Here is a 57554-nt window from a genome sequence, read left to right as displayed (position 1 = left end):
ACAGGTCCGGCAGGCCCGGCGCACGGTATCGGCGTGCCCCGCGCTGGCGTTGCGACTGGCAGATCCGGCCACCCGCGGCTGATCTCGGCCCCTCCGACACCCCCGGGGTATCCCACACCTTGACGACGGGAGGGCTCGACGACGGGGAGGGCTCGACCTGCGGCATACGCTGCACTGCGATGTCGCAGGAGCACGTTCCCGAGGTTTCCGAATCCCGCGGCATGTTCGCGTCGCTGCGCATCCACAACTACCGCCTGTATTTCGGCGGTCAGGCCCTGTCGCTGGCAGAGTGCTGCCACAGCTGCCGGCGAGGCGGTGACGAAGTGCCGCCGTGCTACCCCGGTGCTACCCGCCGACGCTGATCTGGCGGTGGTTCGGCGGTGGCCGTTACTACGCCATAGGTGGCGAGAAACAGTGCTTCACCTGTGGTGATTCCGAGACCGCCAAGGCGTTGCCACTGGTAGCCAAGGCCCAGACCGAGCGGACTGGCAGTACTTGAATCCCGCACAGTGTCGGTTCGAGTCCGACTGGGGGCACCCGTGCGCACATGTCTCAGCGGACAACAATCGTCCGCCCTCATGTGGACAACAATCGTCGTGCTGGTCATGGTTGACAGAACCGACTGTCCACCGAGGAGACCTCATGCCCAGCCCGATCATGCCGAAGTCTGACGCCGCCGAACTGATCATCGCCGAACGCATCCGGCAGGGACTCACCTGGGCAGACATCGCCGAGCGGATCGATGCTCCGCTGGTGTGGACGGTGTCGGCACTACTCGGATCGCACCCGGTGCCCGCCGACAAGGCGGTGGCGGTCTGCGCCATCCTCGGCCTCGATGACCGTGTTGTGGAGAGCCTGGTGCGCCAACCGACCCGGGTGGCCGATGACGCGGCCGCGGCCGATCCGACGATCTACCGTTTTCACGAGGCGTTGGCCGTCTACGGTCCCGCACTCAAGGAACTGATCCACGAGGAGTTCGGTGACGGCATCATGAGCGCCATCAACTTCAAGGTCGACTTCTCGCGGCGAGCAGACCCCGACGGAGACCGTGTCGTGGTGACCTTCGACGGAAAGTTCCTCGACTACCGCTGGTGACCACGGGCCCCGGATTCAGCCGCGCAGCACCTTTTCCATCGGACGCCCCTTGGCGAGTTCGTCGACGAGTTTGTCGAGATAGCGGATGTTGCGCATCAGCGGATCCTCGACGTCCTGCACCTTGACGCCGCACACCGATCCGGTGATGAGCGCGACGTGTGGATTGATCTCGGCGGCGGCGAAGAAGTCCTCGAAGGTGGTGCCCTTCTCCAGGTGGGCGGCCAGCGCCGCGTCGTCGAAGCCGGTGAGCCACTCGATCACCTCGTCGAGCTCGACCCGCGTACGACCTTTCTTCTCCATCTTGGCGAGATAGGCGGGATAGACCGAGGCAAAGCTCATGGTGAAGATGCGGTGGCTCACGTGTGGCAGCCTATCGAGCCGTCGAGGTCGCAGACTCCACAACCGGCTCGAGCCGATGCGGCGCGCCCCGCAGCAGCGACGCCACCGCCGCGCACACCGACAGCAGTATCGATACGACGAAGACGATGACGAGCCCGTCATGGAAGGGCCCCGACAGCAGGCCGGGGAAGAACTCGTGTCCGGTCAGTGTCTGGACCTGATCAGCGCGAAGTGTGGTCAGGACACCGGAGTCGTCCAGCAGGTGATCGATCGGGTTGACACCGAGCAGAGCCGAGAACAGCGACGCCACCGGCGGCAGGTTCGCGACATTGTCGGCCACTGTCGCCGGGACCCCTTGATCCTGCAGCCCGGTCGACATCGTCGTCGGCAGGTTCGCCGAGAGTCCGACGATCATCAGCGAGAAGAACACCCCGATCGACAATGCGGTGCCGGAGTTCTGGAAGGTGGCCCGCATACCGGACGCGACCCCGCGATAGCGTGCCGGCACGCTGCCCATGATCGACGAGGTGTTGGGAGCGGCGAACATGCCCGTGCCGATTCCGTTCAGCGCGATGAGCAAGGCAAAAGCCCAGTACGGGAACACGATCGGCAGGAACATCAGACCGATGAAGCTGGATCCGAAGAGCACCATGCCGACCGTGGCGAATCCCCGTGCGCCGAACCGGTCAGACAACATCCCGGTCAACGGTCCCGCGACGAAGAAGCCACAGGTCAACGGCAGCATGAAGATTCCGGCCCACAGCGGTGTATCGGCGTAGTCGTAGCCGTGCAGCGGCAGCCAGATTCCCTGCAGCCAGATGATCAACACGAACTGCAGCCCGCCCTGCGCCAGAGACGCGCACAGGGCGGCCAGATTGCCGGCGGTGAAAGCACGAATCCTGAACAGCGACAACTCGATCATCGGCTCGGCCACACCACGCTCGATGCCGACGAATACGATCAGGAGGAGCACACCGGTCACCAGGAGGGCAATCACCACCGGGTTGCCCCATCCCATCGTCTGCCCGTTGTAGGGCTGCAGTCCGATGGTGATGGCGATGAGTATCGCCGACAACCCGATGGCGAAGGCGCCATTGCCCCACCAATCGATCCTGCCGGGATGCCGTTCGCCATTGTCACGCAGCTTCCGATATGCCCACACCGTGAAGAACAGACCTATCGGCACGTTCACCCAGAACACCGCTCGCCAATCCCAGGCGGCCAGGAGCCCACCGAGCACCAAGCCACTCAGCTGACCGGCAAGTGCCGCAACCTGATTGAGACCCAGCGCGAACCCGCGTCGATCCGCCGGGAACGCGTCGGTCAGGATCGCGGCGGAATTGCCGGTGAGCATCGACCCGCCGAGCGCCTGCAACAGGCGCCACACGATCAACCAGATGGCGGCCCCGGAGGCATGAAAAGGGTCGAAGGACAACAGAATCGAGGCAACCGTGAAGACTGCAAAGCCGGCGTTGTAGATCCGCACCCGGCCGAACATGTCGCCAAGCCTGCCCAGGGTGGTCACAGCGACGGCCTGCACCAGTCGGTACCCCATGATCATCCACAGCAGGTAGCCGATGTTCTGCGCGGCCAACGGATCCAGGCCTATGCCACGGAAGATCGCCGGCAACGAGATGATCACGATCGACCCGTCGAGCGCCGACATGAACACCGCCGCCGTGGTGTTGGACAGCGCCACCCACCGGTACCCGGAATCGTTTTCGGCGGTCACCCCTTCCGGGGTCGACACCGCGCTCACAGGGCGTCGGCCAGGCGTGCGAGCAGTGGCAGTGCGGCACCGATCGCCGACACCTCGTCCTCGGTGAGGACTTCGGCCATCGCGGCCGCCAGTGCACGGATGCGGTGATCTCGTCGGTCGCACAGCGCTGCACGGCCGACGTCGTTGAGGCACAGAACCGCCCGCCGCCCATCGTTCGGGTCTGGTGCGCGCGTGATCAGCCCGCGGTCGAGCAGCGTCGCGATGGTGGCACCCATCGACTGTGGGCTGATCTGCTCCCCGCGGGCCAGTTCCGCCGACGTCGTCGAACCGTAGCGGTCCAGCCGGGCCAGGACCGCGGTCTCGGGCACGGTGGGTCATCCGGGCTGCGATGCAGGCGGAGTCGACGGATCAACGCTCCCAGGGTGATGCGCAGATCAGACGCCAGATCGATCACGACATCATTAGCCATGCTAATCAGCCTAGGCTTATCAGGTTCCCCTGATCGAATCTCCCGAACGGCCCAGCACGCACAATTCGGACACCGCCCACCCCTTTGGCCACGCGCGATCAGGCACTCCCGCACAACGGGTGCGCTGACCCACTACCCCACCGGACAGTGCGCGGATGGTTCATAACGCAGACCATTGTGATCTACGACACCCGGGTCCTACGTTTCCGGTGGGCATCACCACGCATGCCCTTCCCTCGCAAAGGACTTCTCATGACTGACGTTGTCGTGGCCCCAACGGATCTGATCGCGGATGTCTCCGCACCTCCATCCGAACCGGCACCCGCCCCGACCGGAAATCCCGCCACTGTCGGAGTACCGACGTTCATCGTGGGTTCGGTCGCGTTGGGCATGGTGCTCATCGGTGTCGTCCCTGCCACCGCGGTGGGCGCCTCGATTCCCATCATTCTGGCGGCCACCGGTGTTGGTCAGCTCGTCGCCGCGGTATGGGCATCGTCTCTCGGCCAGAATGCGGTTGCCGCGATCTTCGGCATCTTCTCCGGGTTCTGGTTCAGCTATGCCGCCCTGGTTCTCGGACTGACGCACAATTGGTACGGCGTCGGGGCCGACAACGCCGTCGCGACGCAGGAGGTGTTCCTCACGTCGTGGTTGGTGGATCTCAATGCGGGTGCGCAAGGATGGGCCAGCTGGTGGATGCGGGGCGACTCTTCTGCTTGGTGGCGTGCCTGGCGGTCGCTAGTCGGCCTGAAAGAATCTGGTGATGAGGTCTGCTGTGGCGCCCCAGTCTCCGTGACGAAGAAAATGACTCAAGTCGACCTTTACGAAGACCGCTTCTGCGGCGAAATAGGTTGTGTCGCCGACAGTACCGTTGGCTTCGATGAAGAGCGCGCGGTCGGTTTCGTCGACGAGGGAGGCGGTGATGTGCACGGGGGTGTGCAGTGGGACCGGGCGTCGATACTCCACGGTGAGGGTTCGGGTGACTGCGGGTGTCTCGGCGATCCACAGGGTGAAACCCATGATGTCATCGCATGCCGCTGAGATGGCTCCGCCGTGGGCGAGTCCCGGGGCTCCTGAGTGGCGCTCGTCGAATTGCAGGTCGGCGTAGACGTGGTCGCCGTGCAGGTGTACCTCGAGGTGCAGGCCATTGGGGTTGTCTTCGCCGCATCCCATGCACCATGGTGCGTGTGCTGGTAGTGGTTTGTCGCCCCTCATAAGTGACCTTTCTGAGCCTTCAATCGGTACCGCCACTGGCAGTTTCGCTCTGTTACCGACGGTATTGTTGTGCAGTCAGGGGTTCGTGATTTTGGCTATATAGGGAGTGGCCAGGTGGAAACCATCGATTCCGACGATGTTGACCCGAGGCGGGTTCGGTCGCGTCAGCGTTTGTTGGATGCTGCGGTGACCTTGCTGAACAGTGGCGGGGTCGAAGCCGTTACCGTGGAGGCGGTCACTCGACTGTCTCGTGTTGCTCGCACCACCTTGTATCGTCACTTCGAGAGCTCCACAGATCTGGTGGCGGCTGCCTTCGAGCGATTGTTGCCTCAGGCCGAGACCCCCGAGACGACGACGTCGATCCGTGATGACCTGCTGAAGCTGATGCAGCGGCAGGCTGAGCTTATTGAGCAGGCACCGCTGCAGTTGACGACGCTGGCATGGTTGGCAATGCTTCCCGAGCAGCCCCGGCAATCCGGGCAATCCGACGGGGATCAGAACGCGCTCGCGCCACTGCGTCGTCGAGTCGTCGAGCAGTATCGAGAACCATTCGATCGAGTTTTGACGAGTGACGTGGCCACGGCGGAGCTCGGCGACCTCGATTTGACCATGGCAGTCACTCAACTGGCGGGCCCCCTTGTCTTTGCCAAGCTCACGGGCATTCGGTCGATGACCGTTGGCGATCTCGAACAGCTTGTCGACGATTTCCTCATGGCCCACCGGCGACACCAAACCTCCTGACCTCCTTCCCCATCTACGGTACTGCTAGTACCGTAACGATACCGTCGGTTTCGTAGACGGGCTGGGTCGAGGGTGAGGTGCTGCGTATGGTGGTCCAACGTCCAAGTGGTGGGCGCTTGGCGGCGCGCCGGTTGGCGGAACGCAGCGAGTACAGCACGACATTGGGGCGGTTGGCACGGTTCACCTTGGCGCACAGATTCCTCGTCATCGGGGCGTGGGTGGCTGTGGGTATCGTCTTGGCGATACTGTTTCCCCAGCTGGAGACGGTGGTGCGGCAGCAGTCTGTTGATCCGATCCCTGCTGGGGTTCCATCGTTTCAAGCACTCGATCAGATGGGTGGTGCGTTCGGTGAGAAGGGCGCCAAGACCACTGTTTTCGTGACCATGGAGAACCCGAACGGGTTCACCGACGTGGCGCGGGAACGCTACGACATGCTCGTTCTGCAGTTGCGCGAAAATTTCGACGATGTGCAGTCAGTGCGGGATTTGCTCTCCGATCCGACGACGGCCGGCCAGGCCTTGAGTGAGGACGGGCAAGCCTGGTACTTGCCTGTCGGGGTCACCGGAACTTTGGGAGGGCCAACGGCCACGCATGCTGTGGAGACCGTGCGCCAAACCGCGCAGCGCGTGTTTGACGGTACGGACACCACTGTCCATGTCACCGGGCCGACGGCCACTTTCAGTGACCAGATCGTCAGTGCTGAAAGCGATTTAGTCGTGATCACTGTGGCGACGGTGGCGCTTATCGCGATCATTCTGTTGATCGTTTACCGATCGCTGTTCACCGCGCTGGTGCCGTTGTTGGTGATCGGTGTCAGCCTCGGCGTGGGCCGCGGGGTCTTGTCCGCACTCGGCGAACTCGGTATGCCGGTATCGCAGTTCACCGTCGCGTTCATGACCGTCATCCTGCTCGGAGCCGGGGTCGACTACTCAGTCTTTTTCATCAGTCGCTATCACGAACGGCTACGCCAGGACGCTACCACTGAGGTTGCGCTCGTGGACGCGACAGCAACTATCGGACGGGTCATCCTGGCTTCAGCTGCCACGGTGGCGCTGGCCTTTTTGGCGATGGTGTTTGGTCAGCTGAGCGTGTTCTCCACCTTGGGTCCGGCATGCGCGATCGCCATCCTCATCGGATTCCTCGCCACGGTCACCCTGCTACCACCGGTGTTGCTGTGGGCGGCGCGATTCGGCTGGGGCGCACCCAGACGAGATCTGACCCGAAAGTACTGGAATCGCGTCGCCGTGCTCGTCGTGCGGCGTCCTGTGCCTCTGCTGGCACTAACCCTGGTCGGGCTAATCGTGCTTAGCGTCTTCGCGATGGGCATCCAGATCACCTTCGACGATCGTGAGGGGCAGCCCGCGACAACCGACAGCAACGAAGGCTACGCGTTGCTCGACCGTCATTTCCCTCAAGACGTCACTATCACTGAGTTCCTCGTTGTAGATGCACCGATCGATCTCCGTACTGCCAGCGGGCTGGCCGATCTTGAGCAAATGGCCTCACGTGTATCCCAGATCCCCGGAGTGACTCGAGTCATCGGTGTTACCCGTCCCACCGGGGACAAGCTCGAGCAAGCCGAGCTGTCCTGGCAGAACGGTCAGATCGGGGACCGGCTGGCGGGTGCGGTCGACGATGGCCAGAACCGCCGAGGTGACCTCGAACAGCTCCGTACCGGCGCATTCCAACTCGCCGACGGGCTTACTCAGCTCGACACCCAGGTACGCACCAACTTGGCCCCCCTGGCCGGCATCCTCGATCAGGCAAGCACAGCAGGGCAGCAAATTCAGCAGTACCAGCCGATACTCCGCCAACTCGCCGCATCTGCACCAGCGCTCGATCGCGCTTCTCAGAATGCCCCACAGCTGGCCGCGCTCACCCGCCAAACATCTGCAGCCCTGGCAACAGTGACCTCGATCCTGCCCATCCTCGATAATGCGCCCTGGTGCACCCAAGTCCCGCAGTGCGCAGCTCTGCGCGCGCAGACCCGCAATCTCGACGCCCTACTGAGCAACGGGACCCTCGACCAGATCGCCACGCTGTCAACACAACTCGCGCAGCTGGATACACCGATCTCAACAGTCACCGACCAACTCACTTCCACCGTCAACTCACTGGGCTCCACGCTGGGAAGCATCAGCAGCCAAGACCTTCCCGGCAAGCTCACCCAACTGCAAACAGGTATCAGTCAACTCGCGGCGGGATCACGCCAACTCGCCGCCGGTGTATCCGCGCTGATCGACAGCAACCTTCAACAACTCGCCGGGATGGCCGCGCTAGCCACACAACTACAAACCTCCGCCCGCGAGACCGCCGGAACAAACTCAGCAACCGGCTTCTACCTCCCACCTCAGGCCAACGCAGACCGCCGTTTCGTCGACGTCGCTCGCCAGTTCGTCTCGCCCGACGGCCATACCGTGCGCTACGCAATACAAACCAGCTTCGACCCCTACAGCACCGAGGCCATGCAACTGGCCGACACAATCACCGATGTCGCACTCGCCGCCAGACCGAACACAACCCTGCAGGACTCCAACATCGCGATAGCCGGGTTCCCCGCCATCAACGCCGATCTGCAACGTCTACTCACCGAAGACTTCCGACTCCTAGCGTTGGCCACCCTCACCATCGTCGGCCTGATCCTGATACTCCTACTCCGAGCACTCATCGCGCCGCTATACCTTCTGGGCACCGTCATACTCAACTACACCGCGGCACTGGGTATCGGTGTCCTGATCTTTCAACACATCCTCAAAACCGATATCGCCTGGCCCGTACCACTACTGGCCTTCATAGTCCTCGTCGCGGTCGGCGCCGACTACAACATGCTTCTTATCTCTCGCCTACGCGAAGAATCCCAAAACAACATCCGCATCGGCGTCCTGAGAACCGTCACCAACACCGGATCAGTCATCACCTCGGCCGGCCTCATCTTCGCTGCCAGCATGTTCGGACTCATGGCCGGATCCATCTCGATCATGACCCAGGTCGGACTCATCATCGGCATCGGCCTGCTGCTCGACACCTTCATCGTCCGCACCATCGTTGTGCCGACCATCGCCACACTTGTCGGCAGAGCAAGCTGGTGGCCGAGTACCCGAACCGACACGCATCCAGTGTCCCGCTAGTACGCACGCACGTGCCGAGATCTGACCGGCCCCGCCAGTCATCCAGCCATCGCGCCCACCTCATCGACTGACACCCGCTCGACGGTCGGCCGCGGCAACCACACCCTACCGTCGCGGATCAGTGCCCAGACCACGTCAACCAGACGTCTAGCGAGAGCGATGAGAGCGTGGACGTGGGAACGCTTCTCGCGTCGTTTGCGCTGGTAGAACTCGCGGGACGGGCCGTCGCGTTGCGAGCTGTTGAGTGCGGCCATGTAGAACACCTTGCGAAGTCCTCTGTGGTAACGCTGGGGTCTACGCAAGGCTCCCCGGCGGTTACCGGAGTCGTGCGGTACCGGAGCAAGACCGGCGTAGGCGGCGAGTCTGGCGGGCGAGCCGAACGAAGTGAGGTCGCCGCCGGTGATCGCGACGAGCTCAGCGCCGCTTCGGGTGCCGATGCCTGGCACGGATTCGAGAATCCGTGCGTGACGGTGGCGGCGGAACACCTCGGTGATCTGCTTATCCAGGTCGGCGATCTGACGGGTCAGCATGACCAACGAGGTAGCCGCGTGTTGCACCAGTAGGGCTGTGGTCGCCTCGCCAGGCAGGGTGACGGTCTGCGCGGCCGCCGCGGCACGGGCTTTGTCGATCATCTTCGGGATCGTGGGTCGGCGGACGCCGTGACTGCGCAGGTGGTCGTAGATCTCGTCGTCAGAGACCGCAGCGATCGCAGATGGCGTGGCGAAGCGGGTGAGGAACGTTAGACCGGTCAGTGTCGAGTAGTCGAAACACCGTTCTAGTGCAGGGAAGATGCGGGTCAGCAGGCCGCGCAGGCGGTTGATGCCTCGCGTACGTTCAGCGACGAGGTCGTTGCGATGTCCGGTCAGCAGGTCGAGTTCGATCGCGACGTCGTCGGGCGCCGAGACGGTGGCGAGATCGCCACGTAGGCGGGCTGTCTGGGCGATCACGACCGCATCGCGGGCATCGGTCTTGCCCTCACCCGCGAACGCACCGGTCATGCTGTGCACGACCCGGCCGGGCACGTAGCGGATCTGCTGGCGCCGCGCAGCCAGCACACCCCTCAGCAGCGCCGATTCCGGTGCGGTCATGTCGATCGCCCACACCACGAATTTCATGTCGGCGACCCGGTTCATGAGCGCTTCGATCGCCGGTTGATCGTTGGGAAGCCGCCGAGACCACAGCACCGTTCCCGCCTCATCGACCGCGGCGGCGTGATGCGCATGCCGACCGACATCAATTCCTACCCAGATCTTTTCGTCCATACTGTCCTTCCGTGTGCGGTTGGCTCGTCAGGGTGGTTTCGCCGGCACACCTTTACACAGCGACAAGTTCGCGAACACATCTCAATCAGCGGCCGAAACGACCCGTCACGGTCCGGGGTGACCTTCCACGCCAAGCCACCAGCGACAACAGGTGATTGTCGAGCCACGCCCCGAACCGCGGACGAACGTCCGAGGCGACCGCCCCGGACGTACTCCAACGTAAAGGTGATTGTGCTGTTGACCCTGGCCACCCTCCGACTTCCCGCTGCATTCACGCTGCTGTTCGCACTGATCGACCTCGCGCTCGTGCTTGTTCTGATCGCAACCGCGCAGGGCAGCTCCGCCGTCCAGACCGCCGCGGGCTGGGTGGTCTTTGCCTTCGCAGCCGTCGGGGCATACCTGTTCTTCGATGCGATGTCGACGTCCACAGGTGGCCGTGCACTGCCGATGGGCCGCCCCGTTCTCGGTGGATGACCGCAAACGGACACAATGAGTGTGGCTGCAGGAGCGCACTTCCCGCAGCACAAACAATGTCGCCGCGTCCCGATCGGGCGCGGCGGCGTTGTCGCTGTGGGCAGAACCACTCCCAACCACCACCGAAGTGACACCACAAACCTTGCACTGAGACAAACAACATGGGGTGCTCGACCAGCGGAATGATGGCTCGACCAACAAATCAGGGCGCTGGACCAGCGGAACGGTCGCCCCACAAGCTCTTTCGACGTGGGACGCCACACACAACTCGACCCCGACGCGAACATCGGGGTCGAGCAGCAACACTCAGGTCAGAACACGATCCGTCACTCCGCCGTGGCGAGCGGCAGCGAATCACGCTTCGCCACAGGGCTTTCCGGGGCTCCACGTGAGGGCACCATCATGGTTGCCACCGACCCCGCCAAGGCGATGCCGGCGAAGATGTAGAAGGCGACGCTGGAGGAAATCCCGGCGCCGATCAGCACACCGCCGATCAGTGGTCCCACAATTCCGCCCAAGCGGCCGAAACCGGCGCACCAGGCCACGCCCGCGGCCCGTGCGCTGGTCGGATAGAAATTGGAGACGTAGCCGTAGATGAGCACCTGGGTTCCGATGGTGCCGACGCCCGCCACGGCGACCGCCGCGAGTAGAACCGGCAGCGGGAATCCCATCGTCAGACATACCAGCGCCACGGTGGCGAGGCAGAAGGATGTGGCCACGATCCGTTGCGGCCCGCGACGATCCGCCAGACGCGCGGCGATCAGGCCGCCGACGATCGCACCACCGTTGAGCACCAGCAGGAACGACAGGGAACCCTTCGCGTTGAACCCGGCAGATTTCATGATCTGAGGCAGCCAGGTGTTCAGTCCGTAGGTGAGCAGGAGTCCCGCGAAGCTCATCAGGCCCAGCAGCAGGGTGGGTACGGCGAGCTGACGGGTCGTCAGCGCGGCAAATCCGACCTTCTCCGATGGGGCAACAGCCCCGGCCACGCTCGGCACCGCCGGTGATTCCTCGGCGGGCATCGGGATACCGGTACGTGCGCTGATGGCCTGCGCCTCGGCAATCCTGCCGCGGGCCACCAGCCAGCGCGGCGACTCGGGCATCTTGAACCAGGCGATCGGCAAGAGGGTGATCAGCGGAAGGGCGCCCACCCAGAACAGTCCACGCCATCCGATGTGGTCGGCGAACAGCATTGCCAGCACAGCGGCCACGACACCGCCGGCCGGGACACCGCTGTAGACGATCGCGTTGAACAGATTGCGTTTGGCCGGCGGCGCGAACTCGGCCACCATGGCGCCGACGGTGGCGACAAGACCACCGATACCGATGCCGGTGAGGCACCGCAGCACACCGAAGGTGACGAGATTGTGCGCCAGCGCAGTCGCCCCCATGCCTACCGAGAACCAGATGATGTTGAACAGCATCATCCGACGCCGCCCCACCCGATCGCCGAAGGCGCCCGCGATGAATGCGCCGATCATCACCCCGACCAGCGCGTACGAGCCGAGTGCACCGGCGGTGGCCGCGCTCAGGTTCCCGAGTTGGGTGGGGTCATCGAGCAGGATCGGCAGCGCGGTGCCGTAGACGACGAGGTCGTAACCGTCGAAGACGATCGCGATGGTGGCCAGGGTGACGATCCAGAGCACGCTGCTGCGGTGCTGCGGGCCGGACCAGGTTGACGGGGAACTCATGGGCTGCCTCCAGGTTGTGTGGTGGTCTGGCAGACAATGCTCCCGAGTTGTGTTCGCACTCACATCTGGGTTTTACCCAGTCTTGACCAGGTCCGATTTGTTCGATTCCGTCGATCGATTCATCGCGACAACCGTAGGACCGGTCACCAAGGTTCACTCAGCGCAAGTTCTCCAGGAGGCGCAGCCACACCTCACTGACCGTCGGATACGCGGGCACCGCATGCCACAACCGCGACAGCGGAACCTCCCCCACCACCGCAACCGTCGCACTGTGCAGCAGTTCGGCGATGTCGGGCCCCACAAAGGTGGCCCCGATGAGTACGTCACGATCGCCGTCGATCACCAATGTCGCGTGCCCGCGGTAGTCCTCGCTCTCGAGGGCCGACCCGGCGACGGCAATGTCGAGGTCGGACACCGTCACCGCGTGGCCGGCCGCCCGAGCCGCGGCCTCGGTGACCCCCACCGACGCCACCTGCGGCCGCGTGAAGACGACCTGTGGGACCGCCCCATGGTCCGACGTCGCGGCGTGGCGATCGTCGAGTGCCGCCCCTGATGCGCGCGCGGCGATGACATCACCGACCACCCGCGCCTGATACTTCCCCATATGCGTCAGCGGGGCCCGGCCGTTCACGTCGCCGACCGCGTACAGCCAGTCATGCCCGGCGACATTGAGGTGATCGTCGACGTCGAGCGGCCGCGACGGATCGATACCGATCGAATCCAGTCCCAGTCCCGCCATGGCCGGCCCTCGCCCCGCGGCAACCAGGATCTCGTCGACCTCGAACCTTTCCGCATGACCGCCGTGACCAGCGATCGTTGCCGCGACCGGTCCGCCGTGAATGCGCCCGTACCCGGTGTCGACGACGTCCGGGCGCGAGACCTCGGTGAAGGTGGATCCGAACCGGATGTCGACGCCACGCTCGCGCAACTCTTCGACAACCCGTTGTCCGGCAGAGGGTTCCATGGACGGTAAAAGCGTCTCGCCGCGGACCACCATCGTCACGGCCGCGCCGAGATCGACACACCAGGTGGCGGCCTCACAGGCCACCACCCCACCGCCGAGGATCGCGATCCGGCCGGGCACCTCGAGCAGGTTCGTCGCGTCCCGCGACGTCCACGGCAACGCGTCGGCCAACCCCGCGACAGGCGGGATCACCGCGGCGCTCCCCGTCGCCAGAACCACCGCCTCACGCGCCCGGACCGTGCGACCCCCGACCTCGACGACACGCTCCCCGACGATGCGCCCGCGTCCGCGGATCAAATCGATCCCGGCCGAATCAAGCCATTGCGCCTGGCCGGTGTCGTCACGTCCGGCGATCCGGGTCCGCCAGTCCAGCAGCGCCGACGCGTCGGGTGCTGACGTAGTGACCCGTCCACGTGAACCCGGTAGCGCCACCGCGCGGTCGAGCGCCGCCCCGGCCCCAAGCAGCGCTTTGCTCGGCATGCACGCCCAGTACGAGCATTCACCGCCGACCAACTGTTCCTCGATGATGGCGGCGGTGCGATCGCTGCCGCGGATGGCGTAGTCGGCGGCGTTCTCACCTGCCGGCCCGGCGCCGATCACGATGACGTCGTAGATCTCTGATGGGGAGTTCTCTGATGGGGCATTCTCCGAAGTGGTCATCACTCCACGGTAGGCCGCACGCTCCGCGGAACACGCCGATTGAACCCGGCGGCAGGCTCACCGCGGGCGCCGCCGGCCGGTCCCGGCCAGCCGATGGCGGTGTGTCCGTCGCACCTCGAACGCGGTTCTTCCGCCGCCGCCTGCTGGGTGACCCGCCAGATCGGCGCGGCCCGCTCGGCCAGTGAGACGAGTTCGGTGACGAGGATGCGCAGGTGTGCGTGTGGGTCGTCCTCGGCGGCCGGCCGATGTGCCCAGCCGAGATCGGCCACCTCTGAGGCCTCGCCACCGAGGATGATGCGATCCGACACCGATTGCAGCACTGCGGCTTTCGATCCACTGACCGGCCGTGCCGACTTCGACGAACGCGATCTCGACGGATACCTCCCTGACCTCGACCGCCACACAGGGTTGGCACTGTCGCAATACCAGTTGCAGCACACCTTCATTCACCCGATTCCCGATCAATGGACGATCTGCTGCTGCCCCGTCTCGACGCGCTGGTCACCAACGCAGCCGCCGTCGCCACGGCGATCGCCGGCTACGACTCGCTGGAATCGATCCGGACGGAACTCGAAGCACTCACCCGCACCGCGACTCCGGACTCGACCGCCTGACCAGTACCCAACCGGGCAGGGGCGGGACGCCGCCGAGCACTCACCGCGCGAACATCGCGAAGTCATGCGAAGGTAAAGAAACGTGCAAGAGTTCGCCACGTGCCGTCCACGTCCCGGGAATCCCCTCCGTCGTCAGATCGAGGGGTCGACCTGACGCATGGCACCCAACGCCAGGAGTCTCATGTCCGAGGTCCTCGCCGAGATCAACGGATACATCTGGAGCAACGCACTGGTCTTCCTGTGCCTCGCCGCAGGTGTGTACTTCTCCATCCGATCGCGCTTCGTCCAGGTACGTCAGTTCAAGGAGATGATCCGGCTGATGTTCCACGGCGAGAAGTCCCCGTCGGGGGTCTCGTCGTTCCAGGCGCTGACCATGTCGCTGGCCGGTCGTGTGGGTACCGGAAACATCGCGGGCGTGGCCACCGCAATCGCGTTCGGCGGCCCGGGCGCGCTGTTCTGGATGTGGATGGTCGCCTTCCTCGGTGCGTCGACCTCCTTCGTCGAGTGCACGCTGGGTCAGATCTACAAGACGCGCGATCGCCTCACCGGCGAGTACCGCGGCGGACCCGCGTACTACCTGAGCCGAGCGTTCGCCCACACCAAGGCATCCGGCGCCTTTAAGGTCTACGGACTGATCTTCGCCGCGGTCACCACGCTGGCCTGCGGCCTGCTGCTGCCCAGCGTGCAGTCGAACTCGATGGCCATCGCGATGGAGAACGCCTGGGGCCTCGAAAAGTGGATCGCAGCGGTGGGATCGGTCATCGTGCTGGCATTCGTGATCATCGGTGGCGTCAAACGCATCGCCACCTTCGCCTCGATCGTGGTCCCGCTGATGGCGGTCATTTATATCGTCATCGCCCTGATCATCGTCGCCTTCAACGCCTCGGAGGTTCCCGGGGTGATCGCGACGGTCTTCGGGTCCGCCTTCGGCGTGGACTCGGCATTCGGCGCGATCATCGGCGTCGCCATCATGTGGGGCGTCAAACGCGGCATCTACTCCAACGAGGCCGGCCAGGGCACCGGACCGCACGCTGCCGCGGCCGCAGAGGTCTCCCATCCGGCCAAGCAGGGGCTCGTCCAGGCCTTCGCCGTCTATGTCGACACCCTGTTCGTCTGCTCGGCCACCGGCTTCCTCATCCTGTCCACCGGCGCGTACCGCGTGTTCGAGGGCGAATCGGACAGCGGAGCAGTCATCGCCGAAGGCGGCATGCTGCCCGCCGACGCGGAGGTGGGACCCACCTTCGTCCAAACCGGATTCGACACCCTGTGGAGCGGCGCGGGCTCATCGTTCGTGGCGGTGTCGCTGCTGTTCTTCTGCCTGACGACGATCATCGCCTACTACTACATGGCCGAAACCAATCTCCGATTCCTGATGGGCAAGGCCTCTACGATCTATGTGCGGCCGCTGCGCAGCACCCTCGGCAGCAACGCCACGCTGCTGCTGCAGGCCCTGATCCTGGTGTCTGTGGCGATCGGCGCGGTGTCGACGGCGACGGACGCCTGGACTCTCGGTGACATCGGCGTCGGACTGATGGCGTGGCTCAACATCGTCGGCATCCTCATCCTGCAGCAACCGGCGTTCACCGCACTCCGTGACTACGAACGGCAGAAGAAAACGGGCATCGACCCGCAGTTCGATCCGGTGGCATTGGGCATCGTCGGGGCGACCTTCTGGGAGAAGGACAAGGTCGACTCGTCGACGGAGCGGACGGAATCGGTGGTCTGATCGACCGGCGCCGGATGTTCGGCCCGGCTTCGTCCACGCACGGGCGAGGTCGGGTCTAGACTCACCGTTCGGTGAGCACCTGCGCCCTCACCGGGGGGCCACCAGCCCGGGTGCAACCGTCGCAGACGAGGAGCACCCGTGCCCAATGTCCCATTCGCCGGATACTCCCGGCGAGACTTCCTCAATCGTGTCACCGCCGTCGGTGGGGGCGCACTGCTGACCTCGTGGGCCGCGCCGATCATCGACAAGGCGTACGCGTCGGCCGATCCCGGCGGCACCGGTTCGCTCTCGGACATCGAGCACATCGTGCTGTTCATGCAGGAGAACCGGTCATTCGACCACTACTTCGGAACCTATTCCGGGGTACGGGGTTTCGGGGAATCGACGCCACTGTGGAAACAACGGGGCTGGGCGCCGGGGGTGGGCCCGACCCCGACCGGCCACACCATGCCGTTCCGGCTCGACACCACCCACGACGCCAACCTCGACGGTGAGTGCATCAACGATCCCGATCACTCGTGGGCCGGACTGCACAAGGCGTGGAATCACGGCCGCAACGACGGCTGGCTGCCGATGTCGATCGCCTCGGTCGGCCCCGACAACGCGCCGGCCCTGATGGGCTACTACGAACGCGAGGACATCCCGGTCCACCGCAGCCTCGCCGAGGCCTTCACCCTGTGCGACGCCTACCACTGCTCGGTACTCGGTCCGACCGACCCCAACCGGCTGTACTGGATGAGCGCAACACTGGACCCGGACGGCCGCCACGGTGGACCTCTCGTCGAGACACCCACTCTCATACCAAAATTCGCCTACAGCTGGCGCACCATGCCGGAAAACCTTCGCGACGCCGGGGTGAGCTGGAAGATCTACAACAACAAGGATCTCGGGCCGGTGTCGTCGGTCATCCTCGACGGAATGATGGGCTGTTTCACCCAGGCCCAGAACCCGAACTCCGAATTGGCCCGCCGCGGAATCGATCCCACCTACCCCAACGACTTCGCCACCGACGTCAAGGCCAACCGCCTGCCGAAGGTGTCGTGGGTGGTACCGCCGGCGATGGAATGCGAGCATCCGGCACTTCCTGCCGCGCTGGGCGCCGTCGGCATCGTGCAACTGCTCGACATCCTCACCTCCAACCCGGCGGTGTGGGAGAAAACCGCACTCATCATCAGCTATGACGAGAACGGCGGATTCTTCGATCATGTGACCCCGCCCACCCCACCACCCGGGACGCCAGGCGAATACCTCAGCGTCCCCGACATCAACAAGGTGTCGTCGTCGAAGGGCATCCGCGGACCGATCGGTCTCGGCTATCGCGTGCCGTGTTTCGTCATCTCCCCCTACAGCCGCGGCGGTCTCGTGGCGACCGAACGCTTCGACCACACCTCGCAGCTGCGGCTCATCGAGAAGCGCTTCGGTGTCGACGTCCCCAACCTGACGGCGTGGCGCCGATCCGTCGTCGGCGACATGACCTCGGCCTTCGATTTCGGCAACGCCCCCAACAGTGCGCGGCCACGGTTCGGCGACCCGGCCCCCGCCGCCCAGAACGCCCTGGTGCAATGCGGTCCGAACATCGCCGCGGGCACGCTGGGGAAAGGCGCACCGTACCCGGTCCCACCCAATCGCATGCCCACCCAGCAGCCCGGCACCCGACGAGCACCCACAGGGGTGATCTGAGTACCGCCCGTGATCTACTCAGGTCATGACCGGTATGTACCGCTGGGGCGCCGCGCCGCAGATTCTCGCGATGACCGACGCCGCGGTTGCCGGACTCACCATCGGCATCTCGGTCTACGCAGCGGTGATCCTGATCGCTGTCGGACTCGGTATCGGCGCAGCCCGGCGCGGACAACGCCGCGCGGCGTGGATCTATGCGGTGGTCGTGGGTGTGCTGACCGTCGCCGGTGTGGTGATCGCGGTGGCGAGCAGCGTCGCCTGAGCACCTCACGACATGGTGACCCACACCACGATTCGGCATTGTCGACGTTGCACGTGTAGCGTCGGAGAACGAATGACCCGCCCAGCGCGGAGTCAGGCGTCGTAGAACGACTGTTGTCGGCGGACCCCGCGGCCTCATCGAAGAGGCCCGCAGATAATTCGTCCGCCTCGATCACTCCACTTCATACGGCGAACGAATGCGCGAGCCCGCGCGTTCGCCATCCGATCTCGCGGATGTGGGTGACCCCTGCGCCGTGAGACCCGCCCGAAAGGCACCACACGTTCATGACCACCTTCGCGTCCCTCGGCGTGCCCACCGCACTGGTCGAGGCTCTCGCCGCCGACGGTAAGACCGAGGCATTCCCCATCCAAGCCGACACCTTGCCGGACACCCTCGACGGCGCCGACGTCCTCGGCCGGGGCCGCACCGGCTCCGGTAAGACCCTGGCCTTCGCCATCCCGCTGGTCGCCGGTCTGGCCGAGATGGAGGTGACCCGCACCCCGGGCGCCCCCACCGGACTGGTCCTCGCGCCGACCCGTGAACTGGCCACCCAGATCGCCGACGCGGTGACCCCGCTGGCCACCGCCGTCGGACTGCGCGTGACCACCGTCTTCGGCGGCGTCAAGCAGACCCGTCAGGAACAGGCCCTGCGCCGTGGCGCCGACATCGTCGTGGCTTGCCCGGGTCGCCTCGAAGACCTGGTGCGCCAGAACATCATTCGCCTCGACGACGTCGAGATCACGGTCCTCGACGAGGCCGATCACATGGCCGACCTCGGCTTCCTGCCCGCGGTGACCCGCATCCTCGCCGCCACCCCCGCCGACGGACAGCGTCTGCTGTTCTCGGCGACGCTGGACAACGGCGTCGACAAGCTCGTCAAGCGATTCCTGCACGACCCGGTGATGCACTCGGTCGACGACGCCAGCTCACCGGTCGAGCAGATGACCCACCACGTCTTCGAGGTCGCCGACACCACCGCGAAGACGGCGGTGATCCGTGAACTCGCCTCCGGCACCGGGCGTCGAGTCCTGTTCATGCGCACCAAGCATCAGGCCCGCAAACTCGCCAAGAAGCTCACCGCCGAGGGCATCCCGGCCGTCGATCTGCACGGCAATCTCAGTCAGGCACAACGTGATCGCAGCCTGGCCGCCTTCGGCGACGGCTCGGTGCGCGTGCTCGTCGCCACCGACGTCGCCGCCCGCGGCGTGCACGTTGACGACATCGAACTCGTCGTCCACGTCGATCCGCCGGCCGAGCACAAGGCCTACCTGCATCGGTCCGGTCGCACCGCCCGCGCCGGCAGCGCCGGCGACGTGGTCACCCTGTGCCTGCCCGAGCAGCGCCGCGACCTCAAGTCGCTGCTGGGCAAGGCCAAGATCACCGTCACCCCGCAGCGCGTCGAGGCGAGCTCCACGGCCGTCGACGAGCTGGTCGGTGAGCGCGCAGAATTCGTGACGCCGGCACCCGAGGCCCCCGCGGCCGCGCAGCGCGGCGGATCGAACCGTAACTCCGGTGGCCGACGCCGCTCCGGTGGCGGCGGGCGTTCCGAAGGCGGTCGCGCCGGAGGGGCACGATCCGGCGGCGCCCGATCCGGTGGGGGCCGCTCCGGTTCGGCACGTTCCGGCGACAACGGCACCGGTCGCGGCCGCTCGCACGGCGCGAATCGCGGCCAGTCGCACGGTCAGGCGACCGGCAATCGCGGCCACGGCAACCGCTCACAGGGCGCACGACGATCAGTGAGCCAGACCACACGCTGACACCGCGTGTGACCAGACGATCATAAATTGCACGACCCTGCAACATTGCAGGGTCGTGCAATCTCCGTACGGTGGAGGACATGCCCCCCACCGGTCTCCGCGAGTCGAAGAAGGCGGCCACCCGCCAGGCACTCGCGCATGCCGTTCTCGCACTCGCGCTGCGCGACGGCATGGACCACGTCACCATCGAGGCCGTCGCAGCCGAGGCCGGCGTCTCGGTCCGGACCTTCCACAACTACTTCACCGGCAAAGAGGACGCCCTGGTCAGCTTCGTCGGAGATCTGATCGGGCAGATCGTGACCAGGGTGAGCTCCCGACCGGACTCGGAAACCCTGTGGGACTCGTTCCGAGTCGTCCTCATCGAGATCGCCACTGAAACCGAGGACGTCGAACCCGAACAGTTCGTGACGCTCCTGCGCCTCTTCGACAACGAACCGGCACTGACCGCCCATAGCCGGCACGTCGATCTGCTCGCCACCTGCGAAGACCAACTGCGCGCGATGATGACCGCCCGCGGCGTCGACCCGTCCGCGTTGTATCCCCGCCTCGCCTTCGACCTCGCGCTCACCACCGCGCGGTCGGCGCTCGAGCACTGGATGAAAGTTCGCGACACCGTCGGCGCTGACGCCCGCAGCATTCTCGATCTCGCCTTCGACCAGACCGGTTCTGGTATGGCACAACCACTTCCATCACTGTCCCAGCCGAATCGTCCGCGGCCGACACCCGAGGAGCACTGACGTGGCCAATTTCCTGTACCGAGTGGGCCGCTGGGCCTACATCAACAGATTCAAGACCATCGCCATCTGGGTGCTGGTCCTCATCGGACTCGGCCTCGGAGCCGCGTTCCTCTCCAAGCCGACCACCGAATCCTTCTCCATCCCCGGAATCCCGTCCGAGCGTGCGCAGAACCTGATGGTCGAGCGCTTTCCGGACAAACCCAAGTTCGGCAATGACGTCAGCGTCACGTACGTGGTGGCCGCGCCCGACGGCGCCTCGCTGACCGATCCCCGCTACGGGGCCGCGGTCGAACAGATGGTGGCCCAGCTCCGCCAGGTCGAGGGTGTCAAGAACCCCCAGACCGCCGTCGTCAATCCGTTGCAGCTCTACGGAACCCAACAGCAACCGGGTCCGGCACGTCAGGAACTCGTTGCCGCACAGGAGAAGACGTTCGGCGCCTCGCCGGAGCAGGCGGCCGCGACGGTGCAGGCCGGCTCCCCGGTCAACGCCGACGCCAGTGCGGTGCAGTTCGGCGCCGGGTTCGACGTCGACGCCTCCGCTGACGTCACCGACGCCATGCGCGATCAGATGGACGCCGTGGCCCAGACCGGCCGCGACGCCGGCCTCACGGTCGAGATGAAGGGCACGGCGACAAGCAGTTTCGAGCTCGGCGTGACCTCGGAGCTGATCGGTATCGCCGTCGGCGCGCTGATCCTGATCCTGACCTTCGCCTCGTTGGTGGCCTGGGGTATGCCCATCCTCACCGCCATCGTCGGTGTCGCCGTCGGCATGATGGGTGTGTCGATCGCCACCGGATTCTTCGACCTCAGTCAGGAAACCCCGGTCCTGGCAACGATGATCGGCCTCGCGGTCGGCATCGACTACGCCCTGTTCATCGTGTCCCGCTATCGACATGAGATGCACCGCAGCGCAACGCGTGCCGAAGCTGCGGGCAGAGCCGTGGGAACGGCGGGTTCGGCGGTGGTGTTCGCCGGTTCGACCGTGGTCATCGCCCTCGCGGCACTCGCCATCGTCAACATCCCGTTCCTCACCGCGATGGGCATCGCGGCTGCGGGGACCGTCATCGTCGCAGTACTGGTGGCCCTCACCCTGCTCCCGGCGATCCTGGGACTGTTCGGCGGCAAGGCCTTCGGCGGACGGCTGTCGTTCCTCAACGCTCCCGACGTGACCGGCGACGAGACCGCACGGGTCCACAACGGGCAGCGCTATGTGCACCAGGTGGTCACACGTCCGCGCCTGGTCACCGGCGTCATCGTCGTCGGCCTGATCCTGCTGGCGTTGCCGATGGCGGGCCTCAAACTCGCGCTGCCCAATGACGGCACGTCGGATCCGTCCACGACGCAGCGGCAGGCCTACGACCTCGTCGCCGAGGAGTACGGCCCCGGCTACAACGGCCCACTGGTGCTCGTCGCCGACGGTGTCCGACTCCCCGATCAGGCGGCCCGTATCCGTGCCTATGACAGTCTCGTCGACGACATCCGCGGCACCGACGGCGTCGCGGCGGCGTGGATCGCGGCCGGCGACGTCGGCAAGAACAACGGCGATGCCGCGATCGTGACCGTCATCCCGTCCAGTGCCGCCGACTCCGATCAGACCCACGACCTGGTGACCACGTTGCGCGACAAGGAATCCGGGATCGATCAGCGCCTCGACGTGAGTTACGGCGTGACCGGGCAGACCGCCATCGAACTCGACGTCTCCGACCGGTTGTCCGGCTCCCTGATCCCGTATCTGCTCGTCGTGGTGGGGTTGGCCTTCCTGATCCTGATCGTGGTGTTCCGGTCGATCCTCGTGCCCCTGGTCGCGGCGCTCGGCTTCCTGCTGTCGGTGGCCGCCACCTTCGGGGTCACCGTCGCACTGTTCACCGACGGCTGGCTGGGCATCGTGAACAACCCGCAACCGCTGGTCAGCTTCCTGCCGATCATGTTGGTGGGCATCGTGTTCGGACTCGCCATGGACTACCAGGTGTTCCTGGTGACCCGCATGCGTGAGGCCTATGTCCACGGCACCGACGCCAAACAGGCCGTGATCGTCGGCTACCGCCACGGCGCTCGGGTGGTGGCCGCGGCCGCCGCGATCATGATCTCGGTGTTCGCCGCGTTCATGCTCCAGGACATGGCCTTCATCAAGGTGATGGGCTTCGCGCTGGCGATCGCGGTCGTCTTCGACGCCTTCATCGTCCGGATGACCCTGATGCCCGCGGTGCTGACCTTGCTCGGCGAGAAGGCGTGGTGGCTGCCGCGGTGGCTGGACCGCATCCTGCCCAACGTCGACATCGAGGGTGAGGCGCTCGGCGAGAAGACCGATCAAGCCCCGCCCACGGACACCGACCGCGACGCGGTTCCCGCCGGTCGCTGACAGTACAGGCGGCCAACGAATCGAACTGCGCCCGCCAGGACTCCCGCCGGAAGTCCGGCGAACCCGGCGGGTGCAGTCGGTAGGACTGCTGCTCGGCGATGCTCTGGGCGACGATCCGCAAATACTCGTCCGGCTCCCGGGTGCTCCTGTCCGACAAGGTGGTTGCGCGCTCTCGGACCGTTGGATGCCACGATCCGTCGGCGTCCCGCCAACACGACGGGACGCCGTCGGTGCCGCAGGCGGGTTCGGCTCCAGCAACGCATCAACGATCTCGGGGGGATAGTTCCATTTCCCGGTCTCTTTGGGGCGATCCAGAACGCCTCGAGAAACTCCTGATTGTCCTTACATCCAGCACACGTGTCGCGCCGGCAACGACACTCAGTCGACCGCCATCTCCCCGAGCTCCGACCAGTCGTCCTGCTCAACGGTCGTGTTGATGATCTTCGGCGTCTCGGCCAGGTAGGCAGGCAACTCGGCGGTCGCCTTCTTGAAGTGATCACTGTTCACGTGCGCACCGGCGGCATCGTCGTCGAAGGCCTCGATGAGGACGTACGCGGTGGGGTCGGTGAGACTGCGTGACCACTCGAACCAGCGGTTTCCCGGCTCGGCCTGGGTGGCCTTGGTGAACTCGGCGGACAGCGCCGGCCATTGGTCGGCGAATTCGGGCTTGATCTTCCAGGTGGCGACGATATGGATCATGGGCCCAACCGTAGCCGCCACGTGCCACTCCGAGCGTCTCGATTCGCGACAGTCGCCGCCGATTTACCGACCGCTCGCTCGGCGGCCGCGAGGAAGGCATAGTGTGGGGTGGAACACATACGTGTGACAACCGCGAGACGGAGGATAGATGCGCGAGATCACCAAGTTCTACATCGACGGCCAGTGGGTCGAGCCGACCGAGCTCAACCTGATCGACGTGATCAACCCGGCCACTGAGAAGTCCGCCGGGCAGGTCGCGCTCGGCACCGCCGCCGACGTCGACGCCGCGGTCGCCGCGGCTCGTCGCGCCTTCGCCACCTGGGGGCAGACCACGGTCGACGAGCGCGTCGCCGTGCTCAACGCGATCATCGCCGAATACCAGAAGCGGATGCCCGATCTGGCCGCCGCGGTCACCGAGGAGATGGGTGCCCCGGCCGGACTGTCCAACGCCGCACAGGTACCGATCGGACTCGGCCACCTGATGACTGCCGCCGCCACCCTGCCCACCTATTCCTTCGGCGAGGACCGCGGCGCGCACCGCATCGTCAAGGAGCCGGTCGGCGTCTGCGGCTTCATCACGCCGTGGAACTGGCCGCTCAACCAGGTCATGTGCAAGCTCGCACCGGCGTTGGCCACCGGATGCACGGTGGTGCTCAAGCCGTCGGAGGTGGCCCCGTTCAGCGCCGCCATCGTCGCCGAGATCCTCGATGCCGCCGGCGTTCCCGCGGGCGTGTTCAACCTCGTCAACGGTGACGGACCAGGCGTGGGGGCGGCGCTGTCGAGCCATCCCGACATCGACATGATCTCGTTCACCGGCTCCACCCGTGCCGGCATCGAGGTCGCCAAGAGCGCGGCACCGACGGTCAAGCGCGTCGCCCAGGAGCTCGGCGGCAAGAGCCCCAACATCATCCTCGACGACGAGGACTTCGCCAAGAACGTCGCCGGAGGCATCGCGACGATGATGCTCAACTCGGGTCAGTCCTGTAATGCCCCGAGCCGCATGCTCGTTCCCAATTCGCGTCTCGACGAGGTCGCCGGGATCGCCAAGTCCGCCGGAGCGCGACTCACCGTCGGCGATCCGAACACCGACGTCCGCCTCGGCCCGGTGGTGTCCGAAGCCCAGTTCGACAAGATCCAGGGTCTGATCGAGCGCGCGATCGATGCGGGCGCCAACCCGGTGATCGGCGGTGCGGGCCGGCCCGAGGGGCTGCCCACCGGCTACTACGTGCAGCCGACCGTGTTCACCAACGTCACCAACGACATGGAGATCGCCCAGACCGAGGTCTTCGGTCCGGTGCTGGTCGTCATCGGCTACGACTCCGTCGACGAGGCCATCAAGATCGCCAACGACACCGAGTACGGCCTGGCCGGCTACGTGTCGGGCAAGGACATCGACGAGGTCCGTCGTATCGGCGGGGCGATCCGCGCCGGTTCCATCGCGCTCAACGGCGCGCAGGTCGATCCGGCCGCCCCGTTCGGCGGTTACAAGAAGAGCGGCAACGGCCGCGAATGGGGTGGCGACTACGGCTTCGAGGACTTCCTCGAGGTGAAGTCGCTGCTCGGCTACGACGCCTGACACCTGAGGTTCCCTTTCCGGCCGTCGCTGAACCACTTTCCCGGTTCAGCGGCGGCCGACTCTTTCTCGCCGGTCGCGGCACGGGGACCCCGCAGTGGACGCGCGCCGTCCCGTTCTTCGAGCCTCCCCGTGTGAACTTGCGAGCCCGTAGCGCGTCGAGACACCCGCACCGACGCCGGAACACCAACGCCGGAACACCAACGCCCCACCCATCCGACCCACATCCCGCCGCGAACACCTTGTGCACCGACACCGAAGCAGGACCGAAGCAGGGAGGCCGCATGAGCGTCGCCGCATCGTTGGCGCGGGTGATCGAAGACCAGACACGGGGTGAGTTACCGGTCCATCTGACGGCCTGGGACGGCAGTACCGCCGGCCCCGAGGACGCACCGCACGTCGTGCTCTACAGCCGGGATGCGTTGCGGCGCATGCTCTGGCATCCGGGGGAACTCGGTGCCGCGCAGGCCTATGTCACCGGTGAACTCGACGTCACCGGTGATCTCGACGACGCACTCACCCACGTGTGGCAGGTGTCGGCCGAACGCGGCCTCTCCAAGATCCGGCTCACTCCCCGACTGTTGTGGGATCTGACTCGACTGGCGTTGTCGCACAAGCTGATCGGACCGCCCAAGGCGCCGCCGGCCTCGCAGGCGCGGGTACGCGGCCGGTTGCATTCCCGGGCGCGGGACCGCGCCGCGATCAGCCATCACTACGATCTGTCCAACGAGTTCTATTCGCTGATCCTGGACGAGCACATGGCCTATTCGAGCGCCTACTGGACCTCCGAGGCGCCCGACTACACGCTCGCCGATGCGCAAGCCGACAAGCTGGATCTGGTGTGCCGCAACGTCGGACTGGATCACCTCGGGCCGGGAGCGCGGCTACTCGACATCGGATGCGGATGGGGATCACTGTCGCTGTTCGCGGCGGAGCGCTACGGTGCACGGGTTCTCGGCGTCACGATCGCCGCCGAGCAGAAGGAGTTCATCGACGCCCGGATCGCCGAACGCGGACTGGGTGACCTGGTGGAGATCCGCGTGCAGGATTACCGCGAGATCCCCGATTCCGGCTTCGATGCGGTGGCCTCGATCGAGATGGGTGAGCATGTGGGACAACGCAATTACCCCACCTATGCCGCCGTCCTCCATGACAAGGTGAAGGCGGGCGGGCGCGTCTGCATCCAGCAGATGTCGCGTCGCGCCGGCAATCATCCCGGTGGCGGCCCGTTCATCGAGTCCTTCATCGCCCCCGACATGTACATGCGTCCGGTCGACGACACCGCCGCCATGCTGCGCGACGCCGGGCTCGAGGTGACCGACGTGCGGCCGATGGCCGAGCACTATGTGCGCACCGTGGACGCCTGGTACGAGACGTTCGAGAAGAACTACGACGCCGCCGTCCGACTCGTCGGTGACGAGGTGGCACGGGTGTGGCGGCTCTACCTCGTCGGCGGGCGGATGGCCTTTCGTGACGGCCGGATGGGCGTCGAACAGTTCACGATGCGCCGACCCGCTGATCCAGCCACCGTGTGAGTGTGCCGATCACGTCGTCCTTCTCCGGTTCGTTGAAGATCTCGTGACGCAGCCCGTCCCAGATGATGACGGTCTTGTCGTCCGACCCGGCCAGCTTCTCAACGAGTCGGCTGCCGTCCGGGTTGGTCAGCTTGTCTTCGCTGCCGTGCATCACCAGCACCGGCATTCTCAGCGTCGGCAAGCGCTTCGGGAAGGACTGCATCGTGGTGACCATCTCTGCACCCAGCCGGGCCGGGATCTTGCCGCGGTACACCAACGGGTCGGCCTCGTACTCGGCCACCACCGCCGGATCGCGACTGATACTGGCGGAGTCCAGCGCCAACGTGGGCAGCGTCGGCGCGATCTTGCCGACGATCTTCGACACCGCGATCAGCGGACCGGGTAGGTCGTCGCCCGGCATGATCGCCGCGCCGGACAGGATGAGCCCGGCGAGTTCGTCGGGGTGGTCGAGCGCGTAATCCAGCGCGATGCAGCCGCCCATGCTGTGTCCCAGCAGATAGGTGGGCAGTCCGTCGACGGCGACGTTGCCGATCACGCGGTGCAGGTCGGTGGTGTAGTCGGAGAACGAGCGGATCCGCATGCGCGCACCGCCCGAGCGGCCATGCCCGAGGTGATCGGGAACCGCCACTACGTACCCGTCGGCCAACAGTGCATCGACAACGTGGCCGTAGCGTCGTCCGTGCTCGCCCATGCCGTGCGCGATGACGACCACCGCGCGCGGCTGCGCCGACTCGGGTGTGTGGACGTCGTAGACGATGGTCTCCCCGTGTGCGCCTTGAAATTCGCGCTCCTCGACAGTCACTGACCGCTCACCCCAATCCGATGCGTGACATGACACTGCGACTGGCCGATTCGATGGCCCCGATCGGACGCAGCGCGGCCTCGCCGATCGCCACCAATGCCTCCACCCGACCCACGATCAATTCCATGCGGTCCACGATCTCACCCATCCGGTCAACGGTCGCATCCACCTGCACCAGTGTGTTGCTCAGGTGGTTCAGCGTGGCTTCCATCTTCACCATCGTGCCGTCGAGATCGGTGAGGGTGTTCCCGAATCCGTCGAGCGCGTCGCCCATATCGGTGAGGATCGTGTCCACCTGGCCCACGGTGACATCCGCGTTGAGCGCGGCCTGCGCGAGTTTCCGGAATCGCTGACGCTCGCCGGGACGAGTCCCGGTCGGCGCACCTTTGTCTGCCATGGGCCTGATTATGGTTGTTTTGCACGCCATCGGGAAGACATCGGGATACACCGTGTCCACAGATGCCGAGGCCAACCCCGGACGCGATTCGGCCGCGACCTCAGGGTTGGTATCGCGCGGACGACTCCGCGACCGTGTGTGCCCGGGAACGCAAGACGTCGCGGAGCCAGGCCGGTTCGATCACCTCGAAGTCGAGGTCGAACCGCAGATTCCACAGCACCCGCGACGCGCGCGCCCGATCCGCGAAGCGCAGATGGACGCGGACGTGTGTCGGTGAGTCGCTCTCCTCGACCGACGTCACCGTCACCGGACCGACAAGCTTGTCGACGTGAAGCCGTGCGCAGTCGAGGATCACCTCGAGTTCCTCGAAACCGGCCCGGAACGCGTCCCGATGCCGTTCCCACACCTCGTCGAGATCCACCTGGTCGTCCCGGCTCGCCGATTCGTCGAGAATCCGCACATCCGACATCCGCGACACGCGATACATGCGCTCGTCGCCATCGGAAGTGGCGACGAGATACCAGGTGTCGCCGGCGACGATGAGACCGATCGGATCGAGTACCCGTTCCCGGGGCTCGCGTCCTCGCGCCTGATAGGTCAGCCGGATCCGCCGGCCGTCGAACACCGCCTGCTGCACCGGGGCGAGTTCGTCGAGCGTCGCCGGGGAACGCACAAAACCCTCCGGGCGCACCAGGATTCGCTGAGCGGCCGCGGCGACCCGACTCCGGTGCGCCTCCGGCAGGGCGGCCTCGAGTTTGCGCTTGGCGCTCGCCGCGGCGGGCGAGTCGATCCGCCCGCCGCCCGACAGCACGGCAATCGCCTCACTCAGCGTCAGCCCGGACAGATCGGTGCGGTATCCCGGCAGCAGCGCGAATCCGCCGTGGCGTCCCCGCTCGGAGTACACCGGCACCCCCGAGGCCGACAAAGCCTCGATATCCCGCAACACCGTGCGCTCGGAGACCTCCAATTCGTCGGCCAGGTCCGCAGCCGTCATCCGGCCCCGAGAGCGCAACAGCATCAGGACCGACAACAGGCGATCGGCACGCACGAGGAAAGTCTCTCAAAAATACCTGACAGAAGATGTCAGGTATTGGCGTTTCACTGGTTGTCGTCAGCCACCACGACCACGGAAGGATTCATCATGAGCACTCCCGCACTCCCCGCCGATCCCCGCCCGGTTTACGCCGCCGCGACCCGCTGGGTCACCGATCTGCTCGGCCACGTCGACGACGACCAACTCGACTCCCCCACTCCCTGTGACGATTTCGACGTTCGCGCTCTCGCCGGGCACCTGATCGGCACGGCCCGTCGGGCGGTCGCACTCGGCAACGGCGACGACGTCTTCGCCGTGCCCAGCATCGACGATCGCCACGATGCGGGCACCTACGCCGATCTGACCACCGGGGCCATCGACTCCTGGTCCGAGGACGCGAAACTCACCGCGATGGTGAAGGTTCCGTGGGGCGAGGTCCCCGGCGCGGGCGCACTCTGGGGCTACGTGAACGAGACGCTGGTCCACGGTTGGGATCTCGCCGTCGCCACCGGACAAGACGCCGAACCCGACCCGGCACTCGCCGAGGCCACTCTGGCTGTGGCACAACGGTTCATCCCGGCCGAGATCCGCGCCGACGACACCGTCCCGTTCGGCCCGGTCGTCGAGCCACGCGACGGTGCCGGGCCCACCGAACGTCTCGCCAACTGGTCCGGACGGACGTCGTCGGCGTGGGTTCAGGTCACCGCATAGGTCGTACCGGTTCACACCCGGACGCCACGGTCGCCGCCACCTTCTTCGCGCGGGTGGTGGCGACCCGATGGTTGCATGGTGCTCTTCGACCTCACACCTCCTTTGAGCGAGGTGGCCGAGGGCTTCGCCGCGATGGATGAGCGGCGGGCGATCACATCGTTGTTGTGGCCGTAGCTCGGCTGACCGTGGCCCTACCGCTCGCCGATCGTCTCCGGCTCCCGAACCGGCAGTGTCGTGGGTTCCTCGATCCGCGCACCACCACGGGCGGCACCGACTCCGGCGGCCACCACCAGGCCCAGCCCGATCACCGACGCGGGACCCGGAACCTGGTGCAGCACAATCAGGCCGATCAACATCGCGAACCCCGGTTCCAATGCCATCAGGGTGCCGAACGACGAGGTGGTGAGTCGTCGCAGCGCCTGCAACTCGAGCACGAACGGCACCACCGGCAGCAGGATGGCCAACCCCAGTCCGATCAGCCACAGTTGCGGGGTCATCCGGCCCAGCGTGGCGGGACCGGCCACGACGGTCGCCACGATGCCGGCGACGGCCATCGACACCGCGAGTCCCTGCAGGCCGGATACCTCGTCGCCGACCTTCTGGGTGAGCAGGATGTAGGCACCCCAGCAGACCGCGGCGGACAGGGCGAACAGCACGCCGGTTCCATTGACACCTCCCGACCACGGTTGGGTCAGCAACAGCACCCCGAGTGCGGCCAGCGCCGGCCAGAGGATCCGTGCGCCCCCGCGTGCGGTGAGGACCGCCACGCCCAGCGGGCCGAGGAATTCCAGCGCACTGGCGGTGCCGAGTGGTATTCGGGCCGCGGCCCCCATGAACAGCATCACCGACCCGGCGGTGGCGACGCCGAGCGCGACGGCCGCGAGGAAGCCGCGGCGGGTGAAGGCACTCGGCCGAGGGCGCACGAACGCCGGCAGCAGCACCCCGGCCCAGGCCAGCCGCAGCCAACCCGCGCCCTCCGCACCGATGCGGTCGACGAGCGCCACCGAGAACGCCAACCCGAGTTGGACACAGAGCATCGATGTGATGGCCATCGTCGTGCCGGTGCGTGCCGCCGTCTGCTTCATATCGCCATTGAAGAACATCAGGATCGTTCACGTCCACGTGATTTTCCTCGACATATCGTTCATGATTCACGAACAATTTGGGTATGGACCCTCGCCGCCTGGAACTCCTACTCGCCCTGTCCCGACTCGGCTCGATGCGCGCGGTCGCCGACACCCATCACCTCACCACGTCGACGGTGTCTCAGCAGATCGCCGCACTTGCCAAGGAGACCAGGACACAACTGATCGAACCCGACGGTCGACGCGTCCGGCTGACACCCGCCGGCCGACGACTCGCCGATCACGCTGTCACCATCCTGGCTGCAGTGGACGCGGCACTGCGCGATCTCGACCCCGACGCCGAACCGGCGGGCACCCTACGAATCGGTGGGTTTGCCACGGGTATCCGCGTGTCCTTGATGCCCACACTGGCCGAATTGACCGAGACGCACCCGGGACTCCACGCCATCGTCAGCGAGTACGAGCCGATCGAGGCATTCGGCCTCCTCGCCGGTGACGATCTCGATCTGGCGTTGACCTACGACTACAACCTCGCCCCGGCCACCCCCGATCCTGTTCTGGAAAGCATCGCATTGTGGTCCACCCCTTGGGGTTTGGCGGTACCGGAGCGCGCATCGGGCACTCCCGACCTCAACGACTACGCAGACCACGATTGGATCGTCAACTCCCGCAACAGCGCCGACGAGACGGCCGTGCGCGTGCTGGCATCGCTTTCGGGGTTCACGCCGCGGATCGCGCATCAGATCGACAATCTCGACCTCGTCGAAGATCTCATCCTGGCCGGCTACGGCGTCGCGCTGCTGCCCCTGCACCGGCCGGCTCGAGACGGCCTGACGGTACTGCCCCTCGCCGAACCCGACATCCGGATGACCGCCTACGCCGTGACCCGTCGAGGGCGCGAACCGTGGCCACCGTTGCGTGCCCTGATGAATCGGCTGGTACCCACCGGCGCCACCCCGGAGCTCGACCGGTGGCCGCGAACCCTATGACATCAACCAGTGAGTGACCCCGGAATACCGCGCCCCATCACCCTGTTGTGGACTGTGACGGTTCGCGGATATCTGCCCCGGGCCCCACCCCATCTGCCGCTACGAGCGGCCACTTGCCGAGAGGCGCACTATCCGCGGGCCGTCGCTCTTTTCTTCCTTCGCCGCGCTCCCGCCGCCGCATCCTCGGTCGCTCTTGACGACCCGCTCTGCGCGGACGTCAGGTAGGTGGGGTGCCGCCAACCCATGGTCCCCCGCCCCATGGTCCCCCGTCGTCGTGGAGAACGGCGAGGCCGTTCAAGGCCGCCGTGCCACAGACGAGGAGATCGACCACCGACAGTGCACCTATGGCACCCATCGCGGCCAGACGGTATTGGGCCGAATCGAACTACCGCCATAAGCTTTTCGGGACTGGTACGTCGGGATACAAATCGGCGAATATCTCGTCCACCTGCCGAAGCTTGTTCGAGTTGTGTGCCGAGCGGCGAAACTCCACACGCTGCGGTGCACAGGATCGCATGACTTCCTTCAGTGCCTCGTCGTCAAGATCTACCTGCGTCACGGACATACGACCGCCCCCGCTCACGGCACGTACATGATGCGCAGTTGACACCAACAGCCCCACAAACTGTGCGTGCCGCCACCGCTGGACGCTGCGCCCCCGGAATAACCATCCATCCCACCCCGTTGATCCCCTCAGTCGCTCAAAATTGAGCAACTCAACCGAGGAGGTTCCCATGCCCGCCGTCACCGCCGACACCACCACCCTGCCCCGGCTGACGCCGGCCGCGCTCGAGGACACCGAACGCGAGGTCCGCTCGGTCACCCGCGGCCCGCGTGGCTACGAGGGCGAGGGCTTCCCGGTCGTCCGGGCCTTCGCCGGGGTGCCCACCGCGGCACTCGATCCGTTCATCCATATGGATCAGATGGGTGAGGTCGACTACCAGCCGGGCGAGCCCCGGGGTACCGACTGGCATCCGCACCGCGGCTTCGAGACCGTGACCTATATGATCGACGGCCGGTTCCAGCATCAGGACTCCACCGGTGGTGGCGGCCTCATCGAGAACGGCGCCACCCAGTGGATGACCGCCGGCTCGGGCATCCTGCACATCGAGACCCCGCCCGCCGAACTGGTCGAATCCGGCGGACTGTTCCACGGTATCCAGCTGTGGGTGAATCTGCCCGCCAAGGACAAGTTCCTCACACCGCGCTACCAGAACCTGGAGGGCGGCCAGGTCGCGCTCGTCGCCTCGCCCGACGGTGGGTCCCTGGTCCGGATCATCGCGGGTGAGATCGACGGCCACGCCGGGCCGGGCTCCACCCACACCCCGATCACCGTCGCGCACGCCACCGTCGAGCCGGGCGCGTCGATCTCGCTGCCGTGGCGCCGGGACTTCAATGCCCTGGTCTACGTCCTGTCCGGCCGTGGAACCGTTGGCGCGCAGGCACGTCCGATCGAGCAGGGACAGCTCGCCGTGTTCGGTGCCGGCGATCGCCTGAGCGTGTCGGCCGATTCCGGACAGGACAGCAACCGACCCGCGCTGGAGGTGCTGTTGCTGGGTGGCAAGCCCATCCGCGAACCGGTCGCGCAGTATGGTCCGTTCGTGATGAACACCCGTGAACAGCTCGTCGAGGCAATCAACGACTTCCAGGCCGGACGGCTCGGCGTCGTACCGCCGGATGCGCTGATGCCGCACACCAGCGTCCGCTGACACCACAGTGAGTTCTATTGCACGAGACCCCGCCTCGTGGCGCTCCTTCGTCGAGACCAGCGCACGCCTGCACACCCTGCTGGACGAGGAGTTACGCGCCCACTGCGGAATGTCGTTGTCGGACTATCACATTCTGCTGATCCTGCAGGAGTGCCCGGAGCACCGCGCCCGGATGCGCGAGCTGTCGCGACGGATGGTGTTTTCCACCTCACGCCTGTCCTATCAGATCGACGTGATGGTGAAACGTGGCTGGCTCCGGCGCGAATCGGCTCCCGAGGATCGCCGGGGCAGCTACGCCGTCGTCACCGACGCGGGCCTTGAGGCATTCGCCGCGGCCGCCCGCGACCACGGCGAGGCGGTGACACGCCTGTTCTCCGTCGCCCTCTCGCCCGCCGACGACCACCACCTCGCGACCATCATGGACACCCTCGCCCGTCATCTCGATGACCTCTCGGATTAGGAGACCTCATGACCACCACCTCGCAGATCCGAGTGATCCGCGCCGACGAGCGTCATCGTTGGGACAGCGGATGGCTCACCTCACTCCAGTCCTTTCCCGCCACCGGCAATTTCGACCTGATCGGCAACGCCCACGGGGTCCTGATGGTCAACAACGACGACACCGTCGACGCCGGCGAGGGCTTCGACACCCACCAGCACGCCGACACCGAGATCGTCACCTGGGTTGTCGAGGGATCGTTGCACCACAAGGATTCCCGCGGCCACGAGGGAGTCCTCACCCCCGGCGTGGTGCAGCGGATGACCGCAGGCACCGGGATCATGCATTCCGAGCGCAATGCGTCCAGCCGCACCGACAACCGGCGCCTGCGGGTGGTTCAGATGTGGGTTGCCACCGAATATGCCGGGGCGACACCCGGTTACGCCGAGGCAGACGTCACCACGGTGCTGTCGAGGGGTGAGCTCGTCCCGATCGTGTCCGGCCTCGAACGCCATCACGGCGTCGCACCGGTGACTCTGCCGAACAGCTACGCCACCTTGCACGCCGCACGGATGCGTGCCGGTGGCACAGTGACGCTGCCGGAAGCTCCGTTCGGCCACCTGTATGTGGTCGACGGGACCGTCGACCTCTCCGCCGACGGTGAGGTCACCTCACTCGGGCGTGGCGACGCCGTCCGATTCACCGGCGCCGCAGATCAACCCGTCACCGCGTCCTCCGACGCCGAGATCCTCTACTGGGAGATGTACACCGGGTTCGGCTCGCGCTGAGTCGAGTTCGCGCTGAGGCGAGTTCGCATCCCGGACGAGGCGTCACGGCTGCAACGACGGTTCATCCGCGGTGGACAACGTCAGCACGGCCTCGACGACGATGTCCTGCTGCTCGATCTCCGCCTCGATCCGGCGCAACAGCACGGCGACGTCATGCTCACGCAGATCCCCGCGAATGTCCACGGCCGCAACGAGGTAGTACTGCACCGGGCCCACGTACTCGATGTGCAGGTACGTCACGCGGTCGATGTCGGGATGGTCGAGCAGGAACCGCAACATCGTGCCACGCGTGGCCGGCATCGCCGTTTGGCCCAACAAGAACTGGCTGTTGCGCTTGATGAGGAAGATCGCGATCACACCGAGGAGCAGTCCGACCAGAATGGAGCCGATCGCGTCGTACACGGCGTTGCCGGTGATCTCGTGCAGCGCCATACCGGCGGCGGCGATCAGCAGTCCGGTGAGGGCGGCGGCATCCTCGAAGAACACCGCGCGCAGAGTGGCTTTGGAGGTGCGGCTGACGAACCGGAGGGGATGCATCGACAGCCGCCGACCACCCTCATGCGCCTGCCGGACCGACTGCAGAAAGGAAATGCCCTCCAGCACAAAGGATATGGCAAGAACGATGTAGCCGATCAGGTAGTCGGCGTCGGGTTCGGGATGGCGCAGGGAGGTGATGCCATGCATCACCGACACGGCAGCACCCACCGCGAACAGGCCGAACGCGGCGAACATCGACCAGATGTAGGTTTCCCGACCGTGCCCGAAGGGATGGGCGCGATCCCGGCCGAGTCCACCACGCCGTTCGGCGATCAGCAGGAACACCTCGTTACCCGAGTCGGCCCAGGAATGCACCGCCTCGGCGACCATCGAGGCCGAACCGGTCAAGACCGCGGCCACCGATTTGGCCACCGCGATGAGAATGTTCATCGTGAACGCGATGATCACCGTCAGCAGTGATTCCGAACCGTCGGACTTGGGTGCCTCGTTCCGCTCCTGATCCACCTGCCGAGCATCTCACGGCGAGCGTCGTCCACGCGGGACAAGCGGCGGCGCACCCGGGGAATCCCAAGTGCGCCGCGCCGATGAGCTCAGCCCCGCTGTGAAAGGGTTATCCGAGGCTGAACGGCTTGCCGTAGAACGTCGTGACCTGCTCGGCGTTACCGGTGACCACGTAGACGTTGGCGTAGGACCGTGCCTGCGCGTAGCCGGCACAGCCGTTGATCTGGATCGTCTCGTTGACGTAGCTCAGTCTGGCCTCGTCGACGCCCTTGAACGTCACCTTGGAGGAGTGCTTGTCGGCGCCGAAATCGTCGGCGCTTTCCACGTCGTTGATGTAGACGTTGACCGCCTGGCCGGGGCCGACCGAGATCGATCCGCCGGCGGTGGCGGTCGCGGCGGTGACGTCGCCGCTGCTGTTGGCGGTCCCGCTGCCACCTCCGTTGCTGGTGAGGCCGGAGATGTTCACCTGGCAGCCGATGATGTAACCGGCCTGCACCTTGATCTTCTTGGCCTTGGTGCTGGTGTGCACGGCGTAGTTCGCCGACACCCAGGCATTGCGGTGCAGCGGCGTACCGCCCAGCGACGGGTTGATCGTGGCGTTCTCGCCGGAGCGGGTCACCGACACGACGGTGCCGTCACCCATGCGCTGCTGGTCGGTCTGCGACGGCAACGCGACGTGCACGTCGGCGGCGGCGACGCCGGTGACCGACAGCAGCGCGGCGGCACCCACCGCGACGGGTCCGCCGAGTACGGCAAGGCGTTTGAGACTGATGTTCATGGATCTCCCTCTCGGAGAATGGAAGTACGCCGGAAATCATCGGCGCGGTTGACTATGGGATGAAACGTCAGCCGATGGAGAACGGCTTGCCGTAGAGGTTGATCTTGCGGTGGTTGCTGCCCGTGGTCTCCACCGTGACGAAGGAACGCGCCTGCGCGTACCCCGCACAGTTCTGGACCTGCAACTGCACGCGGTCATAGTCGAAGTAGTAGGTGCCCGACTTCTCGATGTCCTTGTAGTCGATCTGCGCGAACACGACCTGACCCGGCGTGATCGGGACACTGAGGGTGCCGGTTCCGGTGGGTGCGCTGGTGATCGCATTGAGGGTGCCGGTGAAGCCGACCGAGGCGCTACCCACGTTGACTTGGCAGCCGACGATGTAACCGACCGACAGGGTGGCGGCCGCGCCGTCGGTGGAGGTGCCGTTGCTGCCCGGCGACGCGGATTCACCGGCAGGACCGTTGTTGGGGCCGGCGGCCGATTCCTTGAGCCCGGAGGCCTTGAGCACGATGTGGGCACTGACCCAGGCGGTCCGGCCGAGGCCGTTGCCGGCCAAAGATGGTGAGATCTGCGCGGATTCGCTGGTACGCGTCAGATCCAGGCCGTCGGCGTGGGTGCTGCCGCCGGGCAGTCGCACGAAGGCGTCGGCATGTGCCGGCGCGGCCGTCGCCAACCCCACCCCGAGTGCCGCGACGCCCGCGGCTGCCGCGCGCACGGCCACGCGGTTGCGCCGTGACTTGTTGGTGCTCATTGGTTCCCCTCACAGATGTCGTCAACGGTCGCGGTGTTCACGACCTCGCGAAGCGTACGGGGCCCACGGCGACCGGCCGGTGGCACTCAGATGGCGTGCAGATGACCGTTGGCCGGTCGTCGGAAGAATTCGATGTCCATGAAAGCCGTTGTGTACCAGTGTTGTTCGGTTTGTCCGCGGTACGGTGACGGCAATCTCGGACAATTCGGATGATTCGGTATCCGATGGCTGTGTGTCGTTCGCGCGATTACAGTCAGCGGGTGCCTTTCCCCGTGATACCCCCACCGGTTCGTCGGTGGTTCCTCTCCGACATCAGCCCCGAGCCCGCGGGACTGATGGGACCGCACCGTATCCCCAGCGAGGAATCCCACACCCATCCGTGGTGGAAGGTGATGTGCCTGACGGGCGTCGACTACTTCTCCACGCTGGGCTATCAACCGGGTATCGCCGTCCTGGCGGCCGGGACCATCGCACCGTTGGCCACCATCGTGCTGGTCGCTCTCACACTCTTCGGGGCGCTCCCGGTCTACCGTTACATTGCGCGGCGCTCCCATCGCGGTGAGGGCTCAATCGCGATGCTCGAGCACCTGCTACCGCGCTGGGGCGGCAAGATACTCGTCCTGGTGCTCTTGGGTTTCGCGGCCACCGACTTCCTGATCACGATGACATTGTCGGCGGCTGACGCCACCGCACACTTCATCGAGAATCCGTTCATACCGTCGTTTTTCGAGGGCCACAACGTGGCCATCACCCTGGTGTTCCTGGCGCTGCTGGCCGCGATCTTCCTCCGCGGATTCACCGAGGCCATCACCGTGGCGGTGGGACTCGTCGCGGTGTATCTGACACTCAACGTCGTCGTCATCGCCGACGGCCTATGGCACCTGGCCACCACCCCGCACGTGATGGTCGACTGGCGTCACGCCATGACGGTCGAACACGGCAGCCCGTGGATGATCGTGGCCGTCGCGCTGCTGGTGTTTCCCAAGCTGGCACTCGGATTGTCGGGCTTCGAGACGGGTGTGGCGGTGATGCCGCAGATCGACGGCTCCGACGACGACCCGCCCGATCATCCCGCGATCCGCATCGCCGGGGCCCGAAAGCTGCTGACCACCTCCGCGGTCATCATGAGCGTCCTGCTGATCACCAGCAGCCTCGTGTGCACGATCCTGATACCGGAGGACGAGTTCCAGCCCGGCGGGCCCGCCAACGGTCGCGCCCTGGCCTTCCTCGCCCACGACTACCTCGGCAACGGCTTCGGCACCGTCTACGACATCAGCACCATCCTGATCCTGTGGTTCGCCGGCGCCTCGGCGATGGCCGGACTCCTCAACCTGGTGCCGCGCTACCTCCCCCGCTACGGCATGGCGCCGGACTGGGCGCGCGCGGCCCGCCCACTCGTGGTGGTGTTCATCCTCATCGCGGCCGGGGTGACCGTGCACTTCCGCGCCTCCGTCGACGCCCAGGGCGCGGCATACGCCACCGGCGTGCTCGTGTTGATGACGTCGGCGGCGGTCGCGGTGACGCTGTCGGTGCGTAAACGACGACGCACCGTTGCGACGATGGCCTTCGCCGCCATCTCGATCATCTTCGCGTACACCACCGTTGCCAACATCATCGAACGGCCGGAGGGCGTGCAGGTCGCGGCCTTCTTCATCGTGGCGATCCTCATCGTCTCCTTCGCCTCCCGGATCAACCGCTCCTTCGAACTGCGCAGCGGCGAGATCACCTTCGACGACACCGCACAACGCATCATCGACGCCGCAGCCGACTTCGGGCAGATTCACATCGTCACCCACGACCCGGAGGAGCGGTCGGAGGCCGAGTACCACGACAAGGAGATCCAGCAACGCGCCGAAAGCCACATCCCCGACGCCGAGCAGATTGTCTTCCTCGAGGTCAACGTGACCGACTCGTCGGAATTCAGCACCGATCTCGAGATCCACGGGCGCTATCACGAGGGCGGGTTCCGCATCCTCTGGGTCGATTCCGCCGCGGTACCGAACACCATCGCGTCGGTGTTGTTCGCCATCCGCGATTGGACCGACATCGTGCCGAATGTGTATTTCGAATGGAGCGAGGCGAATCCGCTGGTGAACCTGCTTCGCTTCCTGTTCATCGGCGAGGGCGAGGTGGCGGCGGTGACCCGCGAGGTGGTGCGCCGGGCCGAGCCGGACACCGCCAAACGGCCCTCCGTGCACGTCGGATGACGTGTCGTCGGCAATCCGCCGCAGCACCGGTCTCGAACCCCTGAGTGTCCACACCATCGAGGACCACCAGGAGTCGACATGCACAAGTCCACCCGTCTCGCACTCGGATTCGCCATCGCCACCGCCGGAGCCGGAGCCATCGCGTTCGCTTCCGCCCCCGACGCCGCTGCGGCGCCATCGATCTGTCCCGCGTTGCCCGGCCAAACTGCCACCGCCCCAGGATGTTCGGCGGCGGCGACCGACAACGGCCTCAGCTTGGCGATCTCCGTCGACGGGGGTAACGCCACGTCGTCCGCCACCAACCTCGCCGGTCCGGCCGCGATCGCCGTCGGCCCGAACGCCTCGGTGACCATGACCGGCGTGCGCCCCGGTCTCGCGATCGGTATCGCCGGCCCGGGAGCATCGGTGACCGTCAACGGCGTCACCGGACCCACCTGCACCGGAACCGGCCCCGCCTTCGCCGGCGACTTCCAGACCCTGCAGGGATGCTGGCGGTAAACCTCTGCACGACAGCAGGATTCACAGTTCACCTCCCTCCGCTGACGGCGCTCTGTCCGACGTTGACAGCGCTCTCACCCACGTTCACAGCGCTCTCACCCACGTTCACAGCGGAGTCCAGAGCGCCGTCAGTGAGACCCAGAGCGCCGTCAACGACGAGGTGAGCGCGGTCAGTGCCGCCGAGCCCATGACAAACGTCATGGGCCATTGATGACATCTGCTCTGGGTGCGCCGACCCCGCAACGGGCATCGTGAGATGCATGACCACAGCACCCGCGATCCACACCCAGAGCCTTCGCAAGTCGTTCCGCGGCCCACACGGCAACCGCGTCACCGCCGTCGACGGCCTCGACCTCACCATCCGCCCCGGCGAGGTGGTGGCCTTCCTCGGCCCCAACGGTGCGGGCAAGACCACCACCATCGACATGATCCTGGGTCTGTCCCAACCCGATTCGGGATCTGTGGCCGTCTACGGCCAGACCGCCAGAAGCGCCGCGCGTGGCGGCCGGATCGCCGCGGTCCTGCAAAGCGGTGGCCTGCTGCCCGATTTCACCGTCGAGGAGACGATGCGCATCGTGGCGGCACTGCACGGCCGCAGCGGCGACGTCGAATCGGCGATGTCGCGCGCCGACATCGCCCACCTCGCCGGCCGCAAGGTATCCCGGTGCTCCGGTGGCGAACAGCAGCGCCTCAAGTTCGCGCTCGCCACGCTCCCCGACCCGGACCTCATCGTGCTCGACGAACCGACCGCAGGTATGGACGTCGAATCCCGCCGCTCCTTCTGGGCCGCGATGCGCACCGACGCCACCCATGGCCGGACCGTCGTGTTCGCCACCCACTACCTCGACGAGGCCGACGACTTCGCCGACCGCATCATCATGATCGCCCAGGGCCGGATCGTCGCCGACGGATCGACCGCCGAGATCCGCAACATCGCAAGCCGGCGCATCGTGTCGGCCATCGTCGACGACGCCGAGCTGGCAACAGTGGCGAGAGTGATCGTCGACCTCGAGGTCACCGAACGACGCGGCGGACGAACCTATCTGTCCGCGGCCGACTCCGACGCGTTGGCCCGATGCCTACTCACTTCGACCCACGCACGTGAGGTCGAGATCGCCACGCACAACCTCGAAGACGCCTTCGTCGCACTCACCTCGGCAGCCTGATCCACACTCCGCCTGACTGCATTCCGCCCGATCCGCAGTTCAACCACACTCGAAGGACACACCATGACCACCGCCACGATCGGTCAGCCCGCCGAGCAACGCTCGACGAGCCTCACCAGCCTCATCCCCTCGACCACCTACCTGCGACTCGACATCCGCCGGGTTCTGCGCAACCGACGCGCGATGATCTTCACCGTCGCGATGCCCGCGCTGCTCTACCTGGTGTTCGGCGCCACCCAGAACACCGACGACACCGTCGGTTCCGGCAACGTCGCGTTCTATGTCCTCATCGGCATGGCCGTGTACGGCGCCATCCTCGCCGCGGCCTCCAACGCCGCATCCGTGGCGATCGAACAGCAGGCCGGCTGGACCCGCACGCTGATGATGACGCCCCTGCGGCCGTCCGGATATGTCGGCACCAAGGTCGGCGTCGCACTCGCGATCGGCGCGCTGCCGATCCTGGTCCTCACCGTTGCCGGTGTCGCCACCGGGGCGCATGCACCCGTCGGGATCTGGATCGCCTGCCTGCTCCTCGGCTGGATCGGCGCGTCGGTGTTCGCCGCCTTCGGGCTGGCCGTCGGCAGCCTGATGCACTCCGACGGTGCCATGCAGGTCATGGGCGGCATCCTGGCCCTGCTCGCGTTCGCGGGCAACGTGTTCGTCCCACTCAAGGGCGTGATGCTCACCATCGCGCAGTTCACCCCGATGTTCGGCGTCGTCACCCTCGCCCGCTACCCGCTCGACCACGGGGTGACCGTCTACGGCACTCACATCCCGCTGTGGGTCGCGTGCGCCAACCTGATCGTGTGGGGCGTGGTCTTCGCTTCGACCGCCGCAGTCTTCTACAGTCGCAGTACAACTCGTCAGTGACGAGCAACGCAGAACACCGCAGAAACGGCCCACACAATGACCGACATCCACCCCGCGTGGCGAACGCCCTGGCGCAACATGCGCTGGGCGTTCGTCGCCATCTGGATGCTGTTCCTCGGCTATCCGCTCGGCGCGGTGATCGGCTCGGACCACTCCGCGCCGGTCAAGGCGATCGGCTACGCCCTCGTGGGGGCTTTCGCGCTCGTCTACCTGCTGGCCAGCGTCTACGTGCTGTCGGGCCGCACCGGGCCGGATCGCCGCGGGGTACCGGTCTTCGGGGTGCTGGCGCTCCTCACGATCGGCCTGCTCCCGATCATCGGCGAGGGTGCATTCGGCACAGCACCATTCCTGATGGTGGTGGCGGCGTTCACCTTTCCGTACGGCTGGGCAGCGACCACCATCTGCGGTGTCGTCGTGTGCGCCCTGGCCATCCCGGCCATCGCCGGCTGGGAGCAGGACCTCGGCCTGGTCGTCGTCCTCGTCGCGGTGGGCTTCACCATGCTGGGCTTTCGCACCATCGCGATGCGCGAGAACGAACGGGAACGCGCCGAAGAACGCCGTCGCGAACTCGACGCCGAACTGGCCGCCGTCGCCGAACGTGAACGCGTCGCACGCGACGTCCACGACATTCTCGGCCATTCACTGACCGTGATCACCATCAAGACCGAACTCGCCGGTCGCCTCATCGACCTCGATCCCCAACGCGCGAAAGCCGAGATGTCCGAAGTGAATCAACTCGCCCGGGACGCCCTCGCCGAGGTCCGCTCCACCGTCGGACAGTTGCGCACCCCGGATCTGCCCAGCGCCATCGCCGGCGCCGAAAGCGCCTTGCTCGCAGCCGGGATCACCGCCGACCTACCCGGTCCCGACATCCACACCCCCAACAGCTCGCTGTTCGCGTGGGTTCTGCGCGAGGCCGTCACCAACGTGGTCCGCCACAGCGGCGCCTCCCGCTGCGTCGTCGTGATCGATGACACCTCGATCACTGTGCGGGACAACGGTTCCGGAATGGGCGCATCCGGATTCGGCAACGGGCTGCGCGGATTGACCGAACGGGTCGAGTCCGCGGGCGGGACCCTGAGCGTCACCTCCGACGCCGACGGCACGGCGGTGACGGCGGTGACGGCGGTGAGGACATGAGTGGCCCGATCCGGTTGCTCCTCGCCGACGATCAGGCCTTGGTGCGTGGAGCACTCGCCGCACTCCTCGACCTCGAACCCGACCTCGATGTGGTGGCCCAGGTCGGTCGAGGGGACGAAGTCGTCGCTGCGGCACGCGATTCCGGCGCACAGGTCTGCCTACTCGACATCGAGATGCCGGGAATCGACGGAATCGACGCGGCGGCCGCGGTACACGCCGAACTACCCGACGTCCACTGCCTGATCGTCACCACCTTCGGCCGACCCGGATATCTGCGGCGCGCCATCGAGGCCGGGGCATCGGGATTCGTCGTGAAGGACACCCCGGCAGCCGAATTGGGCGATGCGGTCCGCCGTGTACACGCCGGCCTACGAGTGATCGACCCGATGCTGGCCACCGAAAGCCTCACCAGCGGCGACAATCCACTCACCCCACGCGAATCCGAGGTGTTGCGGGCCGCCCTGACGGGCGCGACGGTGGCCGCCATCGCCGCCGAGGTCCACCTGTCGGCCGGGACGGTCCGCAATCATCTGTCATCGGCGATCGGGAAGACCGGCACCGCCACCCGCGCCGAGGCGGCGCACGTCGCCCGCGAGCGCGGCTGGATCTGATGCCGGCCGAATCGACTGCCGCTCAGTCGAAGTCGACGTCGAGACCCCGCAGATATGCGGCCTGGCCGACGTGCTGGGCGTCGTCGTCGAGGATGCTCACCAATCGCACACCCAGCGTGACCGGCGGATCCCACCGCGTGTCGATGACGCGGTCGAGGTCGTCGTCATCGAGGCCGGCCAGATAGTCCACGGTGACCTGATGGGCCGCATCGTAGTAACCCACCAGCAACTCCGCCGGTCCGACCACCCGGATCACGTCGGCGGCGCTCTGCCCGTACCCACTGGCCGACGGCTCGAACGGCAACGCGAACCGGTCGAACCAGCCGTCGGAGGTCCACACCTGGTCGGTACCGGCGACATCGGCGATCTGCGCGTCCTGCACCCGGGCCAGATGCCAGATGAGCCACGCGATGGTGTTGGCACCGTCGGCGGGCTGATAGGTGAGTCGCTGCTCCTCGATATCGTCGAGTACGGCGTGGACGTTCTCCCGGACGCGAGCGAATCCGTCGGCGAGGATTTCGGTGGATTTCATATGTCCACACCTACTCCCGTATCACCACAACTGCATGTATCCGCCCGGATGCAAAGATTTTCTTCGCCGCGCGCGCAACCCTGGCCTGCACGTCCGCGCCCGTCAACCATGACGGGGTGTCTGACTCTGTGCCCTCTGCATCTGTACCCTCTGCATCTGTACCCACCCCGCCTGGATTCGTCCCGGCGCACCGACCCATCCGGTTCAACGCCTTCGACATGAACTGCGTTGCCCACCAGTCACCGGGGCTGTGGCGCCACCCCGCCGACCGTTCGTGGGACTACAACACCCTCGACTACTGGGTCGACCTGGCGCGATTGCTGGAAACCGGCGGTTTCGACGGCCTGTTCATCGCCGACGTCCTCGGCACCTACGACGTGTACGCGGGCACCGATGAGGCCGCCATCCGGCAGGGCGCCCAGATCCCGGTCAACGACCCGCTGCTGCTCGTGTCGGCGATGGCCCACGCGACCGAACACCTCGGCTTCGGCATCACCACGGGCACCGGCTTCGAGCATCCATATCCGTTCGCGCGGCGCCTCTCGACGCTCGATCACCTGACCAGGGGACGCATCGGCTGGAATGTGGTCACCGGCTACCTGCCCTCCGCCGCCCGGAACATGGGCGACGATGACCAGCTCGCCCACGACAGCCGCTACGACCACGCCGACGAGTACCTGACCGTGCTCTACAAGCTGTGGGAGGGTTCGTGGGAACGTGACGCCGTGCGCCGCGACCGCGCGGCCGGCGTCTTCGCGGATCCGGAGAAGGTGCACCACATCGGTCACCGCGGTGAGCATTTCACGGTTCCGGGGATTCACCTGTCCGAGCCGTCGCCGCAGGGCTCGCCGGTGATCTACCAGGCCGGGGCATCGCCGCGCGGGCGACGCTTCGCCGCCCAGAACGCCGAAGCCATCTTCGTCGCCGCACCCACCAAAGCCATTTTGCGCGAGACGGTCTCGAAGATCCGCGATGAACTGGTGGCGGCCGGCCGGGGCCCCTACGACGCCCGCATCTACACCCTGCTGACCATCATCACCGACTCCACTCCCGAGGCCGCCCGCGCCAAGGCCGCCGACTATCAGCGCCACGCCAGCGCGGAGGGGTCGCTGGTGTTCATGTCCGGATGGATGGGGATCGACCTCGCGTCCTATGACCTCGACGAACCGATCGGCAATGTCGAGAGCAACGCCATCCAGTCCGCGGTGGCGGCCTTCCAGCAGGCCTCCGAGTCGGGCGACGAATGGACGGTGCGAGACATCGCCGCCTGGGGCGGCATCGGCGGGATGGGACCAGTGCTCATCGGTTCCGGCGACGAGGTCGCCGAGGCACTTGAGAGCTGGGTCACCGACACCGACGTCGACGGCTTCAACCTCGCCTACGCTGTCACCCCCGGTACCTTCGCCGATGTCATCAACCACGTCGTTCCCGCGTTGGAACGCCGCGGACTGTATCACCGCGACTACGTCCCGGGTACGTTGCGGCACAAGCTCTTCGGCCGCGGTGACCTGCTCCCCGACAATCATCGTGGGGCATCGTTCCGGGTCGGTGGACCGGCCTCGACGATCGACGACTCCATTCGTGAGATCGGCGCCAACGGTCGGCTCGTCGCGCCGGGGGTACGCCGATGATCGTCGTCTCGCATCTCACCAAGGTCTTCGACACCCCGTCGGGACCGTCGACGGTTCTCGACGATGTCTCGTTCACCGTGGCCGGTGGCGAGGTGTTCGCCGTGGTCGGCCCGTCCGGCGCCGGCAAGAGCACCCTGGCCCAGTGCCTGAATCTGTTGCAGCGCCCCACCTCGGGCGAGGTGATCGTCAACGGTGAGAACCTCGCACACCTCGACTCCGCGGCGTTGCGGGCGGCACGTCGGCGGATCGGCACCGTCTTCCAGTCCTCGAGCCTGCTCTCGCGCCGCACCGCCGCCGAGAACGTCGCCCTGCCCTTGGAGTATCTCGGTGCCACGAAGGCCGCGACGCGCTCCCGGGTCGCCGAGCTCCTCGACCGGGTGGGCATGGCGGACCGCGCGAATCTGTATCCGCATCAGCTCTCCGGCGGCCAGCGTCAACGCGTCGGCATCGCACGCGCCTTGGCACTCAAACCCTCGGTGCTGCTGTCGGATGAGGCCACCTCCGGACTCGACCCGGTGGCCACCGAGTCCTTCCTCGACCTGCTCGCCGACGTCCGCGACGACCTGGGTCTGGCCGTCGTGTTCATCACCCATGAGATGGATCTGATCACCCGGATCGCCGATCGGGTGGGTCGCCTCGATCATGGCACCATCGTCGAACAGGGATCGGTGGTCGATCTTGCCCTGAGCCCCGATTCTTCTCTGGGACAATCACTTCGACCCCACGGAATTCCTGCTCCGGCCGCCGCCGGCGAGGTCGCGGTGGTGGTCACCTACCACTCGGCGGCGGTTCCGTCGGACTGGATCACCCGGGTGACGACGCGCATCGGCGCTCCGGTGGGCATCCTCGGCGCCAACGTCCAGAGTGTCGACGGTGTCCCCGTGGGTGAACTCACCGTGTCCGTCAACGCGAGCTCCGTCGACGAATTCGTCGTCACCGCAAACGAACTCGGCGTGACCGCACGACCCACCGCGCAGGCCGCACGCGAGGTCGCCGCATGAGCGCGCCGAGTGACACCCACATTCTCGCTTCGATCACCGTGCCGGTCAACGAGATCCCGTCGCTGCTGATACCGGCCTTCGTCGACACCGTCATGATGGTGAGCATCGTGATGGTCATCGTGCTGATCGTCGGCGTGCCGCTGGGTGCCCTGATCCACAATCTCGCCCCGGGCGGTCTGTTCGAACGCCGTTCCTTGCACACGCCCCTGTCGTGGGTCATCAGTGTCGGGCGGTCACTGCCGTTCCTGGTGTTGATGACGGCGATCATTCCGTTCACCCGTTTCATCACCGGCACCAACATCGGCATCGCCGCGGCGGTGGTACCGATGTCGATCGCCGGCATCGCGTTCTTCACCCGCATCGTCGAGAACTCCCTGCGGGCGGTGCCCACCTCGGTGGTCGAGGTGGCCAAGGCATCCGGTGGGTCGAACGCCCAGATCATCTGGTCTGCACAGATTCCCGAGGCACTGCCGAACATCATCGGCGGTCTGACGATCAACACCATCGCGATGATCGAGTACTCGACGATCGCCGGCACCATCGGCGCCGGCGGCCTCGGCTACATCGCCGTCACCTACGGCTATCAGCGTTTCGACCACGGCGTGATGATCGCGACCATCATCGCGCTGGTCGTCACCGTCGCGCTCATCCAGGTCGGTGGCGACGCCCTCGTGCGCCACCTCACACCTGAGCGCAAACTCGCCACGCGACGCTGAATCACTTTTTCACACAACCACTCTCACCACCTTCTCCATCCACGAAAGGCGCTACCCCCATGTCTGCGACCACCGATTCGACACCCGGCGCCCCCAGTCCCGGATCGGACACCCCGGACTCCGGCGACCACAACGGCATCCAATTGCGTTCCCGCCGTCGCTGGCCCTTGATCGCCGGTGCCGCGGCGGTCGTGGTGATCGTTCTCGCCGCGGTGATCGCCTGGCGATTCGCCGGCTCCGACGAGGCCTCACCCAACGACACCCCGGGCGCGACACTGACGGTCGTCACCGCCGAGGGCAACGCCAGCGAACAGGCCCTGGTCAATTTCGTCGCCACAAAGGTCGCACCCCGCTACGGCATCACCGTGGCCTTCCGCGGACTCGCCGACTCCACCACCCTCAACCGGGCCGTCAGCGACGGTGAGGTCGCGGGCACGATCTATCAGCACAAACTGTGGCTCTCGCAGGTGCTCGCGGCCAATCCGGACTTCCAGGAAGAGGCGGCGACACCGGTCTTCCGGTGGGGCTTCGGCATCTGGTCGGACAAGTACGCCTCACCGACCGATCTGCCGCAGAACGCGAAGGTGTCGCTCTACTCAGACCCCGCCAACGAGGCGCAGGGATTGTGGCTGCTCGAACGCGCCGGCCTGATCACCCTCAAGCCGGGCGTGGACAAGTGGACCGCCACCCAGGACGACATCGCGTCGAATCCGCGGAATCTGCAGTTCACCCTGCTCGACTTCGCCGCGCAGTCCCGGGCGTTGCCCGATCTCGACGCCACCGTCGGCTACACCGAGTACTACCTCGCGGCCGGCGTCGACCTCTCCAAGCAGATCTTCGCCCCGCCGGCGCCGGACGAGTTCGCCGGGCAGTTGACCATCGGAAGCAAGTGGCGTGATTCCGAGAACATCAAGAAGTTGGTGGCGGCGTTCAAGGACCCGGCCGTGCAGCAGTACCTGGCCACCGACCCCGCGGTGAAGAACATCCTGTTGCCGCTCTGAGCGGGTTCGCCCGAGGCGGTCCGGTGGCGGCGCGTGTTCTCCGCCGCCCCGGACCGCCTCGGCCTATGGTGTCGGAGTGATTGGTAGGAAGCACGGTGACCGCCGGATCGGACACGGCGCGGGCCACGGGCACTCACACCACCTGTCCGACATCGAGGTCGTCCTGTCACCGCTGGCCAAACGCCTCGTCATCGGATTGCTGATCGTCGCGGGTCTCGCCGTGATCGTCTGCGGATTCCTCCTACGGCCGTCCTATGGAGATCATCCGGTCCCCGCCCAGTTCCGTGGGCCCGACGGCACCGCGATCCACGCGGTCGACGGCGAGATCATCAGTCAGACCCGGGGTGAGTGCCTCAACCAGATGGTCGGAGCCATCAACGACACCGCCGACATCCCGATCTCCGGCGAGGGCAGCGGGCCGTGCCTCGAATTCACCGTACGCATCACCTCGGGCGAGCACGACGGCAAGTACACCCTGCTCGAGGTGCCGACCAACGCCGCACAGGCGGGGACGAGCCCGGACTCGTCGTCGCAGACCCTGGGCCATCCGGACGACCCGCAGGCGGGCCAACCGACGTTGCATGTCGGCGATTCCATCCGGTTGAGCACGGTGGCCGGGCCCGACGGGCAACCGCGGTACTCCTTCTTCGACTTCAACCGCACCACCTCCACCATCGTGTGGGCCCTGCTGTTCGCGGCGGCGATCATCCTGGTGGCCGCCTGGCGGGGACTGCGTTCACTGATCGGTCTGGCCTTCGCGTTCCTGGTGCTCGGATTCTTCACACTGCCCGCGATCCTCGACGGAGAGTCACCGGTCGCGGTCGCGGTGGTCAGCTCGGCGGCCATCCTGTTCGTCGTGCTCTACCTCGCACACGGGGTCAGCCTGCGCACCTCGTCGGCGCTGTTGGGTACGTTGACGTCGATGGTGCTGGCGGGTGTGCTGAGCTGGCTGGCGATCGAGACGATGCAGTTGAGCGGTCTGTCCGGTGACCAGACGACGAGCCTGCAGGTGTATCAGGGCACCATCTCGGTCAGCGGATTGTTGTTGGCGGGCTTCATCATCGGCACGCTCGGCGTCCTCAACGACGTCACCATCACGCAGGCGTCGGCCGCCTTCGAACTGGCCGGCGCCGGGGAACCGACCCGGCTGGCCACGTTCCGGGCGGCCATGCGGGTGGGCCGCGACCACATCGCCAGCACCGTCTACACCCTGGTGTTCGCCTACGCCGGCAGCGCTCTCCCGCTGCTGTTGCTGTTCTCGGTGGCCCAGCAGCCGTTCGGCTCGATGATCACCACCGACACCGTCGCCGTGGAACTGGCACGCTCCTTCGTCGGGGGCATCGCGATCGCGCTCTCGGTTCCGTTGACCACCGCGATCGCCGCGGCACTCACCCGCCCGTCCGGAGCGGGAACCGTCGCGGAGCCGTCGAAGTCGACCTCGTCGGCCGCGGGCGATCCCGAACCGGCACGCTCGGCGCCGACAACCGCGCGCCGCCCGATCATCGATCTCGAACCCGATGAGGTGCCACCACCGTCGTCACGACCATCACCACCGCAACAACCATCACCGCCGCCCACACCACCGACGACCCGTCCGCCCACACCACCGACGACCCGTCCGCCGAATCCACCGGCGCGTGGCCGACATTCGATGCCGGACGGCTGACCGCGACGTCGGCGACGACGAGTTTCAGAGCAGTCCGCACCGACCGGTCGGCACCGACGACAGATTGCGCCCCACCCAATCGCCGATCCGGGTGAGCATCGCGGTGCCGTCCTCGAATCGTCCGCTGCGTGGCACCGCCGCGATCGACACGGCGAACTGGCCCGATCGTGTGGTCACCAGGCCAAGCTGGCGGACCAGGAAGGCCGACGACGTCCCGGTGCCCGGTCCCCATCCGCCCTTCACCGCGGTCGAGGTCACCGCGCGGTTGGTGCGCCCGAGGTTGGCCACGCCCCAGCGCTGATTGGGGCCCACCGCACTCATCAGGCGCAGGATGCTGTCGGTTCCCGGCATGCACGGGAGGTGCGCGCCGAAACGGGCCTGATCGGCCAGGGCCCACATGCTGTAACCCGGAAAGGACGGGGGCGCATCGAGTTCGGAACTGACATGGGTGCGCATATCGTGGCCTTCGCGCAGCACCGTGGTCACCGCGTCCACGGAGGACTGTCCACCTCCGAGTGCACCCCAGAGGTCTTCGGCGGCATCGTTGTCGGACACGGTGATCGCCTTGGTCTCCGAGCCGACGACCGCGGAGCCGAGGCGACGCTCGGCGGCCAGCGCTACCGGTACCTTGAGGGTCGACCAGGCGCGACCGGTGGTGAACGTCCCCAACGAGATCGCGGCGTCCGAGCCCACCGGCACGATGGAGATGCCGATACTGCCCGGCAGACTCTTCGCGAGCGACTTCTGAAAGGGCGTGAAGGTCTTCGACAGCGCCTGCTGCGGAGGTACCGCCGGCGCGAGCCAGGTGCGCAGCGGCTCGGGCAGCGGCGGCAGGGCGGGCAGCGCCGGTGCCGGCGCTGCCGCCGCCATGGCCGCCGGCACCACGACCGCGAACACCAGGGCAAGCACCGTCGCCACCAGCACCCTCTTCACTCCAGCCACTTAAGCCTCCTCCGTCACATCAGCAACAGAATGAGCCTATGGGCGGTTGAACACCTCAACCAACCGGGAGGCGCCCGATCGTCGAACCGAGACCGCACCGTGCGCGAGTCGTGATCCGCGTGTCCGCCATGTCGGATTCACTACGCCGGATTCGCCGTGCCGGGTGTCCCGACCGGCGTCAGCACCGACCCCGCGGGAGCGCGGCGATGTTGGCATTGAGCCAGTTGCCGACCGCGTTGAGCGCCGCGATCCCGCCGGACATCGACCCCCCGACGGCGCTCATGGCCACCGCGCTCTGCTCCCCGCTGCGATAGGTGACCAGGCCGATCTGCCGCACCAGGTAGGCCCCATCGACGCCCGGGCCCCAACCACCTTTCACCGCAGTCGCTTTCGGCAACCTCATGACCTCGACGCCCCATTGCTGGTTGCCCGCGACCTGTCCCATCAGGGACACGACGTGTTCGGTTCCCTGCATACACGGCAGGTGCCCGACAAACGTCGCCGCGGCCGGCAACGTCCACGCGGTCTGGCCGAAGATGGTGAACCCGGCGCGCTGCTGCACCGACGGCACCACGACGTTGGGGTTGCCGCCCTCACGCAACACCGCGGTGACCTTGCGGGAGGCCTCCTCGTTGCTGCCCAACGAAGCCCACAGCGCTTCCGCTGAGGCATTGTCGGAGTTGATGATGGCGTTGGCCTCCGACGCACTCTCCCCGTTCTCGCGTTCCGCGGCGACGGCGAGTGGCACCTTGATCGTGGACCACGCCACGCCGGGCGTCAGATCCCCGAGTGTGATCGTGGGTCGCGACGGGCCACCCACCGGGGCGACGGCGACACCAACCGTCAGCCCGGTACCCGAGGCCACCCGCCGGAAACTCGCCGCCAGTGCCTGATTGGACGCCGGGGTGACCGACGACGGTGACGACGCATAGGCAGACGAACTGGTCGAGGACGACGACGGTGAGGCGTACACGGTGACGGTGGATTGCGGACCGGCCGAATCCGACGTCGCGCACCCGGTCGACACCACCGCGGCCACTGCGACAGCGATCCCCACGATCATCCGGCGACGCACCGCATCAACTCCCCTCACGGCAACACGTACACGACGGCATTGTTACCGCCGGTGCAGGTCACCGCGGAACCGTCGGGTTGACAGGCCATCGAATACGCCTGTCCGGTAACCGGACTGTACGCCACGACGGTGCGAGGTTGGCCGTAGGTGCCACTCGTGTTGTAGGCGTCGCGCACTGCCTGAGCGAACGGACAACTGGTGACCGACGACCCGATGGCCGACGTGCCGTCGCACGGAACGGCGTTCGCCGGGAAACTCGGCGTCGCGGTCGTTGCGGGCACCTGGGTAACCGGTGGGGCCTGGGTGATCGTCGTCGTCGCAGGACCGTCCGCGGTGGAATCCGACGAGGACGAGCCGAACAGCCAGAACGCGCCACCGATGAGCAGGCCGATCACCAGCAGTGCGAGGACACCGACGAGCACGCCCACCAACGACCGATCACGCTCCTGCGGGGGCGGGTAGCCAGGCTGACCGTAGGGCGGTGCGCCGTAGCCGCCCGGATATCCGGGCGGTGGGGCACCGACCACCTGCGGGCCGGACAAATTCTGGGGTCCGGAGTAGCTCTGCGGTCCCGAATAGTTCTGCGGTCCCGAATAGTTCTGGGGCCCCGAATAGCCCTGCGGCCCAGAGAGATTGGCGGTGCCGGCCGCCCCCGCCGCGGCCGCTCCCGGGTACACGTGCGGTCCCGATGGTCGCAGCGCCGTCGCCCGGTACGCCTCGTCGTCGGCGGCCGGTGCGATGGTGGTCGGCGGGGCCTTCTTCAGCAGATCGGGACGCGCACCGGACGCCGGCACGATCGTCGTCGGCGATTCTCCGATCAACGCGGCACGGGCCGCACGGGCCAGATCCTTGGCCGTGCCGAAGCGTCGTGCCGGGTCGGGGTCGAGTCCGATGCCGATGACCGCATCCATCGCCGGCGGGACGTCGGCGTTGACGCTGCTCGGCGCCGGCGGCGGCGACATCACCGCGGCCTTGATGGCGGAGCTGATCGTGTCGGCCGGATGCGGCACCCGGCCGGTCAGGCATTCGAACAACACGCACGTCAGCGCATAGATATCGCTGGACGCGCTCACCGGCACAGCGTCGAACAACTCCGGCGCCATGTAGGCGATCGAGCCGATCGCGGTGCCCGCCTGGGTCAGATGCGTGTCGTCGGCACCGTGCGCGATGCCGAAATCCACGAGATAGGCGAAATCGTTCTGCCCGATCAACACGTTCTCGGGTTTGATGTCGCGGTGGACGAGGCCGTCGGCGTGGGCCGCGTCGAGCGCCGAGGCGACCTGCTCGATGATGGTGACCGCCCGCTCCGGTGCGATCGCATGCTCGCGGCGCAGCAGTCCGCGCAGATCCTCCCCTTCGACCAGGCGCATGTCGATGAACAGCACCCCGTCGATCTCGCCCCAGTCGTGGATCGGGATGACATGGGGTTCCCCGAGCCGCGCGGCGGCATGCGACTCGCGACGAAACCGTTGCTGATACACCTCGTCGTCGGCGAGCCCCGGGTTCAGGAGTTTGAGCGCGACCTCACGGTCCTTGACGGTGTCATACGCGCGATAGACCTCGCCCATTCCGCCCCGACCCAGCAGCTCGTCCAGGCGGTACGGCCCGAACTGGGAACTCACGCGGCTCGATGACATGGTGCGAGCATAACCGTGGAGTCGGACATCTCTCTCCCGCTCTTCGGGCGTCGTCTCCCTGGTCAGCGCGGATACGCCGACGGTGTCGTCTCGGCGGACGACATCGGTAACGCCGCACCGCCGATGGGCTCAGATCACCCCGTGGATCGGCGGGTCCTCGTTTCGCAGGACATGACGCCCGATGTGCTGAAGCTTCCAGCGCACCGGATCGTGCAAGGTGTGTGTCCGCGCGTTGCGCCAGAACCGGTCCAAACCGCTGCCGGCCGCCGCGCTGCGCGTTCCACTCACCTCGAACAGCGCGGAGCCCAACTCGTTCGACACCCGGTCGGCGACGACCTTCGCAGCCGCGACCGCGATCGAGGCGTCGGCGACGGTACCGAGAGGATCCTCGGCGCCGGACTCGTCGGCGAGGAATCCCGTGGCACGGTCGAGCGCCCGGCCGGCCGCGGCGAGAGTGGCCTCCGCCGTGATCAATTCGACCGCCAGTTCACCGAAACGCTGCACCAGCAACTCGTCGTCGACGGCCCGATCGACACCCGCCTCGAACCATGGCCGGGAGGAGGTGTTGACGAAGCGCACCGCCTCGTCCAGGGCACCTCGGGCAATGCCGACGTCGATGGCGACATGCAGGAGTTGGGCGAACGCGCCATACCCCGTCGGCCGGGAGACGGCGTCGGCGCGGGTCACCAGGTCACCCCGGCCCACGGCGACGTCGACGAATCGGACCGTTCCCGAACCGGTGGTGCGCTGTCCCAACGCATTCCAGTCGTCGACGAGCTCCACACCCGGCGCGTCGGACGGGACGAACGCGATGTACTCACCGGCCGGCAGGGCATCGTCACCCGGGTGGCGGGCGAGCACGGCGAGGGTGTCGGCGAACAACGACCCGGTGGCGTAGAACTTCTCCCCGTCGAGCCGGAAGCGGTCCGTTCCGACCGTGGTCAAGGTGGTGGAGATGTCGGCGATGGTCTTGCCACCCTTTTCCGACTGCGCGTTGGCCACCCTGCCACCCCGGAGTACCTCGCCGAATTGCCTGCGCGCCAATTCTTCTGGGGCGGCAAGCCGCAGCAGATTCAGGTACACGAAGTGACTGTGCGGAATCTGGGCGATGTTGGGATCGGCGGCCGCGGTGATTCGGGTGACGTCGGCCACCACGCTGGGAGCGAGGTCGGGCCCGCCGAAGGACGCCGGAACGGTGATCGCGAGCAGCCCGCTCGTGGACAACTCGTCGATCTCCGCATACGGCAGACGTCGGTCGAGATCGCGGGCCGCGGCACCCACCGCGAAACGCTCCGCCAGCCGGACCGCGGCCGCGCGGGCCTGCGCCGCCGATTCCAGTCGGGCCGCACCACGATCGACGCGGTCCGTACCCGCTTGGGTGATGCTCATCGCGTCCTCAGACCGCCGCGGATCGCTCGGCGGCTTCGAGTTCGCGGACGAGCGGGAGGACACGCTCGCCAAAGTACTCGATCTCCTCCTGGAAGTGCAGGAAACCGCCGAGGATCAGGTCGACGCCGAGACGCTTGTAGGCCACGATCCGCTCCGCGATCTGCTCGGGCGTGCCGATCAGCTGAGTGCGGAAACCGTCGTTGTACTGGACGAGATCCTCGAACGACGAGTCGGCCCACATCCCCTTCTTGTCTCCGGTGGCGTTTCCTGCCTGTTGCACGGCCGAGCGGAAGCCCTCCACCGCAGGACGATTCGCCTTCTCGACGATCTCGCGGAGGGTGTCACGTGCCTCGGCCTCGGTGTCGCGGGCGATGATGAAGCCATTGAGACCGAACCGGACCTCACGATCGTGGGCGCGGGCGACCGCACGCAGATCACCGAGTTGTTCGGTGACACCGTCGAAATCTTTGCCATTGGAGAAGTACCAGTCGGCGAAGCGCCCGCCGTTGTTGCGGGCGGCGGTGGAGTTACCCCCTTGGAACAGTTCGGGATTGGGACGCTGCGGGGTGTTGCGCGGCTTGGGCTTCAAGGTGAAGTCGTGGATGCGGTAGAAGTCGCCACGGTAGTCGACGTTGTCCTCGGTCCAGAGCTTGCGGATCACCTCGAGGAATTCGCCACTGCGACGGTACCGTTCGTCGTGCTCGAGCCACTGTTCACCGAGGTGGATGAACTCATCCTTGAACCAGCCGCTGACGACGTTGATGGAGAATCGGCCACCGGACAGGATGTCGGCGGTGGCACCGAACTTCGCGAGCACCGCCGGATGCCACAGACCTGGGTGAACCGCGGCAATCAGTTTGAGCTTCTGCGTCGCCAGCAGCAGCGCGAGACTGAAACTGGTGGACTCGTGCTGGAACTCGGCACCGTAGGACGCCTCATACCGGACCTGGGACAGGGCGTATTCGAACCCGTTGTTCTCCGCGGTTTGCGCCAGCTTGACGTTGTACTCGTAATCCCAGCTGGTGCGCTGCTCGATGTCGCTGGTCACCAGACCACCGGACACGTTGGGTACCCAGTAGGCGAACTTGACCTCATCGGCGATGTTTTCGGTGGACACGGGGTCTCCTGACTCAGACTGCTCGGACGCGAGCGTGCACCGTGGTGCACGGCAACGTCGGCCATCTTGGCCCCTGACGACACCGGTTGCCCACCGTTGAAATCGCGGTGAGCCCAACCCATGTCCGGTCAGTTGCGGTGTGCCGCTGTCCTGTCCGGACACCCCCATCGTGGTTCCGGGCGCCAACGCACAATCATTGTTCCGGGCGCCAACGCACAATCATTGTTCCGGGCGCCAACGCACAATCATTGTTCCGGGCGCCAACGCCCCATGCCGAGAAAGACCATCACCAGTTGCCGTTCGGTGCGAGTGACGATCTCCTGTTCGGCGTCGCGTCCGCGGCGATCACCGTCAAGCAGGTCGGCGACGGCGGTGAGCATGATCGTGACGATGAGTTCGGCGGCCAGTTCGAGGTCCTGCGGCTGCCACTGCGCGAGATCGGGTAGCCGCGACAAATCGATGGCCAGTTCCTTGGAGAAGAGCCGCAACTCGGTGTCGATGGCGCGACGGATCTCGGCGACACCGCCGTGCTGCTCCCGGACCAGGAAGCGGAACGCGGTCTCGTTGTCATGGACGTGCCGCAGCAGTATGGCCAGTGAATTCTGTGCGGTCGGCAACGCCTGCCGCGCCGCGAGGTCACGCCTGCCCTCCCGCAGGGTTCGGCGCAGGATACGCATCGAGTCCTCGACCAGGGTGACGCCGAGATCCTCCATCGAGGCGAAGTGCCGATAGAACGCGGTCGGCACGATACCGGCGCCTCGGGCGACCTCACGCAGGCTGATGGTGGCGAAGCTACGTTCACTCACCAGCTCCAGGGTGGTGTCGAGCAGCGCCTGCCGTGTCCGGTTCTTTTTGTCGGCGCGGCTCTCGGTGTCCGAATCCCGCGCGGCGCGCGTCGAAGTACGTCGGGTTCGGGTCACCGGGTGAGTCTATCGCGGCGCGTGCCGGCGCCCGGAGCAGCTCAGGGCAGGAAGACCAGGCGTCCGACGGTGGTGCCCGCACCGAGTCGACTCAGACCATCGGCCACATCGGTGAACGCGAGTCGCTCCGAGATCAGCGGTGTGACCAGGCCCTTGTCGGCCAGTCGCAGTAGCTCGGCATGGCAATCGTCGATGACCTCCGGATTCTTGGTCTGATAGAGCCCCCAATGCAGCCCGACGATCGAGTAGTTCTTGAT

At 66.3% G+C, this 57554-nt stretch carries 55 protein-coding genes and 1 pseudogene (2 of these 56 cut by a window edge); 32 read left to right on the top strand and 24 right to left on the bottom strand.

Annotated elements, in window-relative coordinates; all coding sequences use genetic code 11:
* The 3 genes from ACWDPV_RS14630 to cynS all read left to right on the top strand — a co-directional run.
* Positions 1-82, top strand: the final stretch of a protein-coding gene (locus ACWDPV_RS14630) for a ferredoxin (RefSeq protein ID WP_348802779.1). The gene continues 161 nt to the left of window position 1, outside the view; 82 of the gene's 243 nt are visible here — the last part of the coding sequence; the start codon falls outside the window, past its left edge; the stop codon is at positions 80-82.
* A gap of 97 nt (positions 83-179) precedes the next feature.
* Positions 180-362 carry a hypothetical protein gene (locus ACWDPV_RS14625; protein WP_449743565.1) on the top strand — a complete coding sequence of 61 codons (183 nt, stop codon included), beginning with the start codon at positions 180-182 and terminating at the stop codon, positions 360-362.
* Positions 363-642: 280 nt separating this feature from the next.
* Positions 643-1095 carry a cyanase gene (cynS, locus tag ACWDPV_RS14620; RefSeq protein WP_348802782.1) on the top strand — a complete coding sequence of 151 codons (453 nt, stop codon included), beginning with the start codon at positions 643-645 and terminating at the stop codon, positions 1093-1095.
* A 15-nt stretch (positions 1096-1110) separates the two neighbouring features.
* On the opposite strand, the gene ACWDPV_RS14615 is transcribed toward cynS, so the two are convergent.
* The 3 genes from ACWDPV_RS14615 to ACWDPV_RS14605 are packed head-to-tail and all read right to left on the bottom strand — an operon-like array spanning position 1111 to position 3522.
* A complete protein-coding gene (locus ACWDPV_RS14615; RefSeq protein WP_449743564.1) occupies positions 1111-1455 on the bottom strand; it encodes a DUF2200 domain-containing protein in 345 nt (114 codons plus the stop codon).
* Between the two features lie 10 nt (positions 1456-1465).
* Positions 1466-3166 carry an MFS transporter gene (locus ACWDPV_RS14610; RefSeq protein ID WP_449743563.1) on the bottom strand — a complete coding sequence of 567 codons (1701 nt, stop codon included), beginning with the start codon at positions 3164-3166 and terminating at the stop codon, positions 1466-1468.
* Positions 3167-3189: 23 nt separating this feature from the next.
* The gene (locus ACWDPV_RS14605; protein WP_449743562.1) at positions 3190-3522 is read right to left on the bottom strand and encodes a MarR family transcriptional regulator; all 333 of its coding nucleotides are present in this window, start codon (positions 3520-3522) and stop codon (positions 3190-3192) included.
* A 326-nt stretch (positions 3523-3848) separates the two neighbouring features.
* Here ACWDPV_RS14605 and ACWDPV_RS14600 point away from each other — a divergent pair.
* Positions 3849-4193, top strand: a pseudogene (locus ACWDPV_RS14600) (GPR1/FUN34/YaaH family transporter); the annotation flags it as partial.
* Between the two features lie 165 nt (positions 4194-4358).
* On the opposite strand, the gene ACWDPV_RS14595 reads toward ACWDPV_RS14600, so the two are convergent.
* Positions 4359-4835: a PaaI family thioesterase gene (locus ACWDPV_RS14595; protein ID WP_006896186.1), complete on the bottom strand. Its 477-nt coding sequence runs from the start codon at positions 4833-4835 to the stop codon at positions 4359-4361.
* Between the two features lie 114 nt (positions 4836-4949).
* On the opposite strand from ACWDPV_RS14595, the gene ACWDPV_RS14590 reads away from it, so the two are divergent.
* Positions 4950-5576 (top strand): TetR/AcrR family transcriptional regulator, encoded by a 627-nt coding sequence (locus tag ACWDPV_RS14590; protein ID WP_006896187.1) that lies wholly within the window; start codon positions 4950-4952, stop codon positions 5574-5576.
* An 86-nt stretch (positions 5577-5662) separates the two neighbouring features.
* Positions 5663-8704, top strand: coding sequence for an MMPL/RND family transporter (locus tag ACWDPV_RS14585; RefSeq protein ID WP_006896188.1), 3042 nt, complete (start codon positions 5663-5665; stop codon positions 8702-8704).
* A 38-nt stretch (positions 8705-8742) separates the two neighbouring features.
* Here ACWDPV_RS14585 and ACWDPV_RS14580 read toward each other — a convergent pair whose 3' ends face one another.
* On the bottom strand, positions 8743-9966 hold the full coding sequence (locus ACWDPV_RS14580; protein ID WP_449743561.1) for an IS110 family transposase: 1224 nt from the start codon (positions 9964-9966) through the stop codon (positions 8743-8745).
* A 231-nt stretch (positions 9967-10197) separates the two neighbouring features.
* Between ACWDPV_RS14580 and ACWDPV_RS14575 the strand changes: the two genes are divergently transcribed.
* Positions 10198-10440, top strand: a complete 243-nt coding sequence (locus ACWDPV_RS14575) for a GPR1/FUN34/YaaH family transporter (RefSeq protein WP_449743560.1) — start codon at positions 10198-10200, stop codon at positions 10438-10440.
* Between the two features lie 326 nt (positions 10441-10766).
* On the opposite strand, the gene ACWDPV_RS14570 is transcribed toward ACWDPV_RS14575, so the two are convergent.
* From ACWDPV_RS14570 to ACWDPV_RS14560, 3 genes are all read right to left on the bottom strand, one after another.
* On the bottom strand, positions 10767-12131 hold the full coding sequence (locus ACWDPV_RS14570; RefSeq protein WP_449743559.1) for an MFS transporter: 1365 nt from the start codon (positions 12129-12131) through the stop codon (positions 10767-10769).
* 157 nt (positions 12132-12288) lie between these two features.
* Positions 12289-13755 carry a dihydrolipoyl dehydrogenase family protein gene (locus ACWDPV_RS14565; RefSeq protein WP_449743558.1) on the bottom strand — a complete coding sequence of 489 codons (1467 nt, stop codon included), beginning with the start codon at positions 13753-13755 and terminating at the stop codon, positions 12289-12291.
* The gene (locus ACWDPV_RS14560; RefSeq protein ID WP_449743557.1) at positions 13755-14075 is read right to left on the bottom strand and encodes a hypothetical protein; all 321 of its coding nucleotides are present in this window, start codon (positions 14073-14075) and stop codon (positions 13755-13757) included. Before ACWDPV_RS14560 ends, ACWDPV_RS14565 begins: the two co-directional genes overlap by 1 nt.
* 144 nt (positions 14076-14219) lie before the next feature.
* On the opposite strand from ACWDPV_RS14560, the gene ACWDPV_RS14555 reads away from it, so the two are divergent.
* The 7 genes from ACWDPV_RS14555 (at position 14220) to ACWDPV_RS14525 (ending at position 22890) form a co-directional block, all read left to right on the top strand.
* Positions 14220-14369, top strand: coding sequence for a hypothetical protein (locus ACWDPV_RS14555; protein WP_449743556.1), 150 nt, complete (start codon positions 14220-14222; stop codon positions 14367-14369).
* A 181-nt stretch (positions 14370-14550) separates the two neighbouring features.
* Positions 14551-16095 (top strand): alanine/glycine:cation symporter family protein, encoded by a 1545-nt coding sequence (locus ACWDPV_RS14550; protein WP_449743555.1) that lies wholly within the window; start codon positions 14551-14553, stop codon positions 16093-16095.
* Between the two features lie 138 nt (positions 16096-16233).
* The gene (locus ACWDPV_RS14545; RefSeq protein WP_449743554.1) at positions 16234-17775 is read left to right on the top strand and encodes an alkaline phosphatase family protein; all 1542 of its coding nucleotides are present in this window, start codon (positions 16234-16236) and stop codon (positions 17773-17775) included.
* Between the two features lie 25 nt (positions 17776-17800).
* Positions 17801-18037 carry a hypothetical protein gene (locus ACWDPV_RS14540; protein ID WP_348809602.1) on the top strand — a complete coding sequence of 79 codons (237 nt, stop codon included), beginning with the start codon at positions 17801-17803 and terminating at the stop codon, positions 18035-18037.
* Between the two features lie 284 nt (positions 18038-18321).
* Entirely contained in the window at positions 18322-19794 is a 1473-nt protein-coding gene (locus ACWDPV_RS14535) for a DEAD/DEAH box helicase (RefSeq protein WP_449743553.1), read from the top strand.
* A gap of 80 nt (positions 19795-19874) precedes the next feature.
* Positions 19875-20531, top strand: a complete 657-nt coding sequence (locus ACWDPV_RS14530; protein WP_449743552.1) for a TetR/AcrR family transcriptional regulator — start codon at positions 19875-19877, stop codon at positions 20529-20531.
* A 1-nt stretch (position 20532) separates the two neighbouring features.
* Positions 20533-22890: an MMPL family transporter gene (locus ACWDPV_RS14525; RefSeq protein ID WP_449743551.1), complete on the top strand. Its 2358-nt coding sequence runs from the start codon at positions 20533-20535 to the stop codon at positions 22888-22890.
* Positions 22891-23268: 378 nt separating this feature from the next.
* Here the strand turns inward: ACWDPV_RS14525 and ACWDPV_RS14520 are convergent, their stop codons facing one another.
* Positions 23269-23589 (bottom strand): putative quinol monooxygenase, encoded by a 321-nt coding sequence (locus ACWDPV_RS14520; RefSeq protein ID WP_449743550.1) that lies wholly within the window; start codon positions 23587-23589, stop codon positions 23269-23271.
* Positions 23590-23737: 148 nt separating this feature from the next.
* Here ACWDPV_RS14520 and ACWDPV_RS14515 point away from each other — a divergent pair, with 148 nt between their 5' ends.
* Together ACWDPV_RS14515 and ACWDPV_RS14510 are read left to right on the top strand one after the other, a co-directional pair.
* Positions 23738-25165 (top strand): aldehyde dehydrogenase family protein, encoded by a 1428-nt coding sequence (locus ACWDPV_RS14515; protein WP_449743549.1) that lies wholly within the window; start codon positions 23738-23740, stop codon positions 25163-25165.
* Between the two features lie 281 nt (positions 25166-25446).
* Positions 25447-26697 (top strand): cyclopropane-fatty-acyl-phospholipid synthase family protein, encoded by a 1251-nt coding sequence (locus ACWDPV_RS14510; protein WP_348809597.1) that lies wholly within the window; start codon positions 25447-25449, stop codon positions 26695-26697.
* On the opposite strand, the gene ACWDPV_RS14505 is transcribed toward ACWDPV_RS14510, so the two are convergent.
* From ACWDPV_RS14505 to ACWDPV_RS14495, 3 genes are all read right to left on the bottom strand, one after another.
* Complete coding sequence (locus ACWDPV_RS14505) at positions 26660-27499, bottom strand: alpha/beta hydrolase (RefSeq protein ID WP_449743548.1); 840 nt, start codon at positions 27497-27499, stop codon at positions 26660-26662. The two genes, ACWDPV_RS14510 and ACWDPV_RS14505, sit on opposite strands and share 38 nt — an antisense overlap.
* A 7-nt stretch (positions 27500-27506) precedes the next feature.
* Positions 27507-27896: a hypothetical protein gene (locus ACWDPV_RS14500; RefSeq protein WP_449743547.1), complete on the bottom strand. Its 390-nt coding sequence runs from the start codon at positions 27894-27896 to the stop codon at positions 27507-27509.
* A gap of 100 nt (positions 27897-27996) precedes the next feature.
* The gene (locus ACWDPV_RS14495) at positions 27997-28944 is read right to left on the bottom strand and encodes a helix-turn-helix transcriptional regulator (RefSeq protein WP_449743546.1); all 948 of its coding nucleotides are present in this window, start codon (positions 28942-28944) and stop codon (positions 27997-27999) included.
* 93 nt (positions 28945-29037) lie between these two features.
* Between ACWDPV_RS14495 and ACWDPV_RS14490 the strand changes: the two genes are divergently transcribed.
* Complete coding sequence (locus ACWDPV_RS14490) at positions 29038-29640, top strand: TIGR03086 family metal-binding protein (RefSeq protein ID WP_449743545.1); 603 nt, start codon at positions 29038-29040, stop codon at positions 29638-29640.
* A 191-nt stretch (positions 29641-29831) separates the two neighbouring features.
* On the opposite strand, the gene ACWDPV_RS14485 is transcribed toward ACWDPV_RS14490, so the two are convergent.
* Positions 29832-30743, bottom strand: a complete 912-nt coding sequence (locus ACWDPV_RS14485; RefSeq protein WP_449743544.1) for an EamA family transporter — start codon at positions 30741-30743, stop codon at positions 29832-29834.
* 65 nt (positions 30744-30808) lie between these two features.
* Here ACWDPV_RS14485 and ACWDPV_RS14480 point away from each other — a divergent pair, with 65 nt between their 5' ends.
* The 4 genes from ACWDPV_RS14480 to ACWDPV_RS14465 all read left to right on the top strand — a co-directional run bounded on the left by ACWDPV_RS14480 (position 30809) and on the right by ACWDPV_RS14465 (position 34650).
* Positions 30809-31714: a LysR family transcriptional regulator gene (locus ACWDPV_RS14480; protein ID WP_449743543.1), complete on the top strand. Its 906-nt coding sequence runs from the start codon at positions 30809-30811 to the stop codon at positions 31712-31714.
* A gap of 734 nt (positions 31715-32448) precedes the next feature.
* Positions 32449-33423, top strand: a complete 975-nt coding sequence (locus tag ACWDPV_RS14475) for a pirin family protein (protein WP_449743542.1) — start codon at positions 32449-32451, stop codon at positions 33421-33423.
* Between the two features lie 7 nt (positions 33424-33430).
* Positions 33431-33883, top strand: coding sequence for a MarR family winged helix-turn-helix transcriptional regulator (locus tag ACWDPV_RS14470; RefSeq protein WP_449743541.1), 453 nt, complete (start codon positions 33431-33433; stop codon positions 33881-33883).
* An 8-nt stretch (positions 33884-33891) separates the two neighbouring features.
* Entirely contained in the window at positions 33892-34650 is a 759-nt protein-coding gene (locus ACWDPV_RS14465; protein WP_449743540.1) for a pirin family protein, read from the top strand.
* 42 nt (positions 34651-34692) lie between these two features.
* Here ACWDPV_RS14465 and ACWDPV_RS14460 read toward each other — a convergent pair whose 3' ends face one another.
* The 3 genes from ACWDPV_RS14460 to ACWDPV_RS14450 form a co-directional block, all read right to left on the bottom strand.
* Complete coding sequence (locus ACWDPV_RS14460; RefSeq protein WP_449743539.1) at positions 34693-35652, bottom strand: cation diffusion facilitator family transporter; 960 nt, start codon at positions 35650-35652, stop codon at positions 34693-34695.
* A 106-nt stretch (positions 35653-35758) separates the two neighbouring features.
* Positions 35759-36427: an MspA family porin gene (locus ACWDPV_RS14455; protein ID WP_449743538.1), complete on the bottom strand. Its 669-nt coding sequence runs from the start codon at positions 36425-36427 to the stop codon at positions 35759-35761.
* A 67-nt stretch (positions 36428-36494) separates the two neighbouring features.
* Positions 36495-37178, bottom strand: coding sequence for an MspA family porin (locus ACWDPV_RS14450; RefSeq protein WP_449743537.1), 684 nt, complete (start codon positions 37176-37178; stop codon positions 36495-36497).
* Positions 37179-37513: 335 nt separating this feature from the next.
* Here ACWDPV_RS14450 and ACWDPV_RS14445 point away from each other — a divergent pair, with 335 nt between their 5' ends.
* From ACWDPV_RS14445 to ACWDPV_RS14420, 6 genes are all read left to right on the top strand, one after another.
* Positions 37514-39385 carry an amino acid transporter gene (locus ACWDPV_RS14445; protein WP_449743688.1) on the top strand — a complete coding sequence of 624 codons (1872 nt, stop codon included), beginning with the start codon at positions 37514-37516 and terminating at the stop codon, positions 39383-39385.
* A 78-nt stretch (positions 39386-39463) separates the two neighbouring features.
* Complete coding sequence (locus tag ACWDPV_RS14440; RefSeq protein ID WP_449743536.1) at positions 39464-39883, top strand: hypothetical protein; 420 nt, start codon at positions 39464-39466, stop codon at positions 39881-39883.
* A gap of 260 nt (positions 39884-40143) precedes the next feature.
* Positions 40144-41049, top strand: coding sequence for an ABC transporter ATP-binding protein (locus ACWDPV_RS14435; RefSeq protein WP_449743535.1), 906 nt, complete (start codon positions 40144-40146; stop codon positions 41047-41049).
* Between the two features lie 63 nt (positions 41050-41112).
* Positions 41113-41919 carry an ABC transporter permease gene (locus ACWDPV_RS14430; protein WP_449743534.1) on the top strand — a complete coding sequence of 269 codons (807 nt, stop codon included), beginning with the start codon at positions 41113-41115 and terminating at the stop codon, positions 41917-41919.
* Positions 41920-41955: 36 nt separating this feature from the next.
* Positions 41956-43059 (top strand): sensor histidine kinase, encoded by a 1104-nt coding sequence (locus ACWDPV_RS14425; protein ID WP_449743533.1) that lies wholly within the window; start codon positions 41956-41958, stop codon positions 43057-43059.
* Positions 43056-43670: a response regulator transcription factor gene (locus ACWDPV_RS14420; protein ID WP_348802836.1), complete on the top strand. Its 615-nt coding sequence runs from the start codon at positions 43056-43058 to the stop codon at positions 43668-43670. The genes ACWDPV_RS14425 and ACWDPV_RS14420 overlap by 4 nt, the downstream gene beginning before the upstream one ends.
* A gap of 22 nt (positions 43671-43692) precedes the next feature.
* Here the strand turns inward: ACWDPV_RS14420 and ACWDPV_RS14415 are convergent, their stop codons facing one another.
* On the bottom strand, positions 43693-44202 hold the full coding sequence (locus tag ACWDPV_RS14415) for a mycothiol transferase (protein WP_449743532.1): 510 nt from the start codon (positions 44200-44202) through the stop codon (positions 43693-43695).
* A 197-nt stretch (positions 44203-44399) separates the two neighbouring features.
* On the opposite strand from ACWDPV_RS14415, the gene ACWDPV_RS14410 reads away from it, so the two are divergent.
* The 5 genes from ACWDPV_RS14410 to ACWDPV_RS14390 all read left to right on the top strand — a co-directional run bounded on the left by ACWDPV_RS14410 (position 44400) and on the right by ACWDPV_RS14390 (position 50217).
* A complete protein-coding gene (locus tag ACWDPV_RS14410; RefSeq protein WP_449743687.1) occupies positions 44400-45833 on the top strand; it encodes an LLM class flavin-dependent oxidoreductase in 1434 nt (477 codons plus the stop codon).
* On the top strand, positions 45830-46834 hold the full coding sequence (locus ACWDPV_RS14405) for a methionine ABC transporter ATP-binding protein (protein ID WP_449743531.1): 1005 nt from the start codon (positions 45830-45832) through the stop codon (positions 46832-46834). Before ACWDPV_RS14410 ends, ACWDPV_RS14405 begins: the two co-directional genes overlap by 4 nt.
* The gene (locus ACWDPV_RS14400; RefSeq protein ID WP_449743530.1) at positions 46831-47550 is read left to right on the top strand and encodes a methionine ABC transporter permease; all 720 of its coding nucleotides are present in this window, start codon (positions 46831-46833) and stop codon (positions 47548-47550) included. The genes ACWDPV_RS14405 and ACWDPV_RS14400 overlap by 4 nt, the downstream gene beginning before the upstream one ends.
* Before the next feature lie 59 nt (positions 47551-47609).
* Complete coding sequence (locus ACWDPV_RS14395) at positions 47610-48551, top strand: MetQ/NlpA family ABC transporter substrate-binding protein (protein ID WP_449743529.1); 942 nt, start codon at positions 47610-47612, stop codon at positions 48549-48551.
* Between the two features lie 79 nt (positions 48552-48630).
* On the top strand, positions 48631-50217 hold the full coding sequence (locus tag ACWDPV_RS14390) for a YibE/F family protein (protein WP_425476252.1): 1587 nt from the start codon (positions 48631-48633) through the stop codon (positions 50215-50217).
* A 24-nt stretch (positions 50218-50241) separates the two neighbouring features.
* Here ACWDPV_RS14390 and ACWDPV_RS14385 read toward each other — a convergent pair whose 3' ends face one another.
* From ACWDPV_RS14385 to ACWDPV_RS14355, 7 genes are all read right to left on the bottom strand, one after another.
* Positions 50242-51087 (bottom strand): hypothetical protein, encoded by an 846-nt coding sequence (locus tag ACWDPV_RS14385; RefSeq protein ID WP_449743686.1) that lies wholly within the window; start codon positions 51085-51087, stop codon positions 50242-50244.
* 250 nt (positions 51088-51337) lie between these two features.
* Positions 51338-52222 (bottom strand): hypothetical protein, encoded by an 885-nt coding sequence (locus tag ACWDPV_RS14380; protein WP_449743685.1) that lies wholly within the window; start codon positions 52220-52222, stop codon positions 51338-51340.
* A gap of 26 nt (positions 52223-52248) precedes the next feature.
* Entirely contained in the window at positions 52249-53871 is a 1623-nt protein-coding gene (locus ACWDPV_RS14375) for a protein kinase domain-containing protein (protein WP_449743528.1), read from the bottom strand.
* 129 nt (positions 53872-54000) lie between these two features.
* Positions 54001-55260 carry an SfnB family sulfur acquisition oxidoreductase gene (locus ACWDPV_RS14370; RefSeq protein ID WP_449743527.1) on the bottom strand — a complete coding sequence of 420 codons (1260 nt, stop codon included), beginning with the start codon at positions 55258-55260 and terminating at the stop codon, positions 54001-54003.
* A gap of 7 nt (positions 55261-55267) precedes the next feature.
* On the bottom strand, positions 55268-56377 hold the full coding sequence (gene sfnG, locus ACWDPV_RS14365; protein WP_449743526.1) for a dimethylsulfone monooxygenase SfnG: 1110 nt from the start codon (positions 56375-56377) through the stop codon (positions 55268-55270).
* 245 nt (positions 56378-56622) lie between these two features.
* Positions 56623-57297: a TetR family transcriptional regulator gene (locus ACWDPV_RS14360; RefSeq protein WP_449743525.1), complete on the bottom strand. Its 675-nt coding sequence runs from the start codon at positions 57295-57297 to the stop codon at positions 56623-56625.
* 41 nt (positions 57298-57338) lie between these two features.
* On the bottom strand, positions 57339-57554 hold the end of the coding sequence (locus ACWDPV_RS14355; protein WP_449743524.1) for an NADPH:quinone oxidoreductase family protein. Its footprint extends 768 nt past the window's final position; 216 of the gene's 984 nt are visible here — the last part of the coding sequence; its start codon lies beyond the right edge, outside the window; the stop codon is at positions 57339-57341.

It is taken from the genome of Gordonia sp. NPDC003504, assembly GCF_053587995.1.
This window is presented reverse-complemented; position numbering and strand designations above follow the sequence as displayed.

Excerpts from the sequence above, each read along its gene's own strand:
- ACWDPV_RS14425 (WP_449743533.1), top strand. The coding sequence starts at position 41,956 with ATGACCGACATCCACCCCGCGTGGCGAACGCCCTGGCGCAACATGCGC.
- ACWDPV_RS14465 (WP_449743540.1), top strand. The coding sequence starts at position 33,892 with ATGACCACCACCTCGCAGATCCGAGTGATCCGCGCCGACGAGCGTCAT.
- ACWDPV_RS14445 (WP_449743688.1), top strand. The coding sequence starts at position 37,514 with ATGGGACCGCACCGTATCCCCAGCGAGGAATCCCACACCCATCCGTGG.
- cynS (WP_348802782.1), top strand. The coding sequence starts at position 643 with ATGCCCAGCCCGATCATGCCGAAGTCTGACGCCGCCGAACTGATCATC.
- ACWDPV_RS14440 (WP_449743536.1), top strand. The coding sequence starts at position 39,464 with ATGCACAAGTCCACCCGTCTCGCACTCGGATTCGCCATCGCCACCGCC.
- ACWDPV_RS14435 (WP_449743535.1), top strand. The coding sequence starts at position 40,144 with ATGACCACAGCACCCGCGATCCACACCCAGAGCCTTCGCAAGTCGTTC.
- ACWDPV_RS14515 (WP_449743549.1), top strand. The coding sequence starts at position 23,738 with ATGCGCGAGATCACCAAGTTCTACATCGACGGCCAGTGGGTCGAGCCG.
- ACWDPV_RS14455 (WP_449743538.1), bottom strand. The coding sequence starts at position 36,427 with ATGAACATCAGTCTCAAACGCCTTGCCGTACTCGGCGGACCCGTCGCG.
- ACWDPV_RS14420 (WP_348802836.1), top strand. The coding sequence starts at position 43,056 with ATGAGTGGCCCGATCCGGTTGCTCCTCGCCGACGATCAGGCCTTGGTG.
- ACWDPV_RS14625 (WP_449743565.1), top strand. The coding sequence starts at position 180 with ATGTCGCAGGAGCACGTTCCCGAGGTTTCCGAATCCCGCGGCATGTTC.
- ACWDPV_RS14385 (WP_449743686.1), bottom strand. The coding sequence starts at position 51,087 with ATGGCGGCGGCAGCGCCGGCACCGGCGCTGCCCGCCCTGCCGCCGCTG.
- ACWDPV_RS14500 (WP_449743547.1), bottom strand. The coding sequence starts at position 27,896 with ATGGCAGACAAAGGTGCGCCGACCGGGACTCGTCCCGGCGAGCGTCAG.
- ACWDPV_RS14570 (WP_449743559.1), bottom strand. The coding sequence starts at position 12,131 with ATGAGTTCCCCGTCAACCTGGTCCGGCCCGCAGCACCGCAGCAGCGTG.
- ACWDPV_RS14380 (WP_449743685.1), bottom strand. The coding sequence starts at position 52,222 with ATGATCGTGGGGATCGCTGTCGCAGTGGCCGCGGTGGTGTCGACCGGG.
- ACWDPV_RS14480 (WP_449743543.1), top strand. The coding sequence starts at position 30,809 with ATGGACCCTCGCCGCCTGGAACTCCTACTCGCCCTGTCCCGACTCGGC.
- ACWDPV_RS14580 (WP_449743561.1), bottom strand. The coding sequence starts at position 9,966 with ATGGACGAAAAGATCTGGGTAGGAATTGATGTCGGTCGGCATGCGCAT.
- ACWDPV_RS14395 (WP_449743529.1), top strand. The coding sequence starts at position 47,610 with ATGTCTGCGACCACCGATTCGACACCCGGCGCCCCCAGTCCCGGATCG.
- ACWDPV_RS14520 (WP_449743550.1), bottom strand. The coding sequence starts at position 23,589 with ATGATCCATATCGTCGCCACCTGGAAGATCAAGCCCGAATTCGCCGAC.
- ACWDPV_RS14405 (WP_449743531.1), top strand. The coding sequence starts at position 45,830 with ATGATCGTCGTCTCGCATCTCACCAAGGTCTTCGACACCCCGTCGGGA.
- ACWDPV_RS14540 (WP_348809602.1), top strand. The coding sequence starts at position 17,801 with ATGACCGGTATGTACCGCTGGGGCGCCGCGCCGCAGATTCTCGCGATG.
- ACWDPV_RS14535 (WP_449743553.1), top strand. The coding sequence starts at position 18,322 with ATGACCACCTTCGCGTCCCTCGGCGTGCCCACCGCACTGGTCGAGGCT.
- ACWDPV_RS14375 (WP_449743528.1), bottom strand. The coding sequence starts at position 53,871 with ATGTCATCGAGCCGCGTGAGTTCCCAGTTCGGGCCGTACCGCCTGGAC.
- ACWDPV_RS14510 (WP_348809597.1), top strand. The coding sequence starts at position 25,447 with ATGAGCGTCGCCGCATCGTTGGCGCGGGTGATCGAAGACCAGACACGG.
- ACWDPV_RS14430 (WP_449743534.1), top strand. The coding sequence starts at position 41,113 with ATGACCACCGCCACGATCGGTCAGCCCGCCGAGCAACGCTCGACGAGC.
- ACWDPV_RS14565 (WP_449743558.1), bottom strand. The coding sequence starts at position 13,755 with ATGACCACTTCGGAGAATGCCCCATCAGAGAACTCCCCATCAGAGATC.
- ACWDPV_RS14585 (WP_006896188.1), top strand. The coding sequence starts at position 5,663 with ATGGTGGTCCAACGTCCAAGTGGTGGGCGCTTGGCGGCGCGCCGGTTG.
- ACWDPV_RS14485 (WP_449743544.1), bottom strand. The coding sequence starts at position 30,743 with ATGTTCTTCAATGGCGATATGAAGCAGACGGCGGCACGCACCGGCACG.
- ACWDPV_RS14475 (WP_449743542.1), top strand. The coding sequence starts at position 32,449 with ATGCCCGCCGTCACCGCCGACACCACCACCCTGCCCCGGCTGACGCCG.
- ACWDPV_RS14415 (WP_449743532.1), bottom strand. The coding sequence starts at position 44,202 with ATGAAATCCACCGAAATCCTCGCCGACGGATTCGCTCGCGTCCGGGAG.
- ACWDPV_RS14595 (WP_006896186.1), bottom strand. The coding sequence starts at position 4,835 with ATGAGGGGCGACAAACCACTACCAGCACACGCACCATGGTGCATGGGA.
- ACWDPV_RS14490 (WP_449743545.1), top strand. The coding sequence starts at position 29,038 with ATGAGCACTCCCGCACTCCCCGCCGATCCCCGCCCGGTTTACGCCGCC.
- ACWDPV_RS14400 (WP_449743530.1), top strand. The coding sequence starts at position 46,831 with ATGAGCGCGCCGAGTGACACCCACATTCTCGCTTCGATCACCGTGCCG.
- ACWDPV_RS14555 (WP_449743556.1), top strand. The coding sequence starts at position 14,220 with ATGGACGATCTGCTGCTGCCCCGTCTCGACGCGCTGGTCACCAACGCA.
- ACWDPV_RS14550 (WP_449743555.1), top strand. The coding sequence starts at position 14,551 with ATGTCCGAGGTCCTCGCCGAGATCAACGGATACATCTGGAGCAACGCA.
- ACWDPV_RS14450 (WP_449743537.1), bottom strand. The coding sequence starts at position 37,178 with ATGAGCACCAACAAGTCACGGCGCAACCGCGTGGCCGTGCGCGCGGCA.
- ACWDPV_RS14530 (WP_449743552.1), top strand. The coding sequence starts at position 19,875 with ATGCCCCCCACCGGTCTCCGCGAGTCGAAGAAGGCGGCCACCCGCCAG.
- ACWDPV_RS14370 (WP_449743527.1), bottom strand. The coding sequence starts at position 55,260 with ATGAGCATCACCCAAGCGGGTACGGACCGCGTCGATCGTGGTGCGGCC.